The 57,671-nt window shown below is 65.2% G+C and carries 41 protein-coding genes (1 of these 41 only partly in view); 18 read left to right on the top strand and 23 right to left on the bottom strand.

Annotated features, from left to right (window positions below; translation table 11 throughout):
- The first annotated feature begins 131 nt into the window (after nucleotides 1-131).
- Complete coding sequence (locus tag TZ53_RS09925; protein ID WP_044661143.1) at nucleotides 132-2,117, top strand: TonB-dependent receptor; 1,986 nt, start codon at nucleotides 132-134, stop codon at nucleotides 2,115-2,117.
- 180 nt (nucleotides 2,118-2,297) lie between these two features.
- On the opposite strand, the gene TZ53_RS09920 is transcribed toward TZ53_RS09925, so the two are convergent.
- Nucleotides 2,298-2,951 carry an RBBP9/YdeN family alpha/beta hydrolase gene (locus TZ53_RS09920; protein ID WP_044661142.1) on the bottom strand — a complete coding sequence of 218 codons (654 nt, stop codon included), beginning with the start codon at nucleotides 2,949-2,951 and terminating at the stop codon, nucleotides 2,298-2,300.
- 204 nt (nucleotides 2,952-3,155) lie between these two features.
- Between TZ53_RS09920 and TZ53_RS09915 the strand changes: the two genes are divergently transcribed.
- Entirely contained in the window at nucleotides 3,156-3,359 is a 204-nt protein-coding gene (locus TZ53_RS09915; RefSeq protein ID WP_025551051.1) for a hypothetical protein, read from the top strand.
- Entirely contained in the window at nucleotides 3,349-3,576 is a 228-nt protein-coding gene (locus TZ53_RS09910) for a hypothetical protein (RefSeq protein ID WP_025551049.1), read from the top strand. The genes TZ53_RS09915 and TZ53_RS09910 overlap by 11 nt, the downstream gene beginning before the upstream one ends.
- Before the next feature lie 228 nt (nucleotides 3,577-3,804).
- Here TZ53_RS09910 and TZ53_RS09905 read toward each other — a convergent pair whose 3' ends face one another.
- The 5 genes from TZ53_RS09905 to TZ53_RS09885 form a co-directional block, all read right to left on the bottom strand.
- On the bottom strand, nucleotides 3,805-4,002 hold the full coding sequence (locus TZ53_RS09905; RefSeq protein WP_025551047.1) for a hypothetical protein: 198 nt from the start codon (nucleotides 4,000-4,002) through the stop codon (nucleotides 3,805-3,807).
- 104 nt (nucleotides 4,003-4,106) lie between these two features.
- Nucleotides 4,107-6,578: a glycoside hydrolase family 3 protein gene (locus tag TZ53_RS09900; protein WP_052628178.1), complete on the bottom strand. Its 2,472-nt coding sequence runs from the start codon at nucleotides 6,576-6,578 to the stop codon at nucleotides 4,107-4,109.
- A 120-nt stretch (nucleotides 6,579-6,698) separates the two neighbouring features.
- Entirely contained in the window at nucleotides 6,699-8,966 is a 2,268-nt protein-coding gene (locus TZ53_RS09895; RefSeq protein ID WP_044661141.1) for a beta-glucosidase family protein, read from the bottom strand.
- A complete protein-coding gene (locus tag TZ53_RS09890) occupies nucleotides 8,966-10,519 on the bottom strand; it encodes a tryptophan halogenase family protein (protein ID WP_025551041.1) in 1,554 nt (517 codons plus the stop codon). The genes TZ53_RS09895 and TZ53_RS09890 overlap by 1 nt, the downstream gene beginning before the upstream one ends.
- Nucleotides 10,520-10,542: 23 nt before the next feature.
- Nucleotides 10,543-12,987 (bottom strand): TonB-dependent receptor, encoded by a 2,445-nt coding sequence (locus TZ53_RS09885; protein ID WP_044661140.1) that lies wholly within the window; start codon nucleotides 12,985-12,987, stop codon nucleotides 10,543-10,545.
- A 160-nt stretch (nucleotides 12,988-13,147) separates the two neighbouring features.
- On the opposite strand from TZ53_RS09885, the gene TZ53_RS09880 reads away from it, so the two are divergent.
- From TZ53_RS09880 to TZ53_RS09870, 3 genes are all read left to right on the top strand, one after another.
- The gene (locus TZ53_RS09880; protein WP_025551037.1) at nucleotides 13,148-14,386 is read left to right on the top strand and encodes an MFS transporter; all 1,239 of its coding nucleotides are present in this window, start codon (nucleotides 13,148-13,150) and stop codon (nucleotides 14,384-14,386) included.
- Complete coding sequence (locus tag TZ53_RS09875) at nucleotides 14,383-15,399, top strand: LacI family DNA-binding transcriptional regulator (RefSeq protein ID WP_025551035.1); 1,017 nt, start codon at nucleotides 14,383-14,385, stop codon at nucleotides 15,397-15,399. The genes TZ53_RS09880 and TZ53_RS09875 overlap by 4 nt, the downstream gene beginning before the upstream one ends.
- A gap of 101 nt (nucleotides 15,400-15,500) precedes the next feature.
- Nucleotides 15,501-15,851 carry a glycine zipper 2TM domain-containing protein gene (locus tag TZ53_RS09870; RefSeq protein WP_025551033.1) on the top strand — a complete coding sequence of 117 codons (351 nt, stop codon included), beginning with the start codon at nucleotides 15,501-15,503 and terminating at the stop codon, nucleotides 15,849-15,851.
- A gap of 63 nt (nucleotides 15,852-15,914) precedes the next feature.
- Here TZ53_RS09870 and TZ53_RS09865 read toward each other — a convergent pair whose 3' ends face one another.
- The 3 genes from TZ53_RS09865 to TZ53_RS09855 form a co-directional block, all read right to left on the bottom strand.
- Entirely contained in the window at nucleotides 15,915-16,478 is a 564-nt protein-coding gene (locus TZ53_RS09865) for a CC0125/CC1285 family lipoprotein (protein WP_161942146.1), read from the bottom strand.
- Nucleotides 16,479-16,627: 149 nt separating this feature from the next.
- Entirely contained in the window at nucleotides 16,628-19,726 is a 3,099-nt protein-coding gene (locus TZ53_RS09860; protein ID WP_025549207.1) for a TonB-dependent receptor plug domain-containing protein, read from the bottom strand.
- A gap of 236 nt (nucleotides 19,727-19,962) precedes the next feature.
- On the bottom strand, nucleotides 19,963-20,598 hold the full coding sequence (locus tag TZ53_RS09855; RefSeq protein WP_025549208.1) for a TetR/AcrR family transcriptional regulator: 636 nt from the start codon (nucleotides 20,596-20,598) through the stop codon (nucleotides 19,963-19,965).
- A gap of 158 nt (nucleotides 20,599-20,756) precedes the next feature.
- On the opposite strand from TZ53_RS09855, the gene TZ53_RS09850 reads away from it, so the two are divergent.
- The 3 genes from TZ53_RS09850 (at nucleotide 20,757) to TZ53_RS09840 (ending at nucleotide 25,085) form a co-directional block, all read left to right on the top strand.
- The gene (locus tag TZ53_RS09850; RefSeq protein ID WP_025549209.1) at nucleotides 20,757-23,090 is read left to right on the top strand and encodes a TonB-dependent receptor; all 2,334 of its coding nucleotides are present in this window, start codon (nucleotides 20,757-20,759) and stop codon (nucleotides 23,088-23,090) included.
- Between the two features lie 22 nt (nucleotides 23,091-23,112).
- On the top strand, nucleotides 23,113-24,372 hold the full coding sequence (locus tag TZ53_RS09845; RefSeq protein ID WP_044661139.1) for a spinster family MFS transporter: 1,260 nt from the start codon (nucleotides 23,113-23,115) through the stop codon (nucleotides 24,370-24,372).
- 290 nt (nucleotides 24,373-24,662) lie between these two features.
- Nucleotides 24,663-25,085: a hypothetical protein gene (locus TZ53_RS09840; protein ID WP_025549211.1), complete on the top strand. Its 423-nt coding sequence runs from the start codon at nucleotides 24,663-24,665 to the stop codon at nucleotides 25,083-25,085.
- 27 nt (nucleotides 25,086-25,112) lie between these two features.
- Here TZ53_RS09840 and TZ53_RS09835 read toward each other — a convergent pair whose 3' ends face one another.
- From TZ53_RS09835 to TZ53_RS09815, 5 genes are all read right to left on the bottom strand, one after another.
- On the bottom strand, nucleotides 25,113-25,991 hold the full coding sequence (locus TZ53_RS09835; RefSeq protein WP_037482525.1) for a hypothetical protein: 879 nt from the start codon (nucleotides 25,989-25,991) through the stop codon (nucleotides 25,113-25,115).
- 2 nt (nucleotides 25,992-25,993) lie between these two features.
- Nucleotides 25,994-28,483 carry a hypothetical protein gene (locus TZ53_RS09830; RefSeq protein WP_128830744.1) on the bottom strand — a complete coding sequence of 830 codons (2,490 nt, stop codon included), beginning with the start codon at nucleotides 28,481-28,483 and terminating at the stop codon, nucleotides 25,994-25,996.
- Between the two features lie 29 nt (nucleotides 28,484-28,512).
- Nucleotides 28,513-29,289: a fimbrial biogenesis chaperone gene (locus TZ53_RS25660; protein WP_172668312.1), complete on the bottom strand. Its 777-nt coding sequence runs from the start codon at nucleotides 29,287-29,289 to the stop codon at nucleotides 28,513-28,515.
- 97 nt (nucleotides 29,290-29,386) lie between these two features.
- Nucleotides 29,387-29,959, bottom strand: a complete 573-nt coding sequence (locus tag TZ53_RS09820) for a spore coat protein U domain-containing protein (protein ID WP_025549217.1) — start codon at nucleotides 29,957-29,959, stop codon at nucleotides 29,387-29,389.
- 87 nt (nucleotides 29,960-30,046) lie between these two features.
- Nucleotides 30,047-30,592 (bottom strand): spore coat protein U domain-containing protein, encoded by a 546-nt coding sequence (locus TZ53_RS09815; RefSeq protein WP_044661138.1) that lies wholly within the window; start codon nucleotides 30,590-30,592, stop codon nucleotides 30,047-30,049.
- A 419-nt stretch (nucleotides 30,593-31,011) separates the two neighbouring features.
- Here TZ53_RS09815 and TZ53_RS09810 point away from each other — a divergent pair, with 419 nt between their 5' ends.
- Both TZ53_RS09810 and TZ53_RS09805 read left to right on the top strand, forming a co-directional pair.
- Nucleotides 31,012-31,611 (top strand): helix-turn-helix transcriptional regulator, encoded by a 600-nt coding sequence (locus TZ53_RS09810; RefSeq protein WP_025549219.1) that lies wholly within the window; start codon nucleotides 31,012-31,014, stop codon nucleotides 31,609-31,611.
- A 288-nt stretch (nucleotides 31,612-31,899) separates the two neighbouring features.
- Nucleotides 31,900-32,811 (top strand): DMT family transporter, encoded by a 912-nt coding sequence (locus TZ53_RS09805; RefSeq protein WP_238320162.1) that lies wholly within the window; start codon nucleotides 31,900-31,902, stop codon nucleotides 32,809-32,811.
- Here TZ53_RS09805 and TZ53_RS09800 read toward each other — a convergent pair.
- Nucleotides 32,757-33,506, bottom strand: coding sequence for an SDR family oxidoreductase (locus TZ53_RS09800; RefSeq protein ID WP_025549220.1), 750 nt, complete (start codon nucleotides 33,504-33,506; stop codon nucleotides 32,757-32,759). The two genes, TZ53_RS09805 and TZ53_RS09800, sit on opposite strands and share 55 nt — an antisense overlap.
- Nucleotides 33,507-33,603: 97 nt before the next feature.
- On the opposite strand from TZ53_RS09800, the gene TZ53_RS09795 reads away from it, so the two are divergent.
- Complete coding sequence (locus tag TZ53_RS09795) at nucleotides 33,604-34,569, top strand: AraC family transcriptional regulator (RefSeq protein WP_044661137.1); 966 nt, start codon at nucleotides 33,604-33,606, stop codon at nucleotides 34,567-34,569.
- Here the strand turns inward: TZ53_RS09795 and TZ53_RS09790 are convergent.
- The 3 genes from TZ53_RS09790 to TZ53_RS09780 all read right to left on the bottom strand — a co-directional run bounded on the left by TZ53_RS09790 (nucleotide 34,517) and on the right by TZ53_RS09780 (nucleotide 43,788).
- On the bottom strand, nucleotides 34,517-37,567 hold the full coding sequence (locus TZ53_RS09790; protein WP_044661136.1) for a glycosyl hydrolase family 28-related protein: 3,051 nt from the start codon (nucleotides 37,565-37,567) through the stop codon (nucleotides 34,517-34,519). The two genes, TZ53_RS09795 and TZ53_RS09790, sit on opposite strands and share 53 nt — an antisense overlap.
- A 69-nt stretch (nucleotides 37,568-37,636) precedes the next feature.
- Nucleotides 37,637-40,606: a TonB-dependent receptor plug domain-containing protein gene (locus TZ53_RS09785; RefSeq protein WP_044661135.1), complete on the bottom strand. Its 2,970-nt coding sequence runs from the start codon at nucleotides 40,604-40,606 to the stop codon at nucleotides 37,637-37,639.
- Nucleotides 40,607-40,743: 137 nt separating this feature from the next.
- A complete protein-coding gene (locus TZ53_RS09780) occupies nucleotides 40,744-43,788 on the bottom strand; it encodes a glycosyl hydrolase family 28-related protein (protein WP_025549224.1) in 3,045 nt (1,014 codons plus the stop codon).
- 172 nt (nucleotides 43,789-43,960) lie between these two features.
- Between TZ53_RS09780 and TZ53_RS09775 the strand changes: the two genes are divergently transcribed.
- Nucleotides 43,961-44,491: a gluconokinase gene (locus TZ53_RS09775; protein ID WP_025549225.1), complete on the top strand. Its 531-nt coding sequence runs from the start codon at nucleotides 43,961-43,963 to the stop codon at nucleotides 44,489-44,491.
- Between the two features lie 6 nt (nucleotides 44,492-44,497).
- On the opposite strand, the gene TZ53_RS09770 is transcribed toward TZ53_RS09775, so the two are convergent.
- Both TZ53_RS09770 and TZ53_RS09765 read right to left on the bottom strand, forming a co-directional pair.
- Nucleotides 44,498-45,175: a FadR/GntR family transcriptional regulator gene (locus tag TZ53_RS09770; protein ID WP_044661134.1), complete on the bottom strand. Its 678-nt coding sequence runs from the start codon at nucleotides 45,173-45,175 to the stop codon at nucleotides 44,498-44,500.
- A gap of 43 nt (nucleotides 45,176-45,218) precedes the next feature.
- Nucleotides 45,219-46,565 (bottom strand): GntT/GntP/DsdX family permease, encoded by a 1,347-nt coding sequence (locus tag TZ53_RS09765; protein ID WP_025549226.1) that lies wholly within the window; start codon nucleotides 46,563-46,565, stop codon nucleotides 45,219-45,221.
- A gap of 356 nt (nucleotides 46,566-46,921) precedes the next feature.
- On the opposite strand from TZ53_RS09765, the gene TZ53_RS09760 reads away from it, so the two are divergent.
- The 3 genes from TZ53_RS09760 (at nucleotide 46,922) to TZ53_RS09750 (ending at nucleotide 49,359) form a co-directional block, all read left to right on the top strand.
- Complete coding sequence (locus tag TZ53_RS09760; RefSeq protein WP_025549227.1) at nucleotides 46,922-47,218, top strand: response regulator transcription factor; 297 nt, start codon at nucleotides 46,922-46,924, stop codon at nucleotides 47,216-47,218.
- Between the two features lie 84 nt (nucleotides 47,219-47,302).
- Nucleotides 47,303-48,358, top strand: a complete 1,056-nt coding sequence (locus tag TZ53_RS09755) for a Gfo/Idh/MocA family protein (protein ID WP_044662968.1) — start codon at nucleotides 47,303-47,305, stop codon at nucleotides 48,356-48,358.
- On the top strand, nucleotides 48,355-49,359 hold the full coding sequence (locus TZ53_RS09750; RefSeq protein WP_044661133.1) for an SMP-30/gluconolactonase/LRE family protein: 1,005 nt from the start codon (nucleotides 48,355-48,357) through the stop codon (nucleotides 49,357-49,359). Before TZ53_RS09755 ends, TZ53_RS09750 begins: the two co-directional genes overlap by 4 nt.
- Before the next feature lie 189 nt (nucleotides 49,360-49,548).
- On the opposite strand, the gene TZ53_RS09745 is transcribed toward TZ53_RS09750, so the two are convergent.
- A complete protein-coding gene (locus TZ53_RS09745) occupies nucleotides 49,549-50,898 on the bottom strand; it encodes a cation:proton antiporter (protein WP_025549230.1) in 1,350 nt (449 codons plus the stop codon).
- Nucleotides 50,899-51,204: 306 nt separating this feature from the next.
- Nucleotides 51,205-54,102, bottom strand: coding sequence for a TonB-dependent receptor plug domain-containing protein (locus TZ53_RS09740; protein WP_235600854.1), 2,898 nt, complete (start codon nucleotides 54,100-54,102; stop codon nucleotides 51,205-51,207).
- Nucleotides 54,103-54,441: 339 nt separating this feature from the next.
- On the opposite strand from TZ53_RS09740, the gene TZ53_RS09735 reads away from it, so the two are divergent.
- Both TZ53_RS09735 and TZ53_RS09730 read left to right on the top strand, forming a co-directional pair.
- Nucleotides 54,442-55,686, top strand: coding sequence for an MFS transporter (locus tag TZ53_RS09735; protein WP_025549233.1), 1,245 nt, complete (start codon nucleotides 54,442-54,444; stop codon nucleotides 55,684-55,686).
- Entirely contained in the window at nucleotides 55,683-57,314 is a 1,632-nt protein-coding gene (locus TZ53_RS09730) for a glycoside hydrolase family 43 protein (protein WP_025549234.1), read from the top strand. Before TZ53_RS09735 ends, TZ53_RS09730 begins: the two co-directional genes overlap by 4 nt.
- Here the strand turns inward: TZ53_RS09730 and TZ53_RS09725 are convergent.
- Nucleotides 57,278-57,671: the final stretch of a LacI family DNA-binding transcriptional regulator gene (locus TZ53_RS09725; protein WP_044661132.1), read on the bottom strand. 650 nt of this gene lie beyond the right edge of the window; only the last 394 of its 1,044 coding nucleotides appear in the window; its start codon lies off the right edge, out of view; it ends in the stop codon at nucleotides 57,278-57,280. The genes TZ53_RS09730 and TZ53_RS09725 overlap by 37 nt on opposite strands.

Genomic DNA, 57,671 nt, shown 5'->3' with positions numbered 1-57,671 from the left:
GACGAACGAGCGGTGGAGGCCGCATCGGTTCGCGGGAACGGTCGCTTTTGGCGTCCGGCCGTCCCTGCGCGCCGGCCGTTGTCTGGCGGTCAGGCTCCGCCGGATGTCGCGAGACGCCGGAAGGAATGCGAATGCAATGGAAGATAATGGCTGCGGGTTTGATCGCGGCACATGCGGTCCCGGCTCTGGCGGAGACGGAGGCGCCGGAGGCGGAGATCATCGTCTTCGGCCGGGGCGAGGCGAAGATCGGCGTCGCCCAGGCGGCGAGCGAGGGGAGTGTCGCCGGGTCCGACCTGCTGGTCCGCCCGCTGCTGCGCGTGGCGGAACTGCTGGAGGCGGTGCCGGGCATGGTCGCGGCGCAACATTCGGGGAGCGGCAAGGCGAACCAATATTTCCTGCGCGGCTTCAACCTGGATCATGGGTCTGACTTCACCACCTATATTGACGGGGTGCAGATGAATTTCCGCTCGCACGGGCATGGGCAGGGTTATCTGGACCTGAACGGCCTGATCCCGGAGATCATCGCGCGGGAGGATTTCCGGAAAGGCCCCTATCGCGCCGATGGCGGCGACTTCGCGCTGGCGGGCGCCGCCTATATGAAGACGATCGACGGGTTCGACCGGCCGTGGATGTCGGTGGAGGGCGGCTCCTACGGTTCGCGGCGGATCGCGGCGGGGGGCACGATCAAGGGCTTCGGGCCGGGCGAACTGACGCTGGTGGCGCAGGCCAAGGCCTATGACGGGCCATGGGAGGAGCCGGAGCATCTGCGCCATTATGCCGGTTTCGCCAAATATCGGGCGGGGGCGGTGGAGGCAACGCTGCATGCCTATCGCGCGACATGGCGGCCGACCGAGCAGATTCCGGAACGGATCGTCGGATCGCCGGTCTGTGCGGATATGTTCTGCTCGCCCGATCCCTCGGCGCGGGGGGCGACGACGCGCCTCGTCGGCAATGTCGCGGTGACGCAGGCGGACTGGCGCGCCAATGGCTATGCGCAATATTATGACTGGTCGATGTATTCCAACCCGACCTATGCCGATCCGGACGGCAGCAGCGCGCAGATCCGCCAATATGACCGCCGCTGGATTATCGGCGCGACGGCGGAGAAGCGCTGGTCGCTGGGGTCCACGCTGGACTTCGGCGTCGGGACGGAGGATCGCTATGATCATATGGGCAATGTCGGGGTGTCGCGCACCGCCGACCGGGCCTTCCTCTCCTCGCTCGGCCGCTATCATGTCGAGGAACTGTCGCTGGCGCTTTATGGCGACGTGACGTGGCAGCCGCTGCCCGGCCTGCGCGTGACGGGCGGACTACGCGGCGATCATTATCGCTATGCGGTGCGGGCAAGGGATGCCGCCGCCGCCGCTCTGGGCGAAGGCAAGGGGTCGGACAGCCTGTTGTCGCCCAAGGCGTCGCTCGCCTATCGGGTCGCGCCCGCGCTGGAACTCTACGCCAATTGGGGCCGTGGCTTCCACAGCAACGATGTGCGGGGGGCGGTGAATGTCGACACGCCTGTCCCGGTGCTGGTGCGCGGCACCGGCAAGGAGCTGGGCGGGCGGGTCCAGATCGGTTCGGCCAGCCTGACGGCGACCTATTGGTGGCTGAATGTGGGCAGCGAATTGCGCTTCGTCGGGGATAGCAACGCGGTCGAGCCGACCGGCGCCAGCAAGCGGCATGGCTATGAGATCGTCGCCTTCTGGCGGCCGCTGCCCTGGCTGGCGCTGGACGGCAATTATACCGCCAGCCATTCGCGCTACGACAATGGGGACCGGATTCCCAATGCCTTCGAAAATGCCGCTTCGGCGGGCGTGGCTGTCGTGCTGGGGCGCTGGGAGACGAGCCTGCGGGTGCGGCATCTGGGGCCTTATCCGCTGATCGAGGACAATAGCGTGCGGGACAAGGGGAGCACGGTGGTGAACGCCCGCGGCGCGTGGAAGGGCAAGCGGATCGAACTTTATGGGGAGCTGCTGAATATCTTCGACAGCCGGGACAAGGACATCGCTTATTTTTACGAGTCCTATATTCCCGCTTTCGACATGACGGGTCCGCAGGAAGGGCGGTTGAGCCGGGTCGTGGAGCCCCGGACCGTGCGCCTGGGGATGAAGGTCAAGTTTTAGGGCGCGCCGCGTTGAAGCGGACGCTGGCCGCGCGCTCGACATTTCTGTCGCCGCATCGTTTCAAACGGACATCCTCCCCGCGCGAAGCGTGGGGAGGAGGAACAGGCGAAGGCCGGCGGAGAGCTCAACCGCGCCGCTTCGCCTCCGTCCAGCGGCCATTCAACAACAGGAAGGCAATGGTCAGACGCCGTAAAGCAGCGTCGCCTCCGCGCTGCGTTCCCGCTCGCCGGCGATGCGCTGGCCATCCATTCCCTGATCTTCGAAAGGCTGACCGAGCCGGGACAGCAGGAATCGTCCGAACGTCCAATCGCCCAGCGCGGAATCGGCGTTGATGTGCCCCGCCTCTCCCGCGTCGGCAAAACGGCTGCCCCAGAATTGCGCGAGCAGCCTCGCCCGGCTGAAGGAGATATAGGGATCGTTGCGGCTGGCTACGAGGATCGAGGGGAAAGGCAGCAGCGCCTTGGGCGTCGGCGCGAAGCCGCGCAGGCGGGAGTCGACGGCGCCCGATTCGAGTTCAGGCGGCGCCACCAGCAGGGCTCCGACGATCTTTTCGCTCCATTCGCGGCATTCGAACGCGGCCCACCAGGTCACGGCGTGGCAGCCCAGGCTATGGGCGGCCAGAATGACCGGGCCATCGATGCGATCGATCGCATGGTTGAGATTGCCGATCCAGCTATTGCGCTGCGGGGCGTCCCAACTGCCCAGTTCGGCGCGGTGGCAATTGGGCAGTTCGGCTTCCCAGATCGTCTGCCAATGCCCCGGCCCGCTGTTCATCAGGCCAGGCACGGTCAGGATCGTCGCGGAAGCGGTCAGTTCAGGGGCATATGGGCGCATGGGAAACCTCCTGCCCATGACATATTCTCTATCATTATGATTGACAATAGTGGATGGATGTTTTGCGGACTGCTGTTGCCGCTGCGCGACGAACCGAAAGGCGCGCTCCCTCTGCCTGATCGAGGTCAGGCGGGCCAGTCGGTTCGGGAAAGTTGAAAGCCGGCACGCCTGCTCCTATCAGCGATGGATGCGGCGGCGATCTTCATGACAGACGGCATCAGGGACATTCTCGACCGTTTGCGCGCACCCGCCGGCAATGTCGTGGCGCGGGCCAGGCGCATGGTGGAGGCCCATGTGCCGGAAGAACGGCGCGGACCCGGATGGGACCGGCACTGGCGGGAGCTGGAGGCTTATCTGGAACTGCCGGGACAATGGCTTTGCGCCGAGGGAAAAGAGAATGACGGCTGACAAACTCGTCGAACTGATCGTCGCCCGTCTGGTGCGCGATCATGGACGCAGCAAACATCATTGGCGCAGGCTGGTGGGGCCGATCCGGCTCTATAGCCGCGCGACGCATCCGCATTGCAACTGGGCCGCCGCGCCGACCGGAAGCTTTCAGGAAATCGCCGCGATCGAGGCGCTGCTGGACGACTGGCGCATGCGTTACCCGCTGCTCTCCGGTTGATGAAGCATTTGGCTGGAGCGCCCTGCGTCAGGCAGGAGGCGGGGCACGCGCATCCGAATTTCCGTTATCGCATCCTTTCAGGCGGAAAACCGGCCCCGCCCTTCGACGGGCTCAGCACGGGCAGTTCCGCACCATATCCAAAGCAGATTCCGATCCGATTGCATCGGCTCGACTGCTCTAGGTTTGTGTTTATCGCGTTTTCCGAGCCAGCAGATGACTCCATCTGCTCTAGCTGCCCGCTTCCGTATTGACGGGCGGCGCCAATGGATTGGGATCGCTGTCCTCGGCTTTCTCCACGCGCTCCGCCGCTTCATCGTCGGCCTGGCCCGCATCGCCGCCGGGCGAACCCTTTTCCGGCGGCGGCACGTCATTGCGGCCCTCCGCCGGGTCCTGGGTCGATTCGCCGCGCTGTCCGTCATTCTGCATGTCGATCTCCTGCTTCGAGGGTCTCAACGTGCCATGTCCGGACGGTATCCTCACCACAGGGCGACAACCGAATAGGGTTTAACCTGCTTTATCGCTCCTTCCCCTCAGTGCGGCGCCGCGTCGCCACAGGCGTCCATCGGCACGCTGACATAGTCCAGCTTCACGTCCGAAATGCTGATGTCGGCAGCGCCGTTGGATCGCAGCACGAGCGGCGCGGTGACCGCCTGCATGTCCGCGCCGCGCTTGGCGAAGCATTGCAGCGGAACGACGAGCCGAGACCATTCCCCGGGCTTTGCGGAGGACAATGCGCCGCCGATCGGCAGTTCGACCGTGCTCTGCCCGCTTTGCAGGCCGACGGTCATCTTCCCCGCCGGCTTTGCGTCCACCCGATATTCGACGACCAGGCTGATCTCTCCGTTGCTCTCGCGCGAGAGGTCGAAGGCGCGGGGGGCGACGAAGGCGACCTGCCCTGCCCCCTTCCATACGAAGCGACGGCTGTCCTCCTGCGCGCGGCGGTCGACGCCGCTCTGTGTGACGCCCTCCGCCTCTATGGCCCAGCCGGGCGGCGTCTGGCCGCGTCCATAGAAGGTGCCGGGCGTCGCCGCCGCCATGCCGGCGGGGCGGCTCTCGTCCAGCGTCCCTACTTTGCCGGGCCGGGCGTAGCTCAGGCCATAGCCGAAGGGGAAAAGCGGATCGTAGCCCGGATCGCGGCGGTTCAGCACATATTGGTCCGGGCGTTTCGGCCAGGAAAAGCTCAGCTTCCCGCGGAAATCATGGCGCGGCTTCCCGTCCGCGCCGGCGAACAGCATATCGGCCACGCCGCCGCCCTCGCTTCCCGGCAGGAAGGCCGCGACGAAGGCGTCGGATGCGTTGAGTTCCGCATTCACCCAAAGCGGCCGACCGGAAAGGAAAACCGCCACCACCGGCACGCCCGCCGCCTTGAAGCGGCGCAGCATCTCCAGATCGCGCTTGTCGCCGGGGCTGTATTCCAGATTGGGAACGTCGCCCTTGAACTCCGCATAGGGCTTTTCCCCGAAGACGACGATGGCGGCGTCCAGCTTTTGCGTGAAGCGGCCGTCGGGGGCGTAGCGCGCCGTGCCGCCGCCGGCCTTCACCGTCTCTTCTATCCCCTTCCAGACCGACTGGGCGTTGGGAAAGGCCGAATTGGGCACGTCGATCCCCTGCCAGGTGATCGACCAGCCGCCCGCCTGCTGGCTGATGCTGTCGGCCGCCTCGCCCGCGACGAGGATGTCGGCATTGGCCTTGAGCGGCAGGACGCCTTCATTCTTCAGCAGCACCAGCGATTCCCGCACGGCGCGCCGGGCGACGGCGCGATGGCCGGCGGAGCCGATGGCGTCGAACTTGCCGGCAAAGGCGCGGGTGGAGGGGCGCCCCCGCTCGAACGTCCCGGCGCGGATCTTCACCCGCAGGATGCGCCGCACGGCGTCGTCCAGCCGCGCCATCGGGATCGTGCCCGCCCTCACCTCCCGCAGCGTGTTGTCGTAAAGCTGTTTCCAGCCCGGCCCCGAATACATGAACATGTCGAGCCCGGCATTGATCGCCTGCGGGCAATCCTCATTGGAGCAGCCCGGCACCTGCCCATGGCTGTTCCAGTCCCCCACGACGAAGCCGTCGAAACCCATGCGATCCTTCAGCACGTCGGTCAGCAGCGACTTGTTGCCGCTCATCTTGGCGCCGTTCCAGCTTGAGAAGCTGGCCATGACCGATTGCGTGCCCGCCTCGATCGCCGCGGGATAGCCGCCCAGATGCACGTCGCGCAGCACCTCCTCCGACACGCGCGTATCGCCCTGGTCGCGTCCGCCGGTGCCGCCATCGCCCAGAAAATGCTTGGTGGTGGCGATCAGATGATCGGGCGCGAGGAAATCCCTGGTGCCGGCCTTGCCCTGCACGCCCTCGATCATCGCGCCGGCATAGTCGGCGGCGATCTGCGGCTCCTCCGAATAGCTTTCATAGGTGCGGCCCCAGCGGTCGTCCTGCACCACCGCCAGCGTCGGCGCGAAGGTCCAGTCGAGCCCCGCCGCCGCCGTCTCCAGCGCCGTCACGCGCCCGATCTCCCGGATGAGATCGCGGTCGCGCGCCGCGCCCAGGCCGATATTGTGCGGGAAGAGCGTCGCGCCGACGATGTTGTTGTTGCCGTGGACGGAATCGGTGCCCCAGATGATCGGGATTTTCGGGCCCCTGTCGCTCCGGGACATGGAGGCTTCATAGAATTCGTCCGCCAGTTTCAACCATTTGGCGGGCGAAGCATATTCGTCGCCATAAGGGCCGCTATTGCCGCCGTTCAGGACCGATCCGACCTTGTATGTCCGCACGTCGGCGGGGGTGATGGAGCCGATGTCGACCTGGATGAGCTGGCCGACCTTGTCCTCGACCGACATGGCCTTCAGCAATGCGTCGACGCGCCTTTCCACGGCCGGGTCGCGCTTGGGCTGGGCATCCACCCTGGGCCAGAGTTCGGGATGCGCAACCGAGGCCGCGGGCTGCTGCGCCGCCGCGGATGCCGCGAGCAGGACCGTCAGGACGGTCAGGGAAACGGGCGAAAGGCCGATGGTCATGTCGTCTCCTGGAATAAGGTCGCCTTCATGCTGGCGAAATAGCGGAATTTTTTCTGTCCGGGCATCAATGCGTTCCCGCGGAGGCAGGAGCACATTCTGCACTTGGGCCAACCGCCCCCATCAGGGCTTCAGGCTCTTGGCATTAAGCCTCGCCACGCCCTTCAGCGCGGCGTCGCCCGCATGATGCCCCACCGCCAGCGCATAGTTGCCGCCGTCGAGCCGCCAGCCCCTCCCTTCCTCGAAGCGCGCGATCAGGCGTGGGTCGACGGTCATGGTGACGCGCCGGGTCTCGCCGGGCGACAGGCTGAGCTTGTCGAAGCCGGCAAGCCGCCAGGCGGCGATGCCTGCGCTCCCCTTCGCCTGCACATAAAGTTGCGGAACGTCCGCGCCCGCACGGCTGCCCGCATTGGTCACGTCGAAGCTGACGGTCAGCGCCGCGCCGTCCTGCACCGCCAGATTGGCATAGGTGAAGCTGGTATAGGTCAGGCCATGGCCGAACGGGAAAAGCGGTTTCACGCCCTTCATCGCATACCAGCGATAGCCGACCTCCGCACCTTCGGGATAATCGACCGCAAAGGGCGCCACGCCGCCGGTCATGCCGTAATTGGTCTTGTCCCCGGCGTCCCGGCGGGCCTCGGCCGCGTGCAGTTCGGCTAGGCCCGCCGGTTCCGGACGCGGCGCCTGACCGGCGCGCACCGGGAAGGTGATGGGCAGGCGGCCCGAAGGCGCGACGTCCCCGAAGAGGATATTCGCCATGGCTTCGCCGCCGCGCTGGCCGGGATACCAGGCCTGCACCAGCGCCGGCACCTTCGCGATCCAGGGCATTTCCACAGGGCCGCCCGTCTCCAGCACGACGATGGTCTTCCGGTTGGCAGTGGCGACCGCTTCGATCAGCGCATCCTGATTGTCCGGCAGGCGCATATTGTCAGGGTCCTGCGCCTCCGTCTGCCATTGCCAGCCGAAGACGATGGCGAGGTCCGCCCGACGCGCCGCTTCGGCCGCGGCCCTTGGGTCGCCGCCGTCGACATAGCTGACCTCCGCCTGCGGCACGAGTGCGCGGATCGCCTTCAGCGGCGAGGAAGCATGCCAGGTCATCCGCGCGAAGGAGGCGGCGGCCCCCTTTGTCAGCGGAATTTCGACCGGAGCCCCGCCGACGGAGCGGACCTGCGACGATCCGCCGCCCGACAGCACCCCGACATCGGCATGGCCGCCGATCAGGACGATCCGCCGCGCGCTTTTCGCCAGCGGCAGCAGATCGCCCTCATTCTTCAGCAGGACGATGCCCTCCTCCGCCGCGCGCTGGGCGATGTCGGCATGGGCGGCATAGTCGATCTGGCGCGGGCTTTCCGGGACGGGATCGTCCATCAGGCCGCTGGCGATCACGCCATGGAGGATGCGCTCCACCATATCGTCCAGCCGGGCCGCGGGAATCCGGCCGGCCTTCACAGCCTCCTCGAACGGCTTGCCGAAATGGATCGCATCGTCCAGTTCCTGCCCCGATTCCTGATCGAGCCCGCCCAGCGCCGCCTTCCCGGTGGAATGGACCGCGCCCCAGTCGGACATGACCCAGCCCCTATAACCCCAGTCCCTCTTCAGGACTTGGTTGAGCAGCCAGTCATTTTCGCAGGCATAATCGCCATTCACCTTGTTATAGGCGCACATGACGGAGGCGGGATCGCCGATCTCCGTCGCGATCTGGAAGGCCAGCAGGTCGCTTTCGCGCAGCGCCGCCCTGTCGATCCGGGCGTCCAGCACGGTGCGGCCGGTTTCCTGCGAATTCAACGCGAAATGCTTGATGGTTGAGACGATATGGGCACTCTGCACGCCCCTGATATGCTCGCCCGCCATCACCCCGGCCAGCAGCGGATCTTCGCCCAGATATTCGAAATTCCGCCCGTTCCAGGGATCGCGGGTCAGGTTGACGCCGCCCGCGAGCAGGATGTTGAAGGTCTTGGCCCGCGCCTCCGCGCCGATCATCGCGCCGCCCGCATAGGCAAGCGCCGGGTTGAAGGTGGCCGCCGTGGCGAGGCTGGCCGGCAGGGCCGTCGCCGTATCGCCCTTGCGCTGCTCGATCTGGTTGGCGACGCCCAGACTCGCGTCGCTCTCCCGCAGGGTCGGGATGCCGAGGCGCGGGATGCCCGGGATGTGCCCTGCGGACGGGATCATGGCGATCGGTTGGGAAGGCCGGGCGAGCGGCGGGAAATAGCCGTGGATGATCGCCAGCTTCTCCTCGATGGTCATGGCGGCCACCAGCGCCCTGGCGCGTGCTTCCGGCGACAGGGCGCGGTTGCTGCCGGCACTGGCGGCGGGGACCGGCGGGGAAGGCTGCGCATGGGCCAGGCCGGCGACGCCAAGAAGCAGGGAAGCGATCAGCGGTTTGCGCGTCATCAGGATACTCTTGCAGAGGGTTGCCGCCCACGCAGATGGTCGAGCAGCGCACGATGGTCGGGAAGATGGGAGACGGCGGCGCCGGAGGCCCCGGCCACCCTGGCGAAGGCGGCCCGCGCCTCCTGCCCGCCGGGATAGCGGCCGATGCCGCCCGCCAGCCGGGTTTCGAAACCCATGCCGTAGAGGATATAATGATAGCTGGGCGGCAGGAAGGTTTCGAGATCGACCGTGAAATCGAAGCGCGAGGGCGGGCGGTGCCGCCATTGGGCGAGCAGGTCCTGCAGATCAGCCGGGATGGAGGCCGGATCGGCATTGTCGCGCCAATAGGCCGTGTCGGTGCGGCGGGTAATGCAATAATGCAGCTTCAGGAAGCGGACGATCCGTTCGAACCGCGCCGTCATCAGCCTGTTGAAGCGGCGCGCCGCGGCATTGCGGGCGGCGGTGTCGCTGGCGCTTCCGGCAGGCAGGAGGAAATCCCCCACCATGCGCAGCGCCGCCTCGATCAGCATGATGCCGGTCGATTCCAGCGGCTCGAAAAAACCCGCCGACAGGCCGATGGCGATGCAGTTGCCGATCCATTGCCGCTCGCGATAACCAGTAGCGAAGCGAAGCTGGCGCGGGGTCAGCGCCTCGCCGCCCGGCCTGACATAGCGGCGCAGCACGGTTTCCGCCTCATCGTCGGAGCAATGGCGGCTGGAATAGACATAGCCGATGCCCCGCCGTTCGGGGAGGCCGATGTCCCAAGTCCAGCCCGCCTCATGCGCGGTCGCCAGCGTATAGGGACGGATCGGCGCGTCCGGGCGGTCATGGGGCACCTGCATCGCCAGCGCGCGGTCGTTGAACAGCGTGTCGCCGCAGCCGACGAAGCCGCTGCCCAGCGTCTTCCCGATCAGCAGGGCGCGGAAACCGGAACAGTCGATGAAGATGTCCCCCTCTACCCGCCGCCCGTCCCTGAGGGTCAGGGCGGCGATGTCGCCATCCTCCCGCTGTTCGACATGCGCCACCATGCCCTCGATCCGCCGGACACCGGCGGCGAGCGAGATCGTCCGCAGATAGTCCGCGAAACGCGCCGCGTCGAAATGATAGGCATAGTTCATCGGACCGGAAAAATCCGGGTCCTGCACCCGCTTGGGCGCTCGCCCGGCGCGGATCACCCGTTCCTGCACGGTGACGCTGTCGGCCCAGGAAGCGCGCTGTCCCTCCATCGCCAGCCAATGGGGCAGCAGCGCCTCATCCTCGCCGCCGATGGGCATGTTGAACGGGTGGAAATAGCTGTCCGCGCCCGTGGCCCAGCCGTCGAACAGCACGCCCTGCTTGAAGGTCGCATCGGCGGAGCGGAGGAATTCCCCCTCCCCAACGCCCAGTCCCGCCAGGGTCGAGCGGATGGTGGGAAAGGTCCCTTCGCCCACGCCGATGATGCCGATCTCGCTGGATTCCACCAGCGTCACGTCGCGCATCCCCAGCGTGCGGGAGAAGGTGGCGGCGGACAGCCATCCGGCCGTTCCGCCGCCGACGATGACGATCCGACCGGGGGAGGGAATGTCGGCCGTCATCTCAACTTCTCCTCGTCAGCCGGTCAGAAGTTGGCCCGGGCGCGCACGCCCCAGGTCCGCGGCGGCTGGAGGTTGGACAGGAATACCGGGTCGTAGCGCGGCGCGCCGAAGGAACCGGCGCCCGTGCGGATCTTCCCATTCTCGATATTCTGGACGAAGGCTTCGACCGAATATTTCTGGTCCGGCGACACGAAGCGGATCGATGCGTCGGAACGGAAATAGGCCTTCTGGCGGTCCCAATCGGTGCCGTTGGTGCCGCGGTTCGGCATATTGTCGGCCGGATCGTTGGGATTGACGAAGGGATTCGCATCGCCGTTGAAGTAGCTCAGCCAGCTCTTGGTCTCATAATGGGTGGTGAAACGGGGCGTGATCTTCGCGCCGCTCGCCAGTTCGAAATCATGCTCATAGCTGAGCGTGGCGGAGAAGCGCGGCGCATGCGCCAGTTCATTGCCCTTGAGCTGCGCGATGGAGGACAGCTTGCCGCCGTCGTAGAGGCGCCCGTCGACGCTCTCCAGTTCCTCCAGCTTGGTCTTCTGGAGCGTGCCGGAGAATTGCAGCCGGTCGCTGTCGGTCAGGTTCGCCACCATTTCCGCCTCCAGACCATAGGCCTTGGCGCCCTTCGCATTCTGGGTGATCATCTGGCTGCGCACGACATTGCCCGCATCGTCGCGGAAAGTGACGGCCTGGTTCACCTGATAGCCCTTGAAGTCGCTATAATAGGCCGCGAGGTTCAGCGTGACGCGCCGGTCGAGGAAGCGCGACTTCAGGCCGACTTCATAGTTGGTGAGCGTTTCCGGATCGGTCAGGCCGGCATTGTCCTGGATATTGCCCGACTTGAAGCCGGTGCTGATGCTGGCATAGCCCAGCACATCCTCCGCCAGGTCGGCATCGACGCGGGCGAGATAGGTGAGCTTGTCCCACTTGCCCTTCACATCGTTGCTGGAAATGGAGAAACCGGGCAGCAGCGCGGCCAGTTCATCCGCCGTGGCGTTCGGATAGGCGCCGAAGATGCCGCCCTGGCACGCGTCGGCGGGCAGGGTCGCGGGGCAACCGGAGAAGGTCACGTTGCGCCCGCCGATATCCTCCTTCTTGTCGGAGGTGTAGCGCAGGCCGCCCGTGACGCGCAGCGCGTCGCTGACATGCCAGACCGCCTGGCCGAAGACGGCGCGGCTGTCGATCTGGCGATTCGCCTGGATGAAGCTGCCCGCCCAGCTGAAGGTGCCGTCGCGATAGCCGTTCCGCTGGTCGATGTCGAAGCGGATGCGGTTCTTCTCATGGCTGTAATAGGCGCCCAAAATCCAGTCGATCGCCTGTTCGCCGGTCGACTTGAGCTGGACCTCATGGCTCTGGAAATCGTAGCGCGAGGAGAGCGTCCGGTTCTCCCCGAAGGCGCCGAGCGGCAGGTCGTTGCCGTCCGCGTCGACCTGCCCCGTCGGCGGCAGAGCGCCTGCGTCCGCATCGGTCTGCGTCGAGCCGCCGATGCGCGACCAGCCCGCGATATAGCTCAATTGGATGCCGTCGGTGACATCGTAGTTCATGGTGCTGCGCACCGCGACGGAATAGCGGTCGGTGTCGGGCGCGGTGTCGCTGAGCGTCGACCAGCGCTTCGTGCCGGGGCGCGGCGTCTGGAGCAGGCCGATGACCGGCGCGCCATTGTCGAGGAAACCTTCCGCCGACAGGTTCCAGCTAAAGCGTTCGCTCGGCTGCCAGAGCATGGAGACGCGGCCCGACTGCTGGTCGGCGGCATAATATTTCTTGCCGGTGGTGATGAAGGCCGAGCGGTTGATGCCGGGCACGTCCGGCGCAGGCTGGAAATCGGCATAGCCGTCATGCCGGTCGGTGACGAAGGCGACGCGGAAGGCCAGCGTGTCGGTGACCGGGATGTTGATCGCGCCGCGCACGCCCAGACGGTCGTAATTACCCGCGACGACCTCCACATTGCCGCCGAACTCGCCCAGCTTCGGCTTGGCGGAGATGAGGCTGAGCGCACCGACCGTCGCGTTGCGGCCGAACAGGGTGCCCTGCGGGCCGCGCAGCACCTCGACGCGCTCCATGTCGTACATCAGCACAGACGCCCCCTGCGCGCGCGGCGAGTAGATGCCGTCGACATAGATGGCGACTTCGGGGTCCGCCACTTCGGTATAGGCGCTGTCGTTGCCGATGCCGCGCAGCGTCAGCAGCACCGCCGACTGGTCGCCCTGCTGGTTGAACTGGAGCGACGGGACGAAGCGGGCGAGGTCGGTGACGTCCTTCACCTGCTGCCGGTCGAGCTGCGCCTGACCGAAGGCGGACACGGCGATGGGGGTGGATTGCAGCGTGGTTTCGCGACGGGTGGCCGTCACGATGATGTCGCTGCCATAATCGGGCTGCGCCGTCTGGGGCGCTGCATCCTGTGCGAAGGCGGGGGTCATCCACAAGGTTGCGGATGCAAGCGCGGTGCTCGCGGCCAGCGCAAAGCTTTTCATCATCTCTCTCCCTGGACCCACATGGTCTGTGGGCGCCTATTGACCCAAGCCTGACAACGATGTCAACATGATTTTTGACATCGTTGTCATATATTGCCATATTGCGCCGGAACGGCTTTGCGGCTTCACTATATTCTCCAAGGTTCAGCCAAAGCCTCTTTCCATGGTGGCCGTCACGTCATCCCCGCCCCTTTCCGATCAAGAGCAGGTGGACAGCCGGCTTTTCCGGCTGTCCATCGGCGTGTTCTTCACCGGGGGCTTCCTGACATCGTCCGTCAGCCTGCTGGTGCCGCAGCTCAAGCTGATGCTGGACCTGGACTACAAGGGCGCGCTGCTGGTCCAGCTTGCCTTTCATTCCAGCTACATGCTCTTCGCGCTGCCGATCACCTGGTCGATCGTGCGCGCCGGCTACATGCGGGCCATCGTCGCCGGCCTGGCGGTGATCACGGCGGGATGCCTGGCCCTGACCCTGGCCCAGAACGCCCTGTCCTTCGCCATGGTGCTGGGGGCGCTGCTGCTCGTTTCGGCGGGGCAGACCTTCCTTCAGATCGCGTCCAACACCGTCGTGGCCGTGATCGGACCTTCGCGGGGCGCGGCGCGCCGGCTGACGCTGCTTCAGGGCTTCAATTCGTTCGGCACCGTCCTGGGTCCGCTGCTCAGCGCGCCGCTGCTGCTTGGCGAGCTGGACCCGCAGGCGGCGCGGCATGTCGGCGCGGCCCTGCCCTTTACGGGGACGGCGCTGGTCACGGGACTGCTGGCCTTCGCCTATTTCCGCAATCGCGCCTTGCTGGAGCAGGATGAATCGCGCCGATTCGCCTCCATCGGGCAGATGTTCCGGGTAATGCGCTCCCGCCGGTTGCGCTGGGGCGCGGCGTCGATCTTCGTCTATGTCGGCGCGGAGGTGGCGATAGGCGCGTTGCTGCCCACCGTCCTGATGCGGCCGGACCGGCTGGACGCGGCGCCTGTTCTCGCCGGTCAACTGGTCAGCCTCTACTGGGGCGGCGCGATGGTGGGGCGTTTCCTGGGCGCATGGGCGATGCAGCGGATCGCGGAGGCGCGGCTGCTGATGGCCGTGTCCTTCGGGGCGGCCGTCCTGACGACCGCCGCCATCGTCCTGCCGGGCGTCACCGGCGCCAGCGCCCTGCTGGCCGTGGGCCTTTGCAACGCCATCATGTACCCGACGATCTACGCGCTCGCCCTGCCGGAAGACGAATGGCAGGCGCCGGTCGCATCCATGTGGCTGTGCATGGCGGTGGTCGGCGGGGCCATCGTTCCACTGCTGACCGGCGCGCTGGCGGATGCGACGGCATTGCTGCCCGCGCTGATCCTGCCCGCCGCCTGCTATGCCTTCATCGCCCAGTTCGCGGCCCTGTGCGCGCGGCCGCAGGAGACCCGCCCATGAGTACCGTCACGATCAAGGACGTCGCGGCCCGCGCCGGCGTTTCCCCCAAGACCGTCTCGCGCGTCATCAATGGGGAGGACCATGTCCGACCCGAGATCAGGGAAGCGGTGCAGCGCGTGGTGGCGGAACTCAATTACCGGCCCAATGCCTTTGCCCGCAGCCTGTCCAGTTCCCGTTCCTATCTGCTTGGCCTGTTCATCGACGATCCCGTTTCGGGCTATGCCGCAGATGTGCAGCATGGGGCGCTGCTGCGATGCCGGGAACGCAGCTATCATCTGGTGGTGGAGCCGGTCGAGCTGAACCGGCCGGACTGGAAGGATCATGTCCGCGCCAGCATAGCGAGCCTCCGGTTGGATGGCGCGATCATCGCCCCGCCCATTTGCGATGCGGCTGAGCTGATCGACCTGTTCCGCGAATCCGACGTGCCCCATGTGCTGATCGCCCCATCCGGCGAATCGCCCGATTCTGGCGCGGTGCGCATGGACGATCGCGGCGCGGCGCGGGAGATGACCGCCTATCTGATCGGCCTTGGCCATCGCCACATCGGCCTGGTCCAGGGGCCGCTCAGCCACAGCGCGTCCGCCCGGCGGGAGGAAGGTTTCCGCGCGGCCATGGCGGAGGCCGGCATTGCGGTCGATGAAGATGCGGTGCTGCGCGGCGACTTCAGTTTTCGCTCCGGCCTGGAACGGGGGGAAGCGCTGCTGGACCGGACGGACCGCCCAAGCGCCGTCTTCGCCTGCAATGACGACATGGCGCTCGGCGTCCTCATCACCGCGATGAAACTCGGCATAGCCGTGCCCCAGTCGCTGTCCGTCGCGGGCTTCGACGATTCGGCCTCCTCGCGCGCGGCCTGGCCGCAGATCACGACCATCCGCCAGCCCAAGGCGGAAATGGCGGCCGCCGCCGTCGACATATTGGTCGACCCATCCTTCCGAAAGAAAAGCGCCGGGCCGCAATCCCGCCTGATGTTGCCCCACGCCCTTGTCGTGCGCGGCAGCACCGGGGCCGCATAGCGCCGGCCCCCAGCTTAACCATTGATAACAAGCCGGTTCAGGATTGGCGCATGTGCGGCATGGAATAAGGCGGTCAACGACGAGGTAAGAGGAGACCAGTCATGACCATTCGCAAGACCATGCTCGCCATCGCTGCCGCTGCCGCGACCCTTTCCGCGGCGGTTCCGGCCACTTCCTTCGCCCGCGACGGCGGCTGGCACCGCCATGATCGCCACGAGCGGGTTCGCTATTCCGACCGCCGCGACTATCGCGACTACCGTTCCTATCGCGACGACCGCGGCTATCGCTGCCGCAAGTCGGGCGGCACGACCGGCCTGCTGCTGGGCGGCGTCGCGGGCGCGCTGCTGGGCCGCGCGGTCGATACCCGCGGCGACCGGGCTCCCGGCACGATCATCGGCGCGGGCGCCGGCGCACTTGCGGGCCGCGCCATCGATCGCAACTCCAGCTGCTAAGCCGGATCGTAGAAGGGGCGGCAGCGCCATGGCGCTGCCGCCCCTTTTTTATTCCGCCTGCGGTCAGTTGGGCCGGACGATATTGGGGCCCAGATTCGTCATCACTTCTTCGGCGCTGAAGGCGCGGACATTATCTGCGGGCTTGCGGCCCCTGCCCATCACGATTTCTGCACTGGCCTCATAGCGGTCCACGGTGCGCACATCGATCCGGCTGTCCCAGAAGGGATCGCCCCAATAGGGATCCCAGCTCCGCCAACCGAAGCCGCGCCCATAATAGCGCCAGGATGGGCCCCAATAGCCGAAGGCGCCCGGCGCGAACGGCCGGTCGACATAGGTCCGGCTGCGCCTCTCGGTATTGCGGTCGGCCATGACGAACCAGTCATAGCCGCGCTGGCGCGTCAGTTCCGCGGCGCGGTAGAGCAGATAGCGCTCCACCGTCTCCCGCGATGTCATGCTGTTGCCGGAAAAGGTCACGCGAAAGCGATTCGCCTCGATCTGCTCGTCGGCATAGCCGCCGGGGGCAGCGCGGCTCTGCCCGGCCGGCTGATAGGGGGTTGCCGTCGTGCAGGCGCCAAGCGCAAGCATGAGGCCCGTTGCAAGCATCCATTTCTTTCCGATTTTCATCATGGCATCCTCGCTGCTTTTCTTCGTACCGGATCAACGCGCAACCATGGATTGGGGTGCCGCAGGCTGGGCAAAGCTGAATGATCGCAGGGGGCGGATATGAAGATGCCGGGCCCGGACCGGAGAATTCCTCCTCCGGTCCTCCCAAACTCTCAGAAGGTGAACCGCGCGCCGGCCCGGAAGGAGCGCCCGAATATTCCCAGTCCACCCTGGACCGGATTATAGTTGTTCGCGCCGTAGGTGACGGGGTCGATCGGCGGCAGATCGTCGAACAGGTTGAGTATATTGATGTAGAAGGTGAAGCGATCCGACGCCTTGAAGCTGGTCGTCAGGTCGACCGTGATATAGGCAGGCACGTCGCACTTCACGAAAGGCGCGGAAAGCAGGCCGCAATCGCCCGGCTCCGTCCCCTGGTCGGCGGCGGAAAGATTATAGCCGCCAAAATATTCGGCTGTCGCGCTGACCGTCCATTTCCCCCATTCCAGCGTATTCTGCCAGTTGCCGTGCCATTCCGGCGTGCCCGATCCGGCGGTCAGGTTGAAGTTGCCGGCCGTTCCTTCATAGGATTCCGTCGTGCCGTCCGGAAATGTCGTGCTGAGATTGATGATATAGCTCGCCTCCAGCGCCGAGGTGAAGCGAATGTCCGGGCCGAGGTCGATCTGCGCCCTCGCGGCGAAGTCCAGTCCTTCCGAACGGATGGTGTTGGCGTTGATAAGCTGCGACTGCACGAAGGCCACGCGCGGCGTCGCGCCGGGAAAGTCGGGCGCGGGCGCATCCGCGATGATATTATAGCCGGATGGCACCACCTGGCCCGCATAATAAGCGAGTAGCGCCGGGCGGTTGCTGGGCGTGGTGATCGCGCCGGTCTTCTTGATGTTGAAATAGTCGATGCTGAGGGAAATGTTCCGGATCGGCTCCACGACGATGCCGGCGGTGAAGCTGGTCGACCGTTCCGGTTTCAGGTCGGGGCTGGCCAGCGTGGTCTGGCCATAGCTGGCGCTGCTGATATAGGCCGGACAGCTGTTGAAGGTCGCCAGGGAACAGCCATATTGCGACAGGAAGGCGTCGTTGTACAGCGATTGAGCGGCCGTGACGAAGCCGGTCGTCGGAATGGCGTTGGCCTCCGCGAAGCTGGGGATGCGGAAGCCGCGTGACCAGGTGCCGCGAAGCGCGACCTGGCGGATCGGCGTGAACTTCGCCCCGACCTTCGGAGAGAAGGCGTGCTGTCCGCTCGAATAATCGTCATAGCGGCCCGAAGCGTTGATCTCGAGCGACTCCAGCACCGGCGCATTCAGCTCGACAAAGGCCGAACGGACCGTCCGGTGGCCCTTGGTGCCGAAGGCGTTGAGGACGAAATAACGCTGCGTCGGCCCGTTGACGTCCGAATTGGCGCTTGGCGCATCGATGGATTCATAGCGCAGCGAAAGCCCGCCGCCGATCTGCATCGGTCCCCCTGGCAGGTCGAACAGATTGCCGCTGAGCGTCGCCTCCACGGCATAAAGCTGGGAATTGGCATCCGTCACATTGTCTGGCGACAGATAATCGAGCGTCGCCTGACTATTGGCATAAGGGTTGACGAAATCATAGCTGCCGTCGGCAATCACGTTCAGAAGATTCTGGATATAGATATAACCGTTCTGCGTCCGCCGCAGGTCGGTGCGCATTGCGACGCCATTCACCGCGAAGTCCCAGTCGTCCCACAACTTGCCCGTAACGCCCAGAGCGGCGCGATAGGTGCGGCTGCGGGTCTCATTATATTCCTGGATATTGGGTATGCGCCCCAATATGCGCGCCACCTGCCCCTGCGCCGCGAAAGGATTGTTCGGATTGAGCCGGGCAGCCGGATTGGCGGCGGTGCAATTGGGATCGGGCAAGTTATTGATCAGCGGGCAGACATAGACCGGCAGGGCAAGGACAAGCGAACCGACGGAATTGGCGCCGCCAGCGGCGGCCGCCGTGCTGAAGCGGGGAAAGTTGATGCCGGCCGGGCCGTTGCGGCGGATGCTGGCGGGCAGGCCGGTGAAGCTCACATTGCTCTGAAGGAAATTCGCCTGGAAATAGGCCTCTATGTCGTCGGTGATCCGTCCCGTCGCCCGAAAGGAACCGCCCCATCTTTCGATATTGGGAGAGATGACGCCATATTGATTGACGAGATCGCCCTGGCATACGGTTCCGGGCGCACGCGCGTCCGCCGCGAATTCCTGTGGGGTCAGCGTATAAGGCGTCTCCCCGGCGATGCAGCCGGCGGCGGGGTTGAGGAACTGGTAGCGGCCGGTTTCGGCGGCATTGTCCGGACCGGCCGGCGCCACGAAGAAGGTGGTGGCGAACAGGCTGGCGTCGGTGGTGGTCGAAAAACCGGAATAGCCGCCTGTCGAAGGATTGATCGATCCTCCATTCGGCCCGATGGACGGTCCGCACACGCCGTCGCGGCAGATGCCCGACTGGTTCTGCGAATTATAGGGATAGCGCCGGTCGCGGTTATAGAGCGCCGCCTGATCGAAGTAGAAACCGCTGATATAGACGTTGAATCCCTGATCATCGAGATCGCCCCAGCCCGCCGTCAGGCTGAGCCGGTGATTGGCGCCGTCGCCCCGCTGGCTGATGCCCGCTTCCGCCCGGCCGGATATGCCCGTGATCTGCTTCTTCGTGATGACGTTCACGACACCCGCGATCGCGTCCGCGCCATAGGTGGAGGACGCGCCGTCGCGCAGCACTTCGATCCGGTCGACGATGTCGTCGGGAATGGTGTTGAGGTCGACGAAATTGCGCGTCGCATCGTCCGCCAGCGGATAATAGGCCGCGCGCAGGCCGTCGAACAGGACCAGCGTCGAGTTGGTGCTGAGGCCACGGAGCGACACCGCCGATGCGCCGGCGGCAAAGGCCCCATTGGCGGAAAAGGAGTTGGTGAGCGCGGGGCCGTTGTTCGACGCCAGCCGCTGCACCGCCTCCTGCGTGGTGTTGATGCCGCGCTGTTCCAGCGTCTCGGCATTGACGACGGTGATGGGCGATGGCGTCGCTGCCGTCGTCGTGCGCAGGATGGACCCGGTCACGACGATCGTGTCGCCCTCGCTCGGTTCGGCGGAGTTGGTCGTGGGGGCCGGGGCCTGTCCGGGCGCGGTCTGCGTGTCGGACTGCTGCGCAGTGCTGCTTTGCGCCGCCGCCGGGGCGATCAGGCTGAGGCTCGCCAGACAGGCCGTCAGTGCAGAGCTATTGCAGAGGGCGCGGTGGATGATAGCCGAATTGGTTCGCATTGCTCGATCCCCTCACAGGAAGAAGTCGCGCCGAACCGCAGTAAGATCGGCGCTGCCGCTGAACGCGCGATCGGGGTTGAGGGACGCTGGCTGGAATGCAACCTGGATTAGGATCGACTGCGGTAGGAAGAAGATAGTTGCTCAATTGCTACAATTTAAGGCTATTCCGGATGATCTCGCGCAAATTCGGATGAGATCATGGGTGGAATGCCTCCAGGACTCATGGAGATTGGCCGTCAGGCGTTGTCAGGATTTCCATCCCTGCCGCCGCTTCCGATTCCGCGCTCGATCAGCGCGTTGGCGATCGCGGCCACCTCCTGAACGGGGCGGCTGTCGTCCCAAACGCCAAAGCGCAGGCCCAGGAACACGTTCATGCCCATGATCGCCCAGGCATGGATTTCATCCGGCTCGCCGGAGACTTCCCCGCGCGCCGCCGCCTCGCGCAACCGGACCAATATCCGAGACGCCGTGCTCTCATAATGGGTGCGATAGGCCGCCTGGTCGACGAACTCCGCCTCATCGATGATGCGGTAGATTTCCTTGTGGCTCCGCGCGAACTCCAGAAAGCTCAGCAGCCCCAGCCGTTCGGCATCGATCCCGTCGCGGGCCTGCGCGATGCGCGGCCCGACATAGTCCCGCACCTGTCCGGACATATCCGCGACCAGCGCGCGGAAGATGTCGTCCTTGCTGTCGAAATAAGTGTAGAAGCTGCCCAGCGCGCAGCCTGCCCGCCGGGTGATGCCGCTGATCGACCCTTCGTGGAAGCCCTTTTCCCCGAACTCCTCGGCCGCCGCCGACAACAGCGCCCGGCGGGTTCTTTCCCCGCGGGCGGTGCGCGGCGTCTTGTCCTTTTCGCCCAGCAAATCCGTCATCCGTCATCCTCCCCATCCGTGATCTTTTTGCCGCATCCGGCCTGTTCCCGTCATGCGTCCTTATTTCAAGTTGAAAGTTGGTTCAACTTTCATTATCGAATCGCAGGAACAGTCCCGCGACCCGGATTTCCGGGCGTATTTCAGGAGAGGAACCGTCCATGAAGGCTCGCCATTCCCTGCGTATCGCCGCGCTCGCCTCCGCAGCATGGGGCGGCGCCGTTTCGCTTCCAGCCATCGCGCAAAATGAAACGCCCGCATTCGACAGCGGCAGCGAGATCATCGTCACCGCTCGCCGGCGGGAGGAGAATATCCTCGACGTGCCGGTGTCCGTCACCGCCATCTCGTCGGAAAGCATCGCCCGGCTCCAGGCGAACGACATGTCGGGCATTCAGGGGGCGGTGCCGAACGTCAATCTGGTGCAGGGACGCGGCTCCACCTCCAATTCCAACTTCTTCATCCGCGGCATCGGCCAGCCCGACGCGCTCCAGACCTTCGATCCGGCAGTCGGCACCTATGTCGACGGCGTCTATTTCAGCCGCATCCAGGGCGCGCTGGTGAACCTGTTCGACGTCGAGCGGGTGGAGGTGCTGCGCGGCCCGCAGGGCACGCTCTATGGCAAGAACACCATTGGCGGCGCGGTCAACATCGTCAGCCGCAAGCCCAGCACCACCGACTTCAAGGCAATGGGCAGCCTGACCTATGGCAGTTACGACACCTGGCTGGCGAACGGCTATGTCTCCGCGCCGCTGGTGCAGGACAAGCTCGCCCTCAGCATCGCGGGCGTCTATGACAAGCGCGCCGGCACTGTCACCGATCCTCTGACCGGCCGCAAATATAATGATCGCGACACCAAGGCCGGCCGCGCCATTTTGCGCGCCACACCCAGCGACCGGGTGGAACTGATCCTGTCGGGCGACTATACCCGCCAGCGGACGGCGCCGACACTGGGCTATGCCACCGCGCCGCTCACCAACGTGCTCTACAATTCCGCCTTCCAGGTGATCGGGGTGCCGGTGGTGAAGCCCGCCTATCCCTATGGCAAATATGATTACAAGGCGTCGACCAGCCTGGCGCCGGGCCAGGGCCAGCGGCTCGACCATTGGGGCCTGTCCTTCACCGCCAATGTCGAACTGAACGACGCGGTGACGCTGACCTCCATCACCGGCTATCGCAAGCTGCGCCCGGATTATTACATCGATTTCGACGCCACCGAACTGGAAGTGGCGGACGCCTTCGTCGGCGTGCATCAGAAGCAGTTCAGCCAGGAACTGCAGCTCAAATATGACAGCGGCCCGTTGTCGGGCGTGTTCGGGCTCTATTATCTGAATGAGACGATCCGGTCCCATCAGGAAAGCTATGACGACAATTATCTTCAGCTTCAGGCCGCTCCCGGCCTTATCCTGCCGCTGACCTTCACCCGCTTCATCGACGATCACCAGAATGTGAAGAGCTACGCCGCCTTCGGCCAGATGACCTATGATCTGACCCGGAAGCTCTCGATCACGGCAGGCCTGCGCTACACGAAGGAACGCAAGGAGTATAACCGGTCCACCTATACGGTGCTCGCCGGCGCGCAGACAGCGCCCTTCCTCTTCCCCGGCAGCCTGCCGGCGCCCTATAATGACCTAGACCATGTCGATTTCGACGCGTGGACGCCGATGGCGACCCTATCCTACAAGCCGACGCGCGAGACGCTGCTCTACGCGACCGTTTCCAAGGGCTTCAAGTCGGGCGGCTTCAACGGCCGCGTCAACGGGCTGGGCGACGTGACGCAGGTGGTGGACGGCGTCACCACCATCATCCCCTATTTCAAGCCGGAGACGGTCTGGAGCTATGAGACGGGCGCCAAGGGCAGCTTCCTGGGCGGGCGGGTCAATCTGTCCGCGGCCGCCTTCTACTCCGACTACAAGGACTTCCAGGCCCGTGTCGGCGGCGGCACCACCGGCATCGCGGGCGGCTCCTTCCCCGTCGTGAACGCAGGCAAGCTGCGCATCTGGGGCGTCGAGTTCGAGGCTTCGGTAAAACCCATGCGCAACCTGAACGTCGCGGCTTCTGTCGGCTATCTCAACGCCGATTACAAGGAGTTCAACGACGGCCGCCGCGCGCCCGCCTTCTCCTGCAATCCGACCGGCAACGCCATCACCTGCAAGCCCCCCTTCGCGCCGCCCATGACGGTGCGGCTGGCGGCGGACTACAGCATTCCCTTGGGCAGCGCGTCGCTGACCTTGGGCGGGGACATGCGCTTCGTGGACAAGCAGTGGCTGTCGGTGGACAACCGCCCCGGCCTTCAGGAAGACGGCTATACCATCGCCAACGCCTATGTTCAGGCCGATTTCGCGGAGGGCAAATATTATCTGCGCGGCGCGGTGAAGAATGCCTTCAAGGAATTGTACAAGACCGACGGGCAGGAATTTTCCAGCGTGGGCAACATCCAGACTGTCTATTATGGCGACCCGCGCACCTGGACGATCACGGCGGGCTTCCGCTTCTAATTTGCAAGGGACCAGCGGCAGCATGACCGGACGCGCGCAGGAAACGGCAGGCAAAGGCTATCGCGCGATCGTCCTCGCCATGCTGCTGCTGGTCTATACCTTCAACTTCCTCGACCGGCAGATCCTTGGTATCCTCGCCGGGCCGATCAAGGCGGAACTGGGCCTTAGCGACGCGCAGCTCGGCGCGCTGGGCGGCATCGCCTTCGCCCTGCTCTATTCGACGCTGGCGATCCCGCTGGCGCTGCTGGCGGACCGCACCAGCCGCACATGGGTCATCACCGCCAGCCTTGCGGTCTGGAGCGGCTTCACCGCGCTGTGCGGCATGGCGGGCAGTTTCGCGCAGATGTTCCTGTTCCGCATCGGGGTCGGCGTGGGGGAAGCAGGCGGCGTCGCGCCATCCTATGCCGTCGTCTCCGACTATTTCCCGCAAGGCCAGCGCGCCCGCGCCCTTTCCATCTACTCGCTCGGCATTCCGCTCGGCTCGGCGGGCGGCGTGCTGCTGGGCGGCTATATCGCGCAGACGGTCGAATGGCGCACGGCCTTCATTGTCGTCGGCCTGGCCGGCCTGATCATCGCGCCCATCTTCCGCCTCACCGTCCGGGAGCCGGCTCGCCCCGACATGCAGGCCGATGCTATACCGGTTTCCGCCGTCTTCGGCATATTGGCGGCCAAGCGCAGCTTCTGGCTGCTTGCCCTGGGCGCGGCCTGCTCGTCGCTTTGCGGCTATGGCGTCGCCTTCTGGCTCCCCAGCCTTTTGATGCGCAGCTTCGGCCTCGATCTGATGGGTGCGGGACAGTTTCTCGGCGCACTGCTGCTGGCCGGCGGCGTGGCGGGCGTATTGCTGGGCGGCTGGCTGGGGGATCGGCTCGGCGGACGCGACAGGGCCGCCTATGCCTGGGTTCCCGCCGCCAGCTATATCGTCGGCATGCCGCTGTTCGTCATCGGCGTGCTGTCGGACAGCGTGGCCTTCGCCTTCTGCCTGTTCCTAATCCCGCAGGCGCTGGTCTATGTCTGGCTGGGCCCGGTGCTGACCGCCGTCCAGCATCTGGTGCCCGCCCATATGCGTGCGAGCGCATCGGCAACCTTCCTGCTGATCAACAATCTGGTGGGCCTGGGCCTTGGCAGCTGGAGCGTCGGCGCGCTGTCGGATGCGCTGACGCCGCAATTCGGCCACGAAGCCCTGCGCTATGCGATCGTCGCGGCGCTGGGCTTTTACCTGCTGGCCGGACTGTTCATGGCGCTCGCGGGCAAGGCGCTGCGCAGGGACTGGATCAGCGCATAGCCCCTCCATCGGGCATCACCCAAAAGGTCGAAAGTCCGTAACGGATGGTTTACATTTTTGACTGATGAACTGCCGGAACCGAAGTGATACACTGCGTTGGCGAAATCCGGATACTTCCCCGCTTTTCGCTCGGCTGAACGCGAGAGCGGGAACGTCTCCAAACCCTTCCCCTCTTCGTTCAGCCGATTTCGGCCATATTTCGGCCCGTCGGAGACGGTTCGTTAAGGATAATGCATCAAGCATTCCTTAATTCGCGGATGTTAGACGAACGGCAACCGAAAGGGCCGGATATGACATTCGTTCGACTATGCGCTGCGTCCACCATCTTTTCGTCGGCATTGCTGCTGGCCAACCCCGCCACCGCGGCCGAGACCGCGAAGGGATCCTTCGCTGTCAGGGCCGTGGTTCCGGCCTATTGCGAGATCGACAGCGATCCCGTTCAGCTAAGCGAGGGTGCGGGCTTTCAGTCGGGAAGCGTGATGGAGCTTTGCAACAGTGCGGACGGCTTTCAGGTTGTCGCTTCCTATCGCGAACTGGCGCCGAACGAGCAGGTGCGGTTCAGCTATGCCGGGCTTTCGCGTCAGCTCAATGCATCGGGCTGGACGCCGGTTGCCAACCGTGTCGGCGCCAAATTCGGCATGCGCCCGATCGGCGTGCAATATAGTGCGCTTCAATCGCCGTTGGCGATCAATCTCACCATCACTTATTTCTGATCCGGCCGGGACCGGGCAACCCCGCAATCAGATCGGCGTAACGGCGACGGTCACCCGGTCGGTATATTTGCCGGCATGCCAGGTCGGGTCCGGATCGACGGTGATGGAAACCGCATGCACGTCGCCCTGCGACCCGGTATGCTCACCGACATTGATCTGATCGCCGGTCGCCATGTTGAAGGCGCGGCCATCCACGAACAGCCGGTAGGGAATGACGTCCGGCCCATCGGTCCGCCGAAGCATTCCGCCATATTGCGATGCGAAACGTAGCTGATAGCCGGATGTGCTGAGCACCCGCACCGCAAAGGGCTGCGACACCGTAGGCATGGTGGTGGACAGTTCGCCCAGGTCGATCCGGGCCGCTCCCCCTTCCCCGCCGACGCCGGCGAAGCGAATGCGCGCCGTCGCCGGAATTTCCAGCTTCAACCGAACCTGCGCCGTATCCAGCGGCGTGTTGCCGATGTCTTCCGACAGGGCAAAGATCAGCTGCTGGCGATAATCGCCGCTTCGCATGCCCCAGTTCACCGGCACGTTGACGGTATAGCCGACCGGGCTGCGCGCATGCGGCTGCAGAATGACGACGCCGCCACCGCTGGATACATCCGCAGGCGAGGCGGAGGTCACGGCGATGTTTCCGCCCGGGCCGTTCAGTGTGTAGTTGGGGAAAGAGGCGTCGGATGCGCCCAGATCCCGCGTCACCCGAAGCCGCAGGCGGCATTCACTGTCGCCGTCATTGCGTATCATGATGCGGAAAGGTTCGGTCAACTGCCGCTGGTCCATGCCGTCGCCGGCGGCAAGGCGGACCTCGCGAGGCCCCTCGATGAAGGAGGGCTGGCATTCCGCCCAGGCATGGGCCGGCATGACGAGCGATGCGAAACCCAGGCAGCGGCAAAATCGGCGCATCATATTCACTCCTGTGTCCCGGTGGCGGGGCGGGCCGTCACATCGCCCAGTTGTAGCAAGGATTTCGTGTCGGCGGGGACATGAATCGTGAACATCATGTCCGGATTGCGCAGTTCCACGCGATAGCTCTTGCCGGGACGAAGGCCCTGCGTGGCGAAACGGCCGGCCGAATTGGTGAAGAAGGGTTGCGGCTCGAAGTCCGGATCGTCCACCGCCGAAATGGTGCCGCCCAGCAGGCTGACCTTCTCCCCCTGATAATAGAGGAAGCCGTACGCGCTGATGTTGGCGTCGCTGCCGACGACAAGCTTGTAACCGCTCTTATAGGGCGGATTGACGGTGTGCACGCCCGTGCCGATGTCATAGCCCTCCGTCCCGTTCTTCAGGTCATATTGAATGCTCTGACGGTTATAGCTGTTGAGCCGCCCGTCCATGGCCGGACCCCAGGTGCCGCTTTGCGCCTCCACCTTGCCGTCGTCCACCGACTGTCCCACCACGACCTGCTTGTCCTTGAGCGCCTCATGCGCCTTCGCGACAAGGAAGCTGTCGGAAACCGGCCGCCCGACGGCGATGCTGTTCCCCGCCATGGCGATCGAGGTACCGATCTGAAGGCGGCTGTCCTGCCGGTCGTCGATGCGCGAGAAACCATTGCCCGAAGAGATGGTAGTGAAGCGCGAATAGAAGCGGTTGCCGATATAGGTCGCCGACCCGTCGACCGAAGCCATGCCGTCCGAATTGCGCGCCGCGATGTCGTACCCGAAGGACCCGACCGTATCGTCATAGCTGCGCGTCAGGGTGAGACGCGCATCGTCCCGGCGGCTGTTATAACCTGCCTCCGCCCGCGTCTTCTGGCCGAAGGGCACGACCAGCGCGATGCGCGCGCCGAAACTGCGTCCGAACACGTCCTTGCCATATTCCACGCCACCGGTCAGCCGGAAGCGAGACGCCCGGTGCATGACATCGACGAAGGCGAGCTTGGTTCCCCTCAACCCCTCCCGCTCGAACCAGTTGCCGCCGACGACCAGGCTGGTGCGCTCGCTGAGTTGCTGGCCGTAATTGGCGGTCAGCGTGAAGGTTCGGAAGCGCCCGAAACCGATGGCGTCGGACAGGGTCGAGAAATTCCTGCTGCGATAATCGGCGCTGACGGACAATTGCTTGCCCTGGATGCCATAGCCGAATTGCAGCGAATAGGCGCCGCGCAGCGAATAGCCGGTGCCCCGCCCCGTGCTGATGGCGCTGGAGAATTCGAAGCGGCCAGGGATGGTGCGCGGCGTGGAAATTATCTCGATTGCGCCCAATTGCACATCATCCCCCGCCTGCACCGCGCCGCCGAGCAGCAGCCGGTTGCTGATGCCCCGGCGATAATAGGCCGACAGCGCGGGAGAATGACCATAGATCGGCTGAGCGCGGAAGTCGGTCGGCACGAAGCCGAGTGCGGCGCCATATTCGGTTTCGCCCGCCACCAGATCGGACGGGTTGAAATAGGAGTCGAAGGATGTGATCTGCCGCCGCCCGCTGACATCGGTGACATACAGCTGGGCATTGCGGCCGCCATATTGGGCCTGGAGCCGGGAGAGGTCGTAAGTGCCCGAATTGAGCTGGAACCGCTCCACCTGCTGGCCGTCGACGATCACATCGACGGTCGAATCGCGGTCCAGCAGAACCTGTTGCCCGCCAAGCTGGACGAGCGGCGTGCTGCCAGTGAAGGTCCGCCTGCCCTTTTCGACAGCGATGCCGCCCAGCAGCGTGCCGGAAGTGATCGACAGGCCGTTGAGCTGAAGGTCGCCCGCCGTCCAGCGCCGCTGCTTCTGATATTCGTCATAGACCAGCCGCGCCTGACGCCGGTAGAAGCCGCCTCCGCCCGTCAGCGCCTGGTCGTAACCGCCGTCGAACTCCAGAACGACGCCGCGATAGCGCATGGCGCCCTGCAGGATCATCGCGGGCTTTTCGAAGTCGCGGAAATCCGTAACCCGCATGTCCCCGATCATGTTCAGATAGGCGCTGAACGTCTCCGGCTCCAGCGTCGTCGCGGGGAGCGAGAAACGCACGGCCTCCCCCAAGGCCTGGGCAGCGACCATGGTCCCGTCGATGCGATCCACGCGCACCTGCAATTCGGACGAATCGTAGATGAGGGTGACGCCCGCTCTTTCCGCGTCCGCGACCGACACGGAAGGCGTGCCGGGCAAGACGGCGGCGAATTTGATCCGTCCGCTTTCCGACAGCAGGGGTGCGATATGCTCGATCAGGGACTGGCGGTCGAAAAGAACTGTGCCGTCCATATAGACCGTCGCAGAGACGTCACCATAGACATTGCCCTGCCGCAAAAGGGGCAGGGTCATCTGAAGGCCCTTGTCCGCAGGGCGCGGCGCGGAACCCGGCGGTGCGGGTGCAGCCGGGGGCTGCGCGCCTGCGCTTGGCTGCCCGGCCGCCTGCGCCAGCGCGATAGTCGACGATGCGACCAATGCGCCTGTGGCGACGCTGAAGAGTAGATGTTTCACCCTGCCCCCCCTCGGGCATGTTCAATGGATCAGCGCTTCAGCGTCACCGTCGCCCCAGCCGCCATCTTTTCCGGAGTCGGGATGAAGAAGACGCGGGCGCGACCCGGGGCGACGATTCCCATTCCGATCATTTCGCTCATCTGAGCGGCGTTGTATTCCGCGCTATAGGGCTTCCCCGCGCCATCGACGCCGCTGATGGTCCAACCGGACCGGCCGGCCGGGAAATAGCGATTGCCCTTGTTCTCGATGCGCACTTCCAGACCGTTTTCGGTCCTGGTCTTGCGAACATCCTTGTCCTCCGGCGCCTTTTCGTCCGGACCAAGTTCGACCTCCCGGGAAATCGGTGCGATCTGGGCGACCACCGGATCGGGCGTCGTCCCGTCGGGCACGACGTTGACGAGCACGTTGAAGCGCATCACGACCTGGATGCGCGACTGTTCGGCGGGAAGCTGGACCGGGATCTGGCTGACGGCGGCATAATAGACCTCCGACTGCGTCAGCGGGCCGTCCGGCAGATATTGGATGCGGAAGACCTGCTTGCCGTTGGGCGCGATCAGCGTCTGGGGCGGGAAGACCATGAACCGGTCGTCGGCGGGCTCCAGCGTCAGTTCGCCGCGTTCCCCGATGACGCCGCGATACATGCGCACTTCCATCGGCAACTGGCGGTCTTCATTATTGGCGACCTCGATCCGCGCCGTGGACCGCGTACCTTGCGGCTCCAGATCCACCGACATCGGCGTGACCCGCGCAGCCTGAGCGCCGGTCGCCATGCCCGTCAGCAGAAGCAGCGGCAGAACGAATTTCACCCATTTGAGGAACATCGTCCTCTTCCCCCCTCGATCATGAACGGCGGAAATCGGGGAAGCCATGAACGACTCCCCCAATTCCCGTGATATGCTGCGATCAGCTCGCGGTGACGGTGACCGTCACGGTATCGGTGTAGGTGCCAGCCACGGGGCGAGCATCCAGGTTGTTCAGAGGATCGACCAATGCGTCGAACTTGACCTGGCGATGCAGCGCGCCGCGCGAGGCGCCGTTGTTGAGCTGGACCAGGCCGAACAGCGCCGAACGGCGGAAACCGGGCTGCTGCAGCAGGCCGCCATTACGGTAATTGTCGGCGGCGAGCGAGTAGTTGATCGTGTTCTTGAAGCCCGCATCCGCGCCGGTCAGCGGGGTGCTGGTGGTCAGACGACCGGCATTGGCCGACGAGATGGTCATGCTGTTCGTGTCGTTGCACGACACGTAGAAGGAGTTCGTCGAGCTACTGGCGACGTCGTTGATGAAAAGCGCGGTGCTGCCGGCGTTGGTGTTGACGTTGACGGTGCCAAGCTGAATGTCACCGATATTCTCCATCGTGCAGGTCTTGGCGACCGATGCGTTGATGTCGAAGGTGTCGCTGTCGGTGTTGGCAGCGAAAGCGGGCGTGCCGGCCATCAGGACTGCTGCGGCCGTGGCGGCCATAAGGAGCTTCTTCATAAGGATTTCCTTGAATCTTGAAATGGATTGCGCGTCAGAGCGGCGACGGGATCAGGAACGTCTGCGAATCCCGATCCAAGCCATGCCTCAGAGCGCAGTCTGGACGGTGACGGTAACGGTGCCAGTATAATTGCCGGCCAGCGGGCGCAGCGTGTTTTCGGACGACAGCACCTTCGCAGCCAGCCGCACCTGGCGGTGAACGGGACCACGGCTGGTCTGGTTCTGGGCACCCTGCGCGCTGGAGAAGCTGGGCTGCGCACCGCTCGTGAAATAGTTCAGAGCCTCGACACGGTAGTTCAGCTTGTCGGTGAAGCCGGCGTCGTCGACGCCCGCCTGGAAGGCGCGCGAACCCTGGAGCGTCGCGGGACCGGACAGGGTCATCTGGTTCTGCTTGTTGCAGCTCACCCAGAACTGGTTGGTGTTCTGCGTCGCATCGCTGCTGAGCAGCAGGGCGCCATTGCCGGCCGTCGTGGAAATGTTCAGCGCGCCGAGGTTCACGTCATTGACGTTCTGCATCGTGCAGGTTTCGGGGATCTGCGCATTGATCTGGAACTGGTCGGTGGCCGAGTTGGCCGCAAGGGCCGGACTCGCGACAAGCATTGCTGCCGCGGAGGCAAGGATCATCTTCTTCATGGAATACTTCCCCATCTGTTACGAAAATCGGCCAGAACCGCCCCCGTCTCCAATGGGTTTGCTCCGGACCGTAACTTCAGGGAGGACGCGCGACTCTCTTTCCCCACCCCTGGAGCTGGTCGAAAGTATTAATATATATCTAACGAAAGTTAATACTCAATATTGGGTATGACGCCGCTTTAATGGTTAACAGGCAACAAGCGCATCTTGCCCTTCGATCATCAAAGTCGCGGATTCAGGCGGATGAAAGGCATAGTTTCCGCCAGATCGACCCAGATCGCCTCGATCATGTACGAGATCGGGACAAAGGGCTGTTAATTTGTTAAGGACAATTTATTCAATTTCTCTATATCCGACGTAATAGCTGTCGATTCGACCGATATAGATCAAGATTGAGAGGCTGCTGCCGGGGGGTATGTGTGGCTGAAGGCTCCATCGCGGATGGGGAATCGATTTTTGCGAGCTGGGTCGACGCCGATCCCATTCCGCACGCGATAATCGATCGCTCCTTGCGGCTGCATTGGCAGAATCGGGCCGCCACAGCCCTGCTGCAGCATTCGTCCGAATTGCAGGAACAGGACGGCCGCCTCTTCGCCCTGCAACCGGAAAACCACGCACGGCTCAAGCTGTTCGCCGCCCATGCCGGGTCCGACGCATCTTCCTCCATGGTCATTCTACCCGTTGCGGACGATTATCTCATCCTTCGCGGAAGGCCGATCGGGGCAAGCGGGCGGGGAGAACAGGGCGAGCAGATCGGCATCATGTTCTTTTCCGCCAAACATTTCATCGACCAGTCGATCGTGTCGGGCGACGTCAAGGACATTTATCGGCTCACCAATGGCGAGTATAAGATATTGAGCGCCATGATGAGCGGGATGAACGCCGAACAGATTTCGGGAAATCTCGAAATATCCCTGGAAACGGTCAGAACCCATATCCGCCGCATCTATTCCAAGACCGGCGTGAGGAGCCGCGAGGCATTGTTCGCCCAGTTGCAGCCGTTCAAGATATTGGCATAGCCCGCTGCCCCGCCGCCAGCCGAAGCAGACGGCCGCGAAAAACAGGAGCGAAAGCAGGCTGGCCTCTCGGCCCCTGCCCGCCTAAGGAACGGCTGACCGAAGTTGGCGTGCGTCGTGCAGAAAAGCCTGTCCTGAACCTGTCGAAGGGTGGGAACCGGTTTTCGGCCTGAAAGGATGCGACAACGGAAAACTGGAGCGCGCGACCTGCGTCCGATTTGACGCGGCGTGCTCCAAAGGAAAGGGCGGCAGGATTTGAACTTGCAGGTGCGGGCCTATGCCATGTTGGGCATGACCATGGCGTTCTGGGCGGGCAATGCGATAGTCGGCCGCGCGGTACGGGGCGAAATTCCGCCGCTGACGCTGGCCTTCGGCCGCTGGATGCTGGCGCTGCTGATCCTGGCCCCCTTTGCGTGGCGTCCCGTCATGGCCCAGCGCGCGCTGATCCGCCGCCATTGGCGCACGATCCTGTTCCTGGGGCTGGCCGGCGTCGCTGCGTTCAACGGCTTCCTCTATTCGGGCCTTCGCCACACGACGGCGGCCAACAGCCTGTTGTTGCAGGGATTGATCCCGACATTCGTCGTCATCGTGAGCCGCATCGCCTTTGGCGACAGAGCGCCCCTCCGCCGGGTCGCGGGCATTGCGCTGTCGACGCTGGGCGTGACATTCATCGTGTTCAGGGGCGATCTGTCCGAAATCCTGCGGCTGCGCCTGGGCATCGGAGACCTGCTGGTGCTATGCGGCTGTGGCGCATGGGCGGTCTATACCGCCTGCCTGCGCCTGCGCCCGCCCATCGCCCCGCTGGTCTTTCTGTTCGTGACCTTCGCCATCGGCGCGCTGGCGATGGGCATGGGCGCGTTGAGCGAGACGCAGGCGATCGCGCGGATGCACTGGAACGGAAGCGTGATGGCCGCCATCGCCTATGTCGCGATCTTTCCCTCGATCATCGCCTATATGTCGTTCAACGCCGCGGTCAGCCATGTGGGCGCCAGCGCCGCCGGACAGACGATCAGCCTGCTGCCGCTGTTCGGGGCCGTGCTGGCTGCCCTGATCCTTGGGGAACCGCTGTTCGGATACCATCTTGCCGGCATGGCCATGATCTTGGGCGGGGTGTTGCTGAGCTGGGGCGTGGGTTCGCCGGAACAGGATCAGCGTCCCTCCGCCAGCGCCACCGCGTCGGCGCCCGCCGGAAAGCGGAGCTGACCCGTCCCGTCATGAACGGCGGTCCAGACGGCTTGCGCGACGTCGCTCTCTCTGGTCGTCAGGGCAGGCGACGCGAAGGCCGCGAGGATCGGTTGCGCGAAATCCGCATATCGGCCGGGCAGCAGGTCGGTCACGGGGATGATGGCGTTCGCGCCGAAGCGGGTGGTGGGCGCATAGCCCGGCTCGACCAGTTTCACCTGAACGCCGAAATAGGCGAGTTCATGCGCGAGGGAAGCCGTGAATCCCTCGATCGCATGCTTGGTCGCGCTATAGGCCGCCGCGAGCGGAAAGGCTCCCAACGCCACGGTGGACGTCACGTTGACGATCATGCCCGATCCACGCTCGCGCATCTGCGGTATGAATGCGCGGCACATCGCCATGGTGCCGATGCTGTTGGTTTCGAAGAGCTGGCGGACCAGACTCATCGGCATGGCTTCGAAGGCGCCCACGCCGCCTATCCCCGCATTGTTGACCACTATGTCGACCCGGCCGGCGGCCGCGACCAGCGCGGCTATGCTGTCCTCGCTGGTGACGTCCAGCGGCAGCAGGCGCAGGCGTTCGGAATGGCCGCCGAACAGGGCCGGGTCGGGCCGTCGCATGGTTGCGACGACATTCCATCCCTGCGAGAGGAAATGAAGCGCCGTGGCCTTGCCATAGCCCGAAGAAGTGCCGGTGATCAGGATCGTCTTGCTCATCGTCTGCCTCGCTCGATGTCGATGCATGACCGATAGACGGACCGTTTCGGACGATCTATAATCAATGATCCATATAAGATTACGGATCGTCCATAACATGGATCCCCTTAGCGACATCATCGCCTTGCTTGGACCCAGCGCCGCCATCGCCAAGCCGATCACGGGGCGCGGGCGGTGGGGCGTTCGCTATCGCGCGCATGACGCGCCCGGCTTCACGATCATCCTTGCGGGGGAAGCCTGGGTCGCCTTCGAAGGGGGCGCACCGCTTCGGCTGGCGCAGGGCGACTTCCTGCTGATGCCGACCACCCCGCCCTTTTCCTTGAGCAGCGAAGCGGGTCTTCCCTGCACCTGGGTGGAACCCCGCGGCGAAGCGGTGCGGCACGGGGATCAGCCAGGCGATCCGGACTTCATCGCATTGGGCGGCAGCTTCGCGTTCGAGCGGGCCAACGCCCCCCTTCTGCTGTCATTGCTTCCCGATCTGATCCATATCCCGGCAGCGCAGGGCCGCGCCACGCGCTTCGGCCAGTTGATCGGGATGCTGGCCGACGAATGCCTGTCCAGCCATCCGGGCAAGGAACTGATCACCCGGCGCCTGCTGGAGATGCTGCTGGTGGAGGCGCTTCGCTGGCGGCCGGGCGGTGGGGAAGCGGACCATCGGGGCCTGCTGGGCGCGATGCGCGATCCCGCGCTGGCCCGCGCGCTGCGGGCCATGCATGAGGATGTGCGCGCGCCCTGGACCGTCGCGCAGCTTGCAAGCGTGGCGGGCATGTCGCGTTCCGCCTTCGCCGCGCGCTTCGGTGAGGCGCTGGGTTGCGGCCCGATCGAATATCTTGCGCGCTGGCGCATGGCGATCGCCAAACACGCCTTGCTGCGGGGCGACAGGTCCCTGGGCCGGATCGCGGAGGAAATCGGCTATGATTCCGCCAGCGCCTTCAGCACCGCGTTCCGCAAGCGGCTGGGCTGTCCGCCCGGCAGCTTCGCGCGGCTCCACGGTGGCGGCGGTCCGGAGCTTAGCCCCCGCGCCCCGGCTTCACCGCATAGAGGCCGTGGTGCGACAGGATGAAGAGGGTTCGGCCGCCTTCCCCGCCGAAGAGCAGTTGCAAGGGCCGTTCCGGCACGTCGATGCGGCCGACCTCCCTGCCGTCGGGCGCATAGACGAAGACCTGCCCGTTCGCGACATAGACCCGGCCCTGCGGGTCCACCGCGACCCCCTCCCCACCGCGATCCGCGAACGGCCTGAGGTCGGTGATCGCGCCGCCCGCGCCCACCAGGCCGCTGTAGGTGCGGTTTTCCGAACCATTGGTGAGGAAGACGCGCCTGCCCGGCTCCCCCTGGATGAAACCATAGCTGTCGAGCGAATCGGAGAAGCGCAGGCCGCGATGGTCGGCCGGACCCTGCGCGAAGGTGCGGAAGGCAGGCAGGGCGATGCTGCCGTCGGGCGAGACATATTCCTGCGCCTTGGGCGCCGCCATGTCGCGGGCGAACATCTGGGCAAGCGTCGTGAATTCGTAGGTCCTGGGATCGATCTGGTCCCTGAACTCGCCATTGTTCCACCAGTTGACCGGCAGCACCGTGGCCCTGCCCGCGTGGGGCGCGACGGGCGTTGCCGGAATGACGCTGATCTCGCCGTCGGGCGCGCCGGGCCTGACGCTGTAGACCGTGCCGTTGCGCCCGTAGGAGGAGAGGACGAGCAGATTGCCGGAACGGTCGATGCTGAGGTTGACCGGATCGAGCGAGGCGTCGCGCACCATCTCCAGCCGGCCTTCGTCCGACCAGCGCCAGATGCGCTGGAAGCGGCGATCGATGAAATAGAGCCGGCCCTGCGCATCCACCGCGCCGCCGCCCGCCGAATGGAAGCCGTCTGCCAGTTTCTCCACCCTGCCGCCCAGGAAGCTGGCGGGCTTCACCGGCTCCGGCCGGGCGGGGACGTCCAGCACGGCGAACTCCCGTTCGCGAACGTCCAGCCCATGGGTGACGTCGCGAATGGCGTTTTCGAACGGGAATTTGGTGAGCCGCAGGAAGGTCGCGCAGCCATTTTCGTCGCAGGTGCCAAGGCCGCTTTCGCCATTCACATGGACGTTGCGGAAACGGATGTCATGGGAATTATAGAGGGTAATGGCGGCGGGTGCGGGCTCCCTGGTGCGGGTGACGCGATAGCCGTGGAAATTGGCGACCAATATGTTGCGCGAGTCCCTGATTTCCAGCGCCACGGCGTCGCCGCTCTCTCCCGCTTCACCCTCCGTCTGCGGCGCGAGCAGTTCCCAGTTGGCGACGCGGTTCAGGCCGATTTCCGTGCGGACATGATGCTCGACCGACGCCTGGATGAGGCGGCCGGGCGTTTCCGTGTCGGAGATCAGGATGCCGGGATGGCCGAAGGTGCTGGGGCTCCAGATATTGGCGAAGGTGCCGCCGCCGCCCTGCGTCACCCAGAGGCTGGCATATTGGCCGGCCCAGCGTCGGGCGGAATCGGGATCGCCGGTGGCATTGTTGTTGTAGGGATTGACCCGGCTGCCGTCGAAGCGGTCGGTGCCGTGGCCACCCTGGAACTTGACGTCGTTGACCATGGAGTGGGCGCCGGCCTTCCACAGCAGCGCCGTGGCGTGCGGATTGGCGCCGTTGGTGTTGAGGCCGAGGCCCGCGACGATCGCATCGCCGCCCTTCGCGCTTTCCACCAGCGCCTTGGGCGCGCCCACCCCTGCCCAGCCGGGCGCGCCGTCGGGCAGCACGATCTGCGTCAGGCTGGGGTGCAGGCCCAGCAGCACCGTATCGGGACGCAGGCGCAGCGTGTCGCTGACATGATAGAAGCCGGCGGGCAGATAGACGACGCGGTGGCTGTCGATCGCCTTCTGGATGGCGGCGGTGTCGTCGGTCCTGTCGTCGCCCTTGGCGCCGAGCGTGCGGGCGTTCACCCATTCCGGGACGGGCGGCAAGGGGCGGATGGCGGGAGCGGACGGGGCCGGCAGCGCGCCCATGGCTTCCGCCTGCATGTCCGTCCGGTACTCGCCCATGCGGCCGACGCCCGGCAGCGTCAGGCCGTGGGTGAAGGAGGCGATCCTGTAGTTCTGCCCCCTGCCAGCGACGGTGCGGCCGCTTTCGCGGAAACGGGCGAAGGTGGGGGTGTTGGCCGCCAGCACATTCTGGAAGCCGATCTGGGTATAGACATTCTTCTCGTTCGAGATGACGACGCCCGCCTTGGCCACATTCTCGAACCGGAGGTCCTGGCCCCAGAGCCAGTCGCCATAGCCCCGGTCGATCTCTATCCCGACCGGCACGTTGCGGAAGGCGACGTTGACCATCGTCAGGCCGGCCTCATGCTCGCGGATGGCGGCGTCGCGCTGTCCCTCGAACGTCGCGTCGACCAGCGCGAAGCCCCAGGCGGGGGACGGCTTTTCCGCGAGGATGCCGTAGCGCCCGCCCCGGAAATGCAGGTCTTCCGCTTCATTCGCCACATGGTAGAGGCCGGCGAGGCCCGAGCCGATGTCGAAATCGGCATGGCTGACGAAGCTGTGCTGGGCGGAGTGGAAGCGGATCGCGGTGGCCGCCGGATTGCCGTCCATGATGCGGAAGTCGATATTGCCGAGCGCAGAATAGAAGGTGCCGGGATTGGCGTCCGCGATGGTCCTGTTGAACGGCACGCTGCCCGCCGGGGGGAAGGCGGCGGGCGGCGTGTCCCGGTCGGTCTGGCGCTTGCTGCCGGTGAACATCAGCATATGGGCGACGCCGCGCTGGAAGCCCGGCGTGTTCCGGCCGAGCAGGATGACCGGGCGCCTTTCCCCGATGCCGAAGATGCGGACGCCCGGCCAGAGGAAGATCGTCCGGCTGATGCGATAGGTGCCGGCCGGCAGGAAGACGATGCCGCCGCCGCCCTTTTCCGCCGCCGCGTCGATGGCGCGCTGGATCGCCGCGCTGTCGTCCGCCCGGCCGTCCCCCGCGCCCTTGACGGTGACGGCGCGCGGCTCGTCGGGCGCAACGGTATAGACGGATGGAGAAGCGTGAGCGGGTACAGCCGCCGCCAGCAACAGCAGCACCGACGCGCAGGCCCCGCTCAATCCACGAACCATCGACATACTCCAGTTACAAGAAGTCCCGGCCGGTGAAGGCCGGGACGAGGTGGGGGAGAGAGTGGCAGATCAGAAGTTGAAGCGAACCCCCGCGCGGTAGATGCGGCCCAGCGTGTCGTAGAGCGCCGGGTTGATGTCCAGGCCGGTGTTGGTCTGCGGCGCGGCGACCGGGTCCTTGTCGAACAGATTGTCCACCTTGCCGTAGATCGACAGGTTTTCGCCGAACTTGAAGGTCGCGCCGATGTCGACGTAGAAGGCGCCCTTCATCCGGTTATAGTCGATGGTCGGGTGGTTCGTGGTCGAGGCCGGGCAGGACGACTGGCAGACGACATATTGATTGCCGAAGGTGCCGTCGCTGATCCAGCGTTCCTGCACCGTGAAGCTGAACCGGCCGCTGTCGTAGGTCTGGACCGCCAGCCATTTCCAGTCCGGCGTATTGCCGTTGTTGGCGCCCGCCTGATCGACCGGGTCGACGCCCGCAATGCCCGCATTGACGATGAACTTGCGGATATGCGTGCCCAGCGCCCGGACGGTGAAGCTGCCCGGCAGGCCCAGCGGCTGCTGCCACTGATAACTTGCCTCTATGTCGAAGCCGCTGGTCTTCCAGGAAGCGAGGTTGAAGGGCTGGACATTGACGAAATTGGTGCCCTGCGGCCCGTCGAGCTGGAAGCCGCCGCAGAAGGCCTGGTTGCCCTCGAAGCAGAAGCGGACGATCTGGTCCGCCGACAGGGTGGAGACCACGCCGCTGAGCTTGATGTTGTAATAGTCGAAGGAGAGGCTGAGGCCGGGAAGCCATGACGGCCGCGCCAGCACGATGCCGAGTTCGGTGTTGCGGGCCACTTCCGGCTTCAGATTGGTGTTGCCGATGGTGTTCTGGAACACCTGCACCGCCTGGTTGCGGAAGGGATCGTTGAAGTTGGGCAGCGTCGTCACCGTGGGCGCCGCGAAAAGTTCCGACAGGTTCGGCGCGCGCACGTCGCGCGAGGTCACGGCGCGCAGGCGGATGCCGTCGAGCGGCGTGTCCCAGGTGCCGCCGACCTTCCACGTCCAGACCGTGCCCGACGTGCTGTAGTTGGTGACGCGCGCCGCGCCGTTGAGGTTCGCGCGGCCCATGGCGTCGCTGTCGATCAGCGGCAGGTCGACTTCGAGATAGCCTTCCCACACTTCATATTTGCCGCGCCCGTTCTTGTAGTTGCCGGCCGCCCAGTTGCTGCCCAGCGTCGAATTGAGCAGCGGATCGGCCGGATAGTCGGGGCTGTTGGGGCTGAGCGGCGAAACGCCCGCGCCATAGGGATCGGCGTTCACGCGATAGAATTCGCGGCGATATTCGCCGCCGAACGCGACCGAGACCGGCCCAGCCCACAGTTCGAACGGATTGCCCGAGAAGTTGAGGCTGGCGACGTCCTGCGTCAGCTTCGTATGCTGGAACGGTCCGTTCTCATGCGGCGCGACATAGGCCAGCGCCGCATCCGAAGGGGTGAAGCCGCCGAAGATGTTGATCGGCTGGCAACCCGCCGCCCGCGCCGCCGGATCGGCGCAGACGACGGCGCCGTTGAGCGTGATCGCATTGGTTGCGGCGACATAGCGGTTCTGGAGGACGATGTCCCGCACCCTGATGTCGGAAATGGTGATGCCATGTTCATAATAGGCGTCATAGTTCCAGTCCGTTCCGCCGACGCCGATCTTGCCCTTCAGCCCGCCGACGAAGCGATATTGCCTGCGGTCGGTGTGCACCCGGGGATCGGGGAAGGCGCCGTTGCTGCTGCCGAAGCTGAATTCCGTGATGCCCGCCGTGGCGCAGCGGTCGCGCACCAGTTGCGGCAGGAACGGGTTGGCGCACTGGACGGTCAGGCTGGGCCGGTTATAGCCGGGGCTGGGCTGGTTGCTGGTCTTCACCTGCGCGACATTGACCGTCACATAGGCTTCATTGTCGTCGGCGAAGTCGTAGCCGATCCGGGTGTAGCCGTTGATGCGCTCCAGCGCCGATTTCAGAGAGGCGCCCGAACCCGGCGCGCCCGACAGGTCGCCGCCCTGGCAGAAGCTGTTGCCGCGGAAGCAGTTGCTGACCTGGCCGTTGCCGAGCGGCTGGCCGCCCGAACCATAGTTGAAATTATAGGGCGTGCCGTTCCGGTCGAAGGCGATGCCCTGCAACGGGCCGTTGTTGATGAGGCCGTAGCGCGCATATTGATAGGGCTGTGCATAGTCGCGATAGTTGAACTGCGGCAGGCCGTTGTTGAGCTGGCCGGTGTTCATCAGCGTCGTCGCGCGGTACCAGTCGCGGCTGCCGGCGAGGTCCGTGCCGAAGTCGCCGGCGCCCACGCCGCCTTCATGGTCATATTCGCCGCTCAGCACGACATGCAGGCGATCGTCGAGGAAGGACTTGCCCCAGGCCGCCTGCACCAGCGCGGTTTCATCGTCGCCATATTTGGTGATGCTGCCAAGGATATTGCCCTTGAACCCTTCGAAACGGGTGTCGGTGATGAAGTTGACGACGCCGCCGACCGCATCGGAGCCGTAGGAGGCCGACGCGCCCCCCGTCACCACGTCGACGCGCTTCACCAGAAGCTGCGGGAACATGCTGATGTCGGGAACGCCGGTGACGTTCGCGCCGACGACGCGCTGGCCGTCGAGCAAGGTCAGGGTGCGGATCGGGCCCAGGCCGCGCAGGGAGAAGGAGCTGAGGCCCTGCTGGCCGCTCGACGTGCTGAAGGTGCCGGTCGACGCGCCGGTCGATCCCTGCAACGAAGGCAATTGGGCGACGGTGTTGAAGATATTGGGCTGCGCATTGTTGGCGATCTGCTCCTCACCGATCACCGTGGTTGGCGTGGGCGCGTTGAAGCCGCTGGTCGTGATGCGCGACCCGGTGACGACGATGTCGGCATTGCGCGCCGCGCCCGCATCCTCCGTCTGCGCCTGGGGCGCGGCCGTCGGGGGCGTGGCCGCGTCCTGGGCCCGGACCGCGCCGGCCAGAGCCATGCTCGCCACCGCCGCGAGGCTGACGCCGGCCAGATGTCGATGGATTGCGATCGTCACTTTCATTGATCCTTCCCCTTTTATATCTGGCCGCCCGTTGCCGGCCGGCTGCGCCCATGCCCGGCGATGCCGCAAAGATTAGCCCCCGGCCCGCCGCGCCGCACTTACGACATAGGTCGTAGGCGCGCCGTGGCGGCGTTTTCCTACGGCTTCGCCGCGTAGAGGGCGTGGTGCGTCAGGATGAACAGCGTGCGCCTGTCCGGGCCCCCGAACAGGATCTGCAACGGACGATCGGGCACGTCGATCCGGCCGCTTTCCCTGCCGTCCGGCCCATAGACGAAGATCTGCCCGTTCGCGACATAGACGCGGCCCCGGCCGTCCACGGCCACGCTTTCCCCGCCGCGATTGGCGAAGCGGCGAAGATCGGTCAGCGCGCCGCCCGCGCCCACCGTGCCGCTATAGGTGACATTTTCCGACGCATTGGTGACGAACAGGCGCTCGCCCGGCTCGCCCGACACGAAACCATAAGCGTTGAGGCTGTCGGACCAGCGCCAGCCGCTATGGTCGACCGGCCCCTGCTGCCAGGTGCGGAAGGCGGGCAGCGACAGGCTGCCGTCCGGTGACAGATATTCCTGCGCCTTGGGCGTTCCCACGTCGCGTGCGAACATCTCCGCCAATGTGGTGAACCGATAGGTCCCGAAGTCGAGCTGGTCGCGAAACTCGCCATTGTTCCACCAGTTGACCGGCAGCAATGTCCGGGCGGCGGCGGCGTTGCGCACCGGAGTGGGCCGGATCGGCGTCATCGCATCCTTCGGCCCCGCCGGATCGAAGGAATAGACGCCCGCCTTCGGCCCCAGGGAGGACAGCACCATCACATGGCCCGATGCGTCGATGGCAAGGTTCACCGGGTCGAGCGCATGGTCGCGCACGATCTCCAGCCCCTTGTCCTCGCTCCAGCGGTGGATGCGCTGGAACCGGCGGTCGATGAAATAGAGCGCGCCCTGCGGGTCCACCGCCGCGCCGGAGATCGACCAGAAGCCGTCCTCCAGCTTATCGACCTTCGTGCCGCCGGGCGGCGGGGCGGGGATGGTGCTGCCCGCCGGTCCGATGTCGAGCTTCGCAAACTCCCTTTCCCGCACGAACAGCTTGCGAGTCACATCCTCTATCGCATTGTCGAACGGATATTTGCTCGCCCGCAGGAAGGTGCCGCAGCCTTCGTCGTCGCAGGTGGCATAGCCGCTTTCGGCGTTGATGTGGACGTTGCGGAAGCGGATGTCGCCCGAATTGGCGAGCTTCACCGCGCTTTCCTCCGGCGCATAGGTGCGCGTGACCCGATAGCCATGATAATTGGCGAACAGCAGGTTGCTGGAATTGCGGATGTCGAGCGAGATGGCGTCGGGCCCGTCGCCCACTTCCTGTTCGGTCTGGGGCGCCAGGAACTCCCAATTATGCACATTGTCGAGCACGAATTCATTGCGGGCATGATGTTCGACCGACATTTCATAGACATGGCCCGGCGTGCGGGTGTCCGTGACATAGAAACCCGCCTGCGCGAAGCTGTTGGGGCTCCACACATCGACGAAGGTGCCGCCGCCCCCGTCCGTGACCCAGATGCTGGGATATTGCGCGTCCAGCCGGTCGTCCGTGACGGGATCGCCGGTGTGGACCCGCAGGCTGCCGAGCGTCGTGCCGTCTGCGGTGGGGGTGCCGCCGCCGCCCATGATCTTGACGTCGTCCACCAGGCTGTTCTCGCCCGAGCGCCACAGCAGCGCGGAGGCGCGCGGGTTCACGCGGCCGGTGAAGAGGCCGAGGCCGGACAGGATATTGTCGCCGCCCCTGGGGCTTTCCAATATGGGGAGCACCGTGCCGAGGCCGGCATGTCCGGGATTGTTGTCCGGAATATAAAGCTGCGTGATCGCCGGGTGCAAGCCGATCAGCACGCTGTCCGGGCGCAGTTTCAACCGGTCGGTGACCTTGTAGAAGCCGGTCGGGAAATAGAGGATGCGGTGGCTGTCGATCGCCTTCTGGATCGCGGCGGTGTCGTCCGCCCTGCCGTCGCCCATCGCGCCCAGCGTGCGGACGTTGACCCATTGCGCCATATCCGGAAGGTCGCGGATGGCGGGCGTCCTGGGCGCGGGCATGGCGGGCAGCGCCTCCACCTCCGCTTCCGTCCTGTACTCGCCCGTCCGTCCGAGCGTGGGCACGGCGAGGCCGTAGGAGAAGGACGCCACCCTATAGGCCCTGCCCTTGCCGTTCACCGCCTGCCCGCTGTCGCGGAAGCGCGCGAAGACCGGGCTGTTCACCGCCAGCGCGTTTTCGAAGCCGACCTGGGTGAAGACATTCTTCTCATTGGAGATGATGACGCCCGCCTTCGACACATTTTCGAATCGGACATCCTTGCCCCACAGGCTGTCGCCATAGCCCCGGTCGATCTCGATCCCGACGGGCGTGTTGCGGATCGCGACATTGACCAGCGTCAGGTCCACCTCATGTTCCCGGATGGCGGCGTCGCGCTGGCCGTCGAAGGTGGAATCGAGCAGGGTGAACTGCCAGGCGGGCGAGGTCTTTTCCGTCACGATGCCATAGCGGCCGCCCTGGAAATGGACATTTTCGATGACGTTGCCCGCCTGATAGACGCCCGCAAAGGCGGTGCCGAGGCGGAATTCCATATGGCTGAGGAAGGCATGCTGCGCCATGCGGAAGCGCACGCCCGCCGCCGCCGGATTGCCCGGCGCGATCTCTATGTCGACATTGCTCATCGAGGAATAGAAAGTGCCTGAATTGGCGTCGCGCACCACCTTTTCGCGCGGGACGACGGTCGGCACCGGCACGGGCACCTGGCCGACATTATACTGGTCGCCGCCGCCGAAGACGATCATGGTCGACACGCCCTGCTGGAACCCGGGCGTATTGGCGCCCAGCAGGATCACGGGGCGCGTCGGCCCCACGCCATAGACGCGCACGCCCGCCGGGATCACCAGCGTGCGCGTGATGCGATAGGTGCCGGACGGCAGGAAGACGATGCCATGGCCGGTCCTGTCCCGCGCCTTGTCGAGCGCCTGCTGGATCGCCGCGCTGTCGTCCGCGCGGCCGTCGCCCTTCGCCCTGACGGTGACGGCATCGGGTTCGTCGGGGGCAAGGGGGAAGACCGAGCGGCCCGCGGAGGATGCCTGCTCCGCCTGTGCCTGTTCGGCCCCCGCCAGGGCCGTCGCCGCCAGCAGAGCCGCCATCATGGCGCGTCCGATCATCACCGTCTCCCGAGATAGTTGTCGCCTCGACCCATGGCTAAGGCCGGGGCCGGCGCTTGGCACTTGCGACAAAGGTCGTAGTTTTCATGCCTCTGCCGGCAAAGCTATAGCGAAGGGACATCGGGGCGGTGCGTCATCAGGGCGCCATCGCCCGCCTGCCAGGGACGCCATTTTGCCATCATCCGCCGATCCTGCCCCCTCCTTGCCGCTCGCCGTCATCGTCATGGGCGTCAGCGGCTGCGGCAAGTCGACGCTGGGCGCCCTGCTGGCCGAAGCGCTGGCCTGTCCCTTTCTGGAGGGCGACAGTTTCCACTCGACCGATGCGGTGGAGAAGATGCGCGGCGGGCGGGCGCTGACCGACGAGGATCGCTGGCCCTGGCTCGACCGTCTGGGGCAAGCGGCGGCGGATGCGATAGCGGCGAACGGCGCGGCGGTCCTTGCCTGCTCGGCGCTGCGCAGAAGCTATCGCGACCGGCTGCGCACGGCGATCGGCGCGCCTGTGCGTTTTGTCCTGCTGGAAAACAGCCGGGACCAGTTGCTGGCGCGCCTTTGCAACCGCCCCGGCCATTATATGCCCGCCAGCCTGCTGGACAGCCAGTTGGCGACGCTGGAACGGCCGCAGCCGGACGAGGGCGCGATGATCCTGACCACCGACACGCCGCCCGGCGCGCTGCGCGATCTGACGCTGGACTGGCTGCGCTGATTGCCTTCACGGCATCAGGCGGCGGCGTCCTTCCCACAAATGCCAGCGCATCGCGAGCGCGGCGCCCTCCGGGTCCTGGGCGCGGATCGCGTCGACGATCAGCTCATGCTCGCGCAGCATGGTCGCGATCACCTCCGGCGGGCGGGAGCGGGAGATGTCGACGCCCGCCCGCATGATCTTCTCTACATCGCCATATAGCGCATCGAAGGTGATGACGAAGGCCGGATTGCCGGTCGCTTCCGCAATGCGGCGGTGCAGTTCCATATCCTCGGCATGGGCGGGCTCGCTGGACAGCAGGGCCTGGCTCAACAGCGCCAGCCCTTCTTCGATATGCGCCATTTCATGCCCCGTCCGCCGGGTGGCGGCGAGGCGCGCGGCCTCCGCCTCCAGCACGAAGCGCACCTCATAGCTGCCGAGCGTCGTCGGCAGTTCGCTGAGCGGCATGAAGGCCGTCAGCCGTTCCGACGGGCGGCTCTTGACGAAGGAGCCGGCGCCCCGCCGCGCCTCCGTTATGCCGTCCGACGCCAGCCGCACCAAAGCTTCCCGCACGATGGCGCGGGAGACGCCGAACATCTCCGCCAGCCGCGATTCGGAGGGCAGGCGTTCACCGACCTCCAGACCTTCCGCCTTGATGATCTCGACAATGCCGGCATAGGCATGGTCGGAAAGCCGCGCCTGCGTCATCGGGACACCTGCCTGTCTGTCGAAGTCATGGCTGCCCCCCTTGCTAGAAGATACTGCTCGCCGCCAGCACCAGCAGCAGGCCGACGACGGCGACGACTGTCTCCATGATCGACCAGGTCTTGAAAGTGCCGGGCATGTCGGTGCCAAGATAGCTTTTCACCAGCCAGAAACCGGGATCGTTGACGTGCGAGAAGAACAGCGAACCCGCGCCGATGGCGAGGACCATCCATTCGGGTTGCACGCCGGATGCGGCGACCAGCCCCTCCATGACGCCTGCCGTGGTGATCGTCGCCACCGTGGCTGAACCGGTCGCCAGGCGAATGCAGACGGACACGCCCCAGGCAAGCAGGATCGGGGAGATCGCGCCGCCCTGCGCCAGCCGCACCAACATGTCGGAAAGCCCCGCCGTCACCAGCACCTGCTTCAGCGCGCCGCCCGCGCCGATGGCCAGGATGATGCCCCCGGCGGGCGTCATCGCCTCCGTCCAGATGGCGTTCTGGATGCTGCGGTCGGCGATGCGTCGCCCGAACAGCAGCGGCAATGCAGCAAGCACCGCCACGAGCAGCGCGACGACCGGATCGCTGATCCAGCTCAGCCAGTGGAACAGCGTCGCCATGTCCGGCGGCATCAGCGCGACCGCCTGCCCCGCCGCGATCAGCACGACCGGCAGCAGCACGGCCGCCAGTGCGCGGCCGACGGAAGGAGTCGCGACATCGACGCGCACGGGATCGAGCAGCGGAGGACTGAGCTTCACGCCGGGCGCGGTGAAGCGGGCCAGCAGCGGGCCGGCGATGATGGCGGTGGGGATGCCGACGATCAGGCCATAGACCAGCGTCAGGCCCAGATTGGCGCCCAGCGCGTTCACGGCCAGCAACGGGCCGGGATGCGGCGGCACCAGCGCATGGACCACCGACAGGCCCGACAGGGCGGGCAGCATCAGGCGGAGCTTGGCCGTGTCGTTGTTCTGCCCATTGGGCAAGGCCGCCGCCGCCGAAGCGACGATCGGCAGCAGCAGCACCAGCCCCGTTTCGAAGAAGAGGGGCAGACCGATCACGATGGCGGTGAAAAGGCTGGCCCAGGGCGCGCCCCCAATGCCTGAAATGCGCAGCGCAGCGCGCGCGAGTCCGCCTGCGCCGTCCGACAGTTGGAGCATCGCGCCAAGGCCGAGGCCAAGCGCGACGACAAGGCCCGTGCCGCCCAGGATGGCGCCCGCGCCCTTCTCCACCGCCTTTGCGGTTTCCTCCATCGGCAGGCCCGCCAGCAGCCCCACGGTGAAGGCGCCGCAGAGCAGGCCCACGAACGGATGCAGCCGCCCCCGGATGATGAGCGTGATGGAGAGCGCGATGCCGGCAATGGCCGAGAAGATCAGCCGATAGTCCGCCGGGCTCATGCGGCGCCTGCTCCCGCACCGACGCGGGCGACCGGCGGATGAGGAGCCACCGCCGCCATAACTGATGTTAACGCCATCCTCTCCCCTCTCTTCTATATGGTGATAGGGCCATGCGGAGATCAGCCGCTGCTTAAACCTGTTAGACAGGTCATAGCCATGATTTCAGCGCAAAACCACAGATATGGGGTCGTATATCGCATTTTTCGCTTGAAGCTGTCTGACCGATTCCGGTATGTTAGCGTTATCGAATCCGACATGGCAGTGCGCGAACCGCGCTGCCTCGGCAAGCCTGGCGGAATAGGCCGGGTAGAATAGCGCCGGGCAGGACAGCGCCCGGCAAAACAGGGAGAGAGAGGATGCACATCGCGCTGGATCTGCATGACAGCCTCGGTCATCAGGATCAGAGGCCCCAGGGCATCAGGACGGCCGAACCGCCCCAGCTCACCCCCACCCAGATGAAGGTTCTGCGCTGCGTTCATTCGGGCCTGCTGAACAAGCAGATCGCCTATGAACTGGGCATGGCCGAAGCCACGGTGAAGGTTCATATGACGGCGCTGATGCGGAAGCTGAACGTCCGCAACCGCACCCAGGCGGCCATCGTCGCGCGCAATCTGGGCTGGCTGCGCCCCGCGCTTGGCCGCGCCGCCGACTGACCCCTCATTCATCCTCCAGAAAAAAGGGAGCTTCGCGTGGCGACCACTTCCCGTCGTGAAATCCTGGGCGGCCTTGGCGCCGGAATGGTTCTGGCCGGCATGGCAACGCGCGCCGGCGCGGCGCCGGCGCGCAAGATCGGCTATGCCATTGTCGGGCTGGGTTCCTACGCCACGCGCCAGATCATGCCGAACTTCGCGGGTTGCGAGCATGCGAGGCTGGTCGCCCTCGTCAGCGGCACGCCGGCCAAGCTGGACCAATATGGCGCGCAATATGGCATAGCGGCGACCCACCGCTACAGCTATGCCGATTTCGATCGCATCCGGGACAATCCGGACATCGACGTCGTCTATGTGGTGCTGCCCAACAGCATGCATGCCGAATATAGCATCCGCGCGGCGCAGGCGGGCAAGCATGTGATGTGTGAAAAGCCCATGGCCGTGTCCGTCGCGGAGTGCGAGGCGATGATCGCCGCCTGCCGCAAGGCGGGGACGAAGCTGATGATCGGCTATCGTTCGCGGTTCGAACCCTATAACCGGCTCGCCATCGAACTGGCGCGCGGCGGCCATGTCGGCCCCACCCGCCTCATCACCGCCGAACATGGTTTCCCGGCCCGGCCGGACCAGTGGCGGCTCGACCGACCGTTGTCGGGCGGCGGATCGATGATGGACATCGGCATCTACAGCCTGAACGCAGCCCGTTACCTGACCGGGGAAGAGCCGGTTTCGGTCAGCGCCGTCGAGACCACGGACAAAGCCGATCCCCGCTTCAAGACGGTGGAGGACCGCATCAGCTTCCTGCTGCGCTTTCCATCCGGCATCGTCGCCAACTGCATCTCCAGCTATAGTTCCTCCCATAATGGCTATCGCGTCATCGGCACGCAGGGCTGGATCGACATGGAACCGGCGACCCCTTATCAGGGGCAGAGCATGTCGATCCGCAAGGATGGCGTCACGACCCCGCGCACGCTCCCGCCCGCGGCCAAGAACCAGTTTGCGGGGCAGCTCGATCATATGGCCGAATGCATCGTCAACGGCACGACCCCCATCGTGCCGGGCGAGGAAGGCCTTGCCGACATGCGCGTGATCGAAGCGATCTACCGTTCGGCGGCCGAGCGGCGAGAGGTCGCCATAAGGGCATGACGTCGCGCCGGATGTTCCTGGCCGGTCTGGCGAGCCTGCCCGTCGGCGCGCGGCTGGGCGCGGCGGTGGCCGCCCCCATCGGCTCGATCCGGCGGCTCGACCCCGAACTGGACCGGATCGTCGCGCCATCCGCGTCCGTGACCGTCCTCGCCAGGGGCTATAAATGGGCCGAGGGTCCGGTCTGGGCGCCGCGGGACAATTGCCTGCTGTTCAACGATCCGCCGTCCAATATCCTGTATCGCTGGCGGCCGAAGGATGGGGTGCGTCCGTTCCTGTCGCCTTCCGGCCTGCAAGGCCCCGTGCCGCCCGGCATCAGGGAGCCGGGCCTCAACGGTCTGGCGATCGATTCCTCCGGCGCGCTGATCGCCGCGGACAGCGGCACGCGCGCCATCGTGCGAATCGACCTGCGCACGCGCGCCCGGACCATTTTGGCCGACCGGTTCCAGGGCAAGCGTTTCAACAGCCCCAATGATCTGTGCGTCGCGCCGTCGGGCATGATCTATTTCACCGACCCGCCCTATGGGCTGACGGATGGCGATAGGTCTGCGTTGCGGGAACTGGAGCATTGCGGCCTCTATGCGCTGGGTCCGGACGGAGCGCTGTCGCTGCTGGACGGCAGTCACCGCCGCCCCAATGGCGTTGCGGTATCGCCGGACGGCAGGACGCTCTATCTTGCACTGTCCGATGAGCAGCGGCCGGAGGTTCTGGCCTATTCGCTCGATGAACGCGGCTTTCCGACGGGTCAGCGCCTGTTCCACGACATGCGCGCGGAACAGGAGAAGGGCCTGCCCGGCCTGCCGGACGGCATCAAGGTTTCACGCAATGGGCATGTCTTCGCCACAGGTCCGGGGGGCGTCCACATACTCGCCCCGGACGGCAGGGCGCTGGGGCTGATCGGGACGGGCAAGTCGGTGGCGAACTGCGCGCTGGACGCCGCCGGGCGACGCCTTTTCCTCACATCCTCCGATATGCTCGCGGTCGTGCCGGTTCGGCCGGTCTAAGGTGTGTGGGGATTCAGCCCATGGCGGGCTGCAAATGACGGCTTTCTGCGCTTCCAGTGCTCACGTACTTTGAGTACGCTGCGTCGAAACGAGTCACCTGCCTCGTTTCGAGGTTCTCGAAATCCACCATTTTCGCTCCACCCTGAGCTGAATCCCCACACACCTTAGGGGCGGCTCACGACAGGGAGATCAGGCCGCGGCCCCCAGCCGACCCAATTCCCCCTCCGCCCGCGCGCGCCTTCCATAGACTATCTCGAACAGCGGCCCCGCCATCATGGTGGTGACGATCGCCATCAACACCAGCATCGAGAACAGGGCGGGTTCGATAATGCCCTTCTGAATGCCGATATTGATGATGATGAGTTCCATCAGTCCGCGCGAGTTCATCAGCGCGCCGATTCCCAGCGCGGTCCGATTATCCTCGCCCGACAGGCGCGCCGCCGCATAGCAGGCGCCGAACTTGGCAAGGATGGAGGCGACCAATATGCCGAGCGCAATGAGCAGGAAGGAAAGCGAATTCACCATGTCGAGGCGCGTGTTCAACCCGGAATAGGTGAAGAACATCGGCAGCAAGATGACGACGGCCAACGGTTCGACCTTCTTCCTCAGTTCCTCCACGAACAAACCGCGCGGCATGAATACGCCCAGGATGAAGCCGCCGAATATGCCGTGAATGCCGATCGCGTCCATGATGAAGGCGGACAGGCAGAACAGCGCCAGCGTGATCGCCAGCACGGTCATGCTCATTTCGCCCTGCGCCTCTACCGCGCGCCCCAGCGGCGCAAGCAGGCGCCGACCGAACAGCAGCAGGAAACCGACATAGAGGAAGGCGCCGACGATCGCCAGAACGGCAACGCCGCTGCCGCCGCCGAACAGGGCGAGCACCACGGCCAGCACGCACCAGGATGCGGCGTCGTCGAACGCCCCGGCCGTCAGCGAAAGGGTTCCGAGCGGGCTGTCGGCAAGGCCGCGTTCGTTGATGATCCGCGCCAGCATCGGAAAGGCGGTCAGGGCAATGCATGCGCCCATGAAGAGCGTCGCGCTGCCCTGACCTATGCCCTCCGCGAAAAGGCCGGGAACGGTGACAAGCCAGGGCGTGATCAGGATCGCGATGACGAAAGGCGCGAACAGCCCCGCGCCCGACACCATCGCCGCGTTCCGGGCCTTCGACTGGAAATGATCCAGGCGCAGCGTCAGGCCGACGAGGAACATGTAAAGCGCCACGCCGAACTGCGCGCCGGCGTATAGCACATTGTTGGTTTCCCTGGGAAAGATCATCGCCTGCAGGTCGGGCGCGACGACGCCGAACAGCGAGGGCCCCAGGATCACGCCGGCGATCATTTCCCCGACTACCTGGGGCTGCGCCAGGAATTTGCGGCAGAACCAGCCCACCCCCCGGCAGGCGAGGACGATGAGCGCGAGTTGCAGGAAGAAATGGATGCTGTAGTCGCCGGGAGCGAAACTCAGCAGCTTCGCGCTGACCGGCGGCCCGTGGGGCGCCAATATGTTCGTCAGCGACGGAAAAATATCCCCTGCCATCCCACCCTCTCGCCTCTTATTTTGGGAGCGCTACCACATATTCCCGGTGGAAGGAAGGGATTGCGCGCTTGACGGCCCGGCGCAAGCGGCCCGATGCCGCGGAAGAAGAGGGAGGAGAGGCATGGGGCAAGGCGGGGGAAGGGGAAAACCGCCGCTGCCCTGGCCCAGGCAAAGCTCTGGACGCAAACCTCTCCCCAGTTCATCGCCATGCTGCCGGTGTCGCTTCGACCCCGACAGCATGGTCTTCATTCAGACGTTGACCTGGTCATGAGCAGAAGACCGGTTCCCGATTTCCCGCACCATGTCCTAGAAACGGAAACGAACGCCTGCCCGATACATGCGCCCGACGACATCGTAGAGCGCGGGATTGACGAAGAATGGCGACTTGGCCGGATCGCGATCGAACAGGTTGTCGACCTTGAAATAGGCGGTCACCTGCGGCGTGACATTATAGGTGCCGCCAATGTCCATGTAGAAGGCGCCGGGCATGAAATTCTGGTCGATGGTCGGATGATTGTTGGTGGACGCAGGGCAGGTGCCCGGCTGGCAAACCACATATTGGTGGCCCAGCACGCCGTCGCTGAACCAGCGCTCCTGGATCATGAACGAGAATTTCTCATTCTCGTAGCTCTGGATCGCCAGGAACTTCCAGTCGGGCGTGTTGCCGGTATTGACGCCCGCGCTGTCGACCGGGATCGTGCCGATCAGGCCGGAGTCCGTCACGAACTTGCTGACATGCGTCGCAAGGCCGCGCAGGGTCAGGGTGCCCGGCAGGCCCAGAGGCTGCCGCCACTGGTAGCTCGCCTCTATGTCGAACCCGCTGGTATCGATCGACGCCAGGTTGAACGCCTGCACATTGATGAAGTTCGGCCCCTGCTGGTTGTTCAGGTTGAACGCGCTGCAGGTTTCGGGACGGACATTCTGGAAGCAAAGGTTGACGATGTCGCCCGCGCCCAGGCTGGAGATGACGTCCTTGATCTTGATCTTGTAATAATCGAACGAAACGCTGAGGCCCGGCAGCCAGGACGCGCCGGAAAAGGCGATGCCCGCCGTCGTGTTGCGCGCCGTTTCCGGACGCAGGTTCGGGTTGCCGATGCTGTTCTGGATCGCGAGCACATTGACGCCCCGAAACGGGTCGAAGAAATTGGGCAATGTCGTGGTGACCGGCGCGGCGAACAGTTCCGACAGGTTGGGCGCGCGGACGTCCTTGGACGTCACGCCGCGCAGGCGGAATCCTTCGATCGGGAGGTTCCATGTGCCGCCGACCTTCCATGCCCAGATGGTGCCGGACGTGCTGTAGTCGGTCACGCGCACCGCGCCGTTGATGTTGGCGCGACCGAGCGCGTCGCTGTTGAGGACCGGCAGATCGGCCTCGAAAAAGGCTTCCTTCACGCCATAGGCGCCGCCGCCGCTCTTGTAATTGCCGGCGTACCAGTTGTTGCCGCCGGGCAGCAGCGTGGGATCGAACGGATAGTCGGGTTCGCTCGGCTGGAAATTGGTGCCGACGCCATAGGGATCGGCCTTCACGCGATAGAATTCGTGGCGATATTCGCCGCCGAAGGCGATCGACAGCGGCCCGGCCCACAGTTCCACCGGCGAACCGGAGATGTTGATGCTGACCACGTCCTGCGTCTGGCGGGTCCGCTGGCGGGGTCCGTTCTCCGGCATGATATAGGCGAGCGCAGCCGCCGACGGGTTGCCGCCGAAGATGTTGAGCGGCTGGCATCCGTTCGCCCGCGCCGCGGCGCTGGCGCACACCACCGCGCCGTTCAGCGTGGTTGCGTTGATCGCGTCGTTGAAGCGGTTGGTGAGCAGGATGTTCGACACATCGATGTCGGTATAGTTCGTGCCGCGCTCATAATAATTGTCGTACGACCATTCGGTGCCCAGGAAGTCGAACTGACCCTTGGCGCCGATCACCGCGCGATACTGGCGGCGGTCGGTGTTGACCTGCGTGTTGCCCAGCGCGGCGTTGCTGGTGCCATAGCCGAAGCTGGTGATGCCCGCCGTCGCGCAGGCCGCCTTGATCGACGCCGGCACGAACGGATTGGCGCACTGGATCGTCAGGCCCGGCTTGTTCATGCCGCCCACAGGCTGGTTCTGCGTCTTCACCTGGCCGAAGTTGAAGGTGAAGTAGAGTTCGTCATTGTCGGCAAAGTCGAAGCCGAGGCGTGCATAAGTGTTGATGCGTTCGATGGACGACTGGAGCGAACGGCCCGCATCGACATTGCCCGACAGGTCTCCGCCAAGGCAGAAGCCGGGAAAGCAGCCGCGCACATTGGTCGTGCCGTCACGCGCGGGGACGCCGTTCGATCCATAGTTGAACTGGAACGGGTTGCCGTTCTGGTCGAACGCCGTGCCCTGCAGCGGGCCGGAGGTGATGAGGCCATATTTGGTGTAGTTATAGGCCTGCGCATAATCGCGCAGCACATAGCGCGGCGATCCGTCATTGATGACGCCACGGTCGATCAGGCTGGTCTGCTTGAACCAGTCGCGGCCGCCGGCCAGGCCGATGCCCCAGTCGCCGCCGCCCACGCCGTCTTCATTGGCATATTCGCCGCTGACGACCAGATGCGCGCGATCGTCCAGGAAGCTGGTGCCGGCCGCAAGCTGGACGAGCACCTGTTCATTGTCGTCATATTTGCTGATGCCGCCCTGGATATTGCCCTTCAGCCCCTTGAAGCGGGTGTCGGTGATGAAGTTGACGACGCCGCCCACGGCGTCCGATCCGTAGGAGGCCGACGCACCGCCATTCACCACGTCGACGCGCTGGATCAGCAATTGCGGGAACAGGCTGACGTCGGGAACGCCGGTCACGTTTGCGCCGACAACCCGCTGGCCATCGATCAGCGTCAGGGTACGGATCGCGCCCACGCCGCGCAGCGAGAAGGAACTGAGGCCCTGCTGGCCGCTTGAGGTGCTGAAGGTGTTGACCGTGGTGCCGCTTGAGCCCTGAAGCGACGGCAACTGGGCAATGGTGGTGAAGATGTTGGGCTGCGCATTGGCCTGAATCGACGTTTCATCGATCACGGTCGTGGGCGTCGGCGCGGTATAGCCGCTGGCCTTGATGCGCGATCCGGTGACCACGATGTCCGAAGTGCTGGCGCGCTCTTCGCCATTCTGGGGCGCCGAAGCCTGGCTCGCCGCCTGAGCGAAAGCGGGCGCATGGACAAGGCCGATGCCGAGCGCGACCATGCTTGCCATGGCGCAACCCGCGCGCATCAAACGGCGTTGAAACTGGAAATCCGACATCCTGCTCTCCCCAATAAAATGATGCTTTGCATCTGAATGCGGGGCTGTCGCCCCGGCCGCGCGCCTTCACCGTCAAACGATAACAAGGAATCGACTGATTTTTAGTTAGCGCTAACAATGCCTATTGATTGGAGGAGGATTATTGTCAATACTCATACAAGATTATCGGGAGGGGATGTTGCTTTCGAACCACAAATGCCGCCGCCATGCCATGTCCGTGGAGGACGGCGGCCCGGCTCCCATCGCCCGAAAACCCAGGCGATTTCGCGGCTCGCGCTGGAGCAGGCCGCCATGTTGACGCTGGTCGGCAAGTTCCGCTGGACGATCATCGGCCTGTTTGTGGGCGCGATGGTCATCAATTATCTGTCGCGTTCCGTGCTGGGCGTTGCCGCGCCCGTGATCCTTGCCGAACAGAAGATCAGCAACGTCGAATATGGCTGGATAACCGGCGCCTTCCAACTGGGCGTGATGCTCCAGCCGGCGGCCGGCTATTTCCTTGACAGCGTAGGGCTGCGCATTGGCTTCGCCATATGCGTCGCGGTCTGGTCGCTGGTCACCATGGCGCATGGCCTTGTGAATGGCTGGTTCGGATTCGCCGCGCTGCGCGGGCTGCTCGGCCTGGCGGAAGGATCGGCCCAGCCCGCCGGCCAGAAGCTGGTGGCGGAATGGTTCCCCTCCAGGGAACGCGGCATCGCGGGCGGCATCTACAATATCGGCGCTTCCTTCGGCGCGGTCTTCGCCCCGCCGCTCGTCGCCTGGGCCGTCATGGTGCATAGCTGGCGGCTGGCCTTCGTCGTGGCGGGGGGCATAGGCCTCATCTGGTCGGTCCTCTGGTTCCTCCATTACAACAGCCCGATGAGGCACCGGCGGCTGAGTCAGGCGGAGCGCGACTATATCCTGAACAACCAGGAACAGCGCCTGGCCGCTCGCGCCGAAAAACCCGCTGTGCTCGCCCTTGCGCGGCGGCGCGACCTTTGGGGCATAGCGCTTCCCCGCCTGCTGGCCGATCCGGTCTGGGGCATGCTGTCCTTCTGGATGCCGCTCTACCTTGCGCGCGTGCGCGGCTTCGATCTTGGGCAAATCGCGCTGTTCGCCTGGCTGCCCTTCCTGGCCGCCGACCTTGGATGCCTGTTCGGCCCGGCCGTCGTCGCCTTCCTCCAGCGCAGGGGGATCGACCTTGTCGATGCGCGGCGCTGGGCCTTCACGCTTGGCGCCCTGTTGATGACCGGCATGGCCTTTGTCGGCTTTGCCACCAATCCCTATGCGGCGATCGCCCTGCTCTGCCTTGGCGGCTTCGCCCATCAGACCCTGTCGGTGACGGTCATCACCATGGCGTCCGACCTGTTCGCTAGGAATGAGGTGGCGACCGCCGCCGGCATGGCGGGCCTGGCCGGGAATCTGGGCGTGCTGGTCTTTTCCCTTTCCCTTGGGCAGATGGTCGACCGGGTCGGCTATGAGCCCTTTTTCATCCTGCTCGGCGTGCTCGACCTGGTCGGCGCCGCCATATTGTGGACGCTGGTGCGCAAGCCTCGATGACAAACATTTCCAACCCCATTTTGCGGGGCTTCAATCCTGATCCGTCGATCGTGCGCGTGGGCGACGATTTCTACATCGCGACATCCACCTTCGAATGGTATCCGGGCGTGCAGATCCACCACAGCCGCGACCTGGTGAACTGGCGGCTCGTCGCTCGCCCGCTCGACCGCGCGGCGCAGCTCGACATGCGCGGCGATCCCGACGGCTGCGGCGTGTGGGCCCCGGACCTCAGCCATGCGGACGGCCGCTTCTGGCTGGTCTTCACGGACGTCAAGCGTTACGGCGCCACTACCGTTCAGGGGGCGAAGGGCATGTCGTTGCGCGACTTCCCCAATTATGTCGTCACCTGCGAAACGGTCGACGGCATATGGTCGGACGCGGTGCACCTCAACAGCAGCGGTTTCGACCCGGCGCTATTCCATGACGATGACGGGCGCAGCTGGATGCTCAACATGCTGTGGGACCACCGGCCCGGCCATGGCCGGTTCGCCGGCATACAGGCGCAGGAACTGGACCGCGCGGCGCTGAAGCTGGTCGGCGAACCGACGCTGATCTTCAGGGGCACGGAGCGCGGCTTTACCGAAGGGCCGCATCTCTACAAGCATGGCGGCTTCTATCATCTGCTGGTCGCCGAAGGGGGCACGGGCTGGGATCATGCCGTCGTCATGGCGCGCGCGCCCGACCTGCTCGGCCCCTATGAAGTGCATCCGGATGGAGCCATATTGACCAGCGCGGGCCGCAAGGACGTGCCCATCGCCCGCGCCGGCCACGGCGATCTGGTGGAACTGGCGGATGGCAGCACCTGGCTGGCCTATCTGTGCGGCCGTCCCCTGCCGGGGCGCGAACGCTGCATCATGGGCCGCGAAACCGCGATACAACCGATGCTGTGGGGCGAGGATGGCTGGCTGCGCACCGTCAACGGGGACGCGCAGCCCGACCGGACGCCGCCTGCGCCGGACCTGCCGCCCGCCCCATGGGACATCGAACGCTGGGACGGCCGCTTCGACCTTCCCCAACTGCCGCAGGACCTGCAATGGCTGCGCAGCCCCGCCCCGGAACGGCTGTTCAGCCTGACGGTCCGGCCCGGCTTCCTGCGTCTTTACGGGCGTGAAACGGTCGGCAGCCTGTTCGAGCAGGCGCTGGTGGCGCGGCGGCAGACCGCCTTCCGCTTCACCGCGACGACCTCGCTCTCCTTCGAGCCCCGCAGCTTCCAGCAGGCGGCGGGCCTCATCTATTATTATAACAGCACCAAATTCTATTATCTGTGCGTCAGCGCCGAGGAAGGCCGGCGGCAGCTCCAGATCCTCTCCGCTTCGCCCGAAAATCCGGAGGGCAACAGATTCGACATCGTCGCAGACCGGCTGCCCGACGGCGCGATCGATCTGCGCGCCGCCGTGGATGGCGACCGGCTGCGCTTCGCCTGGCGGCCCGATGGGGAGGACTGGCATATCCTTCCGGATGTCCACGACGCCAGCATCCTGTCGGACGAAGTCACCCACCCCGGCCTGCCCAACTTCACCGGCGCCTTCATCGGCATGGCCTGCCAGGACCTGTCGGGCCAGGCCCATCCGGCGGATTTCGCCAGCTTCGTCTATGTGGAGGAAGAGCTCGGCGCTCCGGTGGACTGACGCTGCACGATCCGATGCTCCAGAATCCTCTCGCGGGGAACGCGGGAACGGCGGGCGCCCGCCGCGATCTGAGCCACCAACAGGTTAAGGGCCTCCGCCGCCAGATCCCGCACCGGCTGGTGCACGGTCGTCAGCGGCGGCCACAGCGTCTGGGCGGCTGTGGTATCGTCAAACCCCACGACGGTCAGTTCCGCCGGAACGTCCAGATGGCGCCGGTGCGCCACGGACACGACGGCCGCCGCCATGTCGTCATTGCTCGCGAAGATCGCCGTGGGCGGACTGGCCGCGCCCAGCAACTGCTCGGCAGCGGCGAGGCCGGACATATAGGTGAAATCGCCCTGCGCGACCTGCACCTCC

The organism is Sphingobium sp. YBL2 (assembly GCF_000943805.1).
GTDB lineage: Bacteria > Pseudomonadota > Alphaproteobacteria > Sphingomonadales > Sphingomonadaceae > Sphingobium > Sphingobium fuliginis.
The sequence above is the reverse complement of the archived record's forward strand: the minus strand, read 5'-3'. Positions and strand labels throughout refer to the sequence as shown.

Bases quoted from the DNA above. Each gene is read 5' to 3' on its own strand.
- TZ53_RS09925 (WP_044661143.1), top strand. From the start codon at position 132: ATGCAATGGAAGATAATGGCTGCGGGTTTGATCGCGGCACATGCGGTC.
- TZ53_RS09920 (WP_044661142.1), bottom strand. From the start codon at position 2,951: ATGCGCCCATATGCCCCTGAACTGACCGCTTCCGCGACGATCCTGACC.
- TZ53_RS09915 (WP_025551051.1), top strand. From the start codon at position 3,156: ATGACAGACGGCATCAGGGACATTCTCGACCGTTTGCGCGCACCCGCC.
- TZ53_RS09910 (WP_025551049.1), top strand. From the start codon at position 3,349: ATGACGGCTGACAAACTCGTCGAACTGATCGTCGCCCGTCTGGTGCGC.
- TZ53_RS09905 (WP_025551047.1), bottom strand. From the start codon at position 4,002: ATGCAGAATGACGGACAGCGCGGCGAATCGACCCAGGACCCGGCGGAG.
- TZ53_RS09900 (WP_052628178.1), bottom strand. From the start codon at position 6,578: ATGACCATCGGCCTTTCGCCCGTTTCCCTGACCGTCCTGACGGTCCTG.
- TZ53_RS09895 (WP_044661141.1), bottom strand. From the start codon at position 8,966: ATGACGCGCAAACCGCTGATCGCTTCCCTGCTTCTTGGCGTCGCCGGC.
- TZ53_RS09890 (WP_025551041.1), bottom strand. From the start codon at position 10,519: ATGACGGCCGACATTCCCTCCCCCGGTCGGATCGTCATCGTCGGCGGC.
- TZ53_RS09885 (WP_044661140.1), bottom strand. From the start codon at position 12,987: ATGATGAAAAGCTTTGCGCTGGCCGCGAGCACCGCGCTTGCATCCGCA.
- TZ53_RS09880 (WP_025551037.1), top strand. From the start codon at position 13,148: ATGGTGGCCGTCACGTCATCCCCGCCCCTTTCCGATCAAGAGCAGGTG.
- TZ53_RS09875 (WP_025551035.1), top strand. From the start codon at position 14,383: ATGAGTACCGTCACGATCAAGGACGTCGCGGCCCGCGCCGGCGTTTCC.
- TZ53_RS09870 (WP_025551033.1), top strand. From the start codon at position 15,501: ATGACCATTCGCAAGACCATGCTCGCCATCGCTGCCGCTGCCGCGACC.
- TZ53_RS09865 (WP_161942146.1), bottom strand. From the start codon at position 16,478: ATGATGAAAATCGGAAAGAAATGGATGCTTGCAACGGGCCTCATGCTT.
- TZ53_RS09860 (WP_025549207.1), bottom strand. From the start codon at position 19,726: ATGCGAACCAATTCGGCTATCATCCACCGCGCCCTCTGCAATAGCTCT.
- TZ53_RS09855 (WP_025549208.1), bottom strand. From the start codon at position 20,598: ATGACGGATTTGCTGGGCGAAAAGGACAAGACGCCGCGCACCGCCCGC.
- TZ53_RS09850 (WP_025549209.1), top strand. From the start codon at position 20,757: ATGAAGGCTCGCCATTCCCTGCGTATCGCCGCGCTCGCCTCCGCAGCA.
- TZ53_RS09845 (WP_044661139.1), top strand. From the start codon at position 23,113: ATGACCGGACGCGCGCAGGAAACGGCAGGCAAAGGCTATCGCGCGATC.
- TZ53_RS09840 (WP_025549211.1), top strand. From the start codon at position 24,663: ATGACATTCGTTCGACTATGCGCTGCGTCCACCATCTTTTCGTCGGCA.
- TZ53_RS09835 (WP_037482525.1), bottom strand. From the start codon at position 25,991: ATGATGCGCCGATTTTGCCGCTGCCTGGGTTTCGCATCGCTCGTCATG.
- TZ53_RS09820 (WP_025549217.1), bottom strand. From the start codon at position 29,959: ATGAAGAAGCTCCTTATGGCCGCCACGGCCGCAGCAGTCCTGATGGCC.
- TZ53_RS09815 (WP_044661138.1), bottom strand. From the start codon at position 30,592: ATGAAGAAGATGATCCTTGCCTCCGCGGCAGCAATGCTTGTCGCGAGT.
- TZ53_RS09805 (WP_238320162.1), top strand. From the start codon at position 31,900: ATGACCATGGCGTTCTGGGCGGGCAATGCGATAGTCGGCCGCGCGGTA.
- TZ53_RS09800 (WP_025549220.1), bottom strand. From the start codon at position 33,506: ATGAGCAAGACGATCCTGATCACCGGCACTTCTTCGGGCTATGGCAAG.
- TZ53_RS09795 (WP_044661137.1), top strand. From the start codon at position 33,604: ATGGATCCCCTTAGCGACATCATCGCCTTGCTTGGACCCAGCGCCGCC.
- TZ53_RS09790 (WP_044661136.1), bottom strand. From the start codon at position 37,567: ATGGTTCGTGGATTGAGCGGGGCCTGCGCGTCGGTGCTGCTGTTGCTG.
- TZ53_RS09785 (WP_044661135.1), bottom strand. From the start codon at position 40,606: ATGAAAGTGACGATCGCAATCCATCGACATCTGGCCGGCGTCAGCCTC.
- TZ53_RS09780 (WP_025549224.1), bottom strand. From the start codon at position 43,788: ATGATCGGACGCGCCATGATGGCGGCTCTGCTGGCGGCGACGGCCCTG.
- TZ53_RS09770 (WP_044661134.1), bottom strand. From the start codon at position 45,175: ATGACGCAGGCGCGGCTTTCCGACCATGCCTATGCCGGCATTGTCGAG.
- TZ53_RS09765 (WP_025549226.1), bottom strand. From the start codon at position 46,565: ATGAGCCCGGCGGACTATCGGCTGATCTTCTCGGCCATTGCCGGCATC.
- TZ53_RS09760 (WP_025549227.1), top strand. From the start codon at position 46,922: ATGCACATCGCGCTGGATCTGCATGACAGCCTCGGTCATCAGGATCAG.
- TZ53_RS09755 (WP_044662968.1), top strand. From the start codon at position 47,303: ATGGTTCTGGCCGGCATGGCAACGCGCGCCGGCGCGGCGCCGGCGCGC.
- TZ53_RS09750 (WP_044661133.1), top strand. From the start codon at position 48,355: ATGACGTCGCGCCGGATGTTCCTGGCCGGTCTGGCGAGCCTGCCCGTC.
- TZ53_RS09745 (WP_025549230.1), bottom strand. From the start codon at position 50,898: ATGGCAGGGGATATTTTTCCGTCGCTGACGAACATATTGGCGCCCCAC.
- TZ53_RS09740 (WP_235600854.1), bottom strand. From the start codon at position 54,102: ATGGCAAGCATGGTCGCGCTCGGCATCGGCCTTGTCCATGCGCCCGCT.
- TZ53_RS09735 (WP_025549233.1), top strand. From the start codon at position 54,442: ATGTTGACGCTGGTCGGCAAGTTCCGCTGGACGATCATCGGCCTGTTT.
- TZ53_RS09730 (WP_025549234.1), top strand. From the start codon at position 55,683: ATGACAAACATTTCCAACCCCATTTTGCGGGGCTTCAATCCTGATCCG.